Genomic DNA, 45675 nt, shown 5'->3' on the forward strand with positions numbered 1-45675 from the left:
ATGCTTTCCATTAAACTATAGTCTAAATCGGCATTTCCTAATCCGATTTGAACACGTGTTTCCCAAACGTGCCATGAAATAAATATTAATGTAATAATCCCTGTGACACGCTGTAAATAAAACATCCAGTTACGGAAAAAACCATAACGTTTGATATTATTACGGGTTACAAATACGATGTAGACCCCTAAGATTGCGTGAAATAGTATTGGCAGAAAGATGATAACCGTTTCTAGTACGATACGAAATGGTAGATCGTGCATAAACGAGGCTGCCTTATTAAAACTCTCTGGACCGTAAACAGCAAAATGATTCACCACTAAGTGTTGAATCAAAAAGATACCGATTGGAATGACACCTAACAATGAATGTAATCTACGGTAAAAATATTCCCGATGTTCTGCCATGTATTACCCCCCCTTAATCATTATGTGATTTTAATTTAGTAAAACACAAATCATACGATTCATAAGCAGTATTAGATAAGTTAGCTTGACAGTCGCCATACACCATATATTCTTTTGGCAACAGTCAAATTTAATACATGTAAAGGTAAGAAAGCACGATACTTTCCTGCTAACTACCAAGATAACGTTTTCTTTTTTATCTAATTCGCCGAAAAATGTACAATTTGTGACACATTTATTGTACTTCTATCTATATAAAGCGTCAAGAAAAGAAGTAATATATTTTTAGAAATGTGACATTTTACATTTTTCAATTGTATATAGGAATTAAAATTCAGTTGCACGAAAAACAAAATAAATAGATAATATATATATGGAGGAAAATATATTAAAAGGAATCTTTAAGAGGATGTTCAACAAGCATAAATTAATAACTATTTAGCGTTAATTACTTATAAGTGAGAAATAGTAGTCGCTTTTATGGAAGGAAGGATGACAGCAATGCAAAAGAAAACGGAAGAGCTGTTAATGACAGATCTAGATCAATTACATACATCTGGTGCTGGCTACGATGTATTACGATATATTAGTTTACCGGAATTATTAGGAAAAGAATCTGACACACTTCTATATTTCTTAGGGAAAAGTTTAGCTCGGAAATTTAACCCCCAATCACTTGATGATATCATCCTTCTTTTTGAAAAATTAGGATGGGGTAAATTAGAAATCCGGAAGAAAAAGCGAAAAACAGTCATTTTTCAATTAATGGCAGATGCGGTAGTTCAACGAATTAATAGTTCATTGGATGTTGAATTTCGGTTAGAATCTGGATTTTTAGCAGAAGCAATGGAGATTCTCAATGGCAAATCATGTGAATGTACAGAAGAGATAAACCGTAAACTCTACTTAATTGAGTTTAATCTCATTTTCACAGATTAAACTACTACTTATACATAAAAAGAAGAGGTATAGTCACTCCAAATACGACTGACTATACCTTTAATTATTGCTTTTTATTTAAATGGTCCAAAATATCCTGTGCAGTATTTTTAGGTATACCTAATTTTGTGAAATCTTCTATAGCTGCATTTTTTATGGCTTCAATCGTTTTGAAGTGCTTTAACAATAATCGTCTTCTTTTTTCTCCAACTCCTTTAATGTTATCCAATTCTGATTGAAACACACTCTTTCCTCTTAACTGCCTATGAAACGTAATTGCAAACCGATGGACCTCATCTTGAATCCGTTGTACTAAATAAAATTCCTGTGATTTTCTAGATAAAGGGACTATTTCAGGAGACATCCCATATAGTAACTCACTGGTTTTATGTTTATCATCTTTGGCCAATCCAGCTAATGGTATGCTAATATCTAACTCATTTTCAAGTACATCCATTGCCGCATTCATTTGACCTTTCCCACCATCTACAATGATCAGATCAGGTAATGGTAAGTCTTCCTTTAGTACTCGTGTATACCTCCTTCTTATAACTTCACGCATTGTTTCATAATCATCTGGTCCTGAAACATCTCTTATCTTATATTTTCGGTATTCTTTCTTATTTGGACGTCCATCTATAAAAACTACCATAGCAGAGACAGGGTCTGTTCCTTGTATATTCGAGTTATCAAACGCTTCAATACGATGCGGTGTTTCTATATTTAGAATCTCACCTAGTCGATCCACCGCTTTAATCGTACGTTCTTCGTTTCGCTCAATAATCGAGAATTTCTCTTGCAGTGCGATGGAGGCATTCTTCATAGCTAAGGCTACCAATTCCTTTTTACGCCCACGAAATGGTGTATGCACATCAATTTCTAATAATTCTTCTAATAATTCCGTATCCGTTCCGATTGGTAATAAAATTTGCTTTGGCTTTAGATGATGTTGATGTAAATAAAAACGACCGATAAAACTAATGAATGTGTCTTCTGGGTCATCAAAAAATGGAAAAATAGATACATCGCGTTCTATTAATTTACCTTGTCGTATAAAGAATACTTGAATACATATCCAACCTTTATCATAACTATAGCCAAAAATGTCTCGATCAGCCCGATCATTTAAGGTCATCTTTTGTTGTTCCATCACAATTTCGATATGTTGGATTTGATCCCTTAATTCCTTTGCACGTTCGAAATTAAGCTCTTCGCTAGCTTGAATCATTTGCTGCTTCAAGTCATTTTTGATCGTTTTATACCCTCCATGTAAAAAAGAGGATATACTTTTCACAATTTCTTGGTACATTTCAACTGAGGGTGGGGTCTCACTACACGCTAAACACTGATTCATGTGGTAATAAAGACAAACACGTCCAGGTGGATTGTTGCATTTTCGTAATGGGTATAAACGATCTAAGAGTCGTTTCGTTTCCTTTGCTGCATTGACATTTGGATAGGGACCAAAGTATTTTCCCTTATCTTTCTTTACCTTTCTTGTAATGATTAAGCGTGGGTGTCTTTCATCGGTTATTTTCAAATAGGGGTAAGATTTATCATCTTTTAACATGACATTATATTTTGGATCGTATTTTTTAATTAGATTCATTTCTAAGATTAATGCTTCTATTTCTGAGGAGGTAACAATATATTCAAAATCCTCAATTTCCTGTACCAACCGTTGCGTTTTTTGGTCATTTGCACCAGTAAAATAGGATCGCACTCTATTTCGTAGTTTTTTAGACTTCCCCACATAAATGACTGTACCATGTTTATCCTTCATTAAATAACAACCAGGTTGTGTAGGAAGAACAGCCAATTTATCTTTTATTCTTTGATTCATCTCTCATGTCAGCCCTTTTTAAAATCGCTTTTTTCACAAAGATTATGTTTTCTAATTAACTCAACTTTCGCACTCTAAAATAGGAGGTAGGTATATCTTGATATAGCTTGATAAACTAGCAATTCCATTCATTCTTGTAGTTAACTTTTGTAATCATTGTATTCTTTAATTGGAGTATTTTAGGTATCTCAAAGATAACTACGAATGTTGAATAATTACGGATATAAACGATCACTTTAGACATTAGTATCCATAATGCTCTACAAACAAAGATGATCCCCCGCTACTTATTGTAACAAGGGATCATTCATTCTGCTAGATTTATTTATAATTAAGAAGCATGCTTGTTAATTAGTTCTACTAATGCTTCTTTTGGTTGGAATCCAACAACTTGATCAACAACATTACCATCTTTAAATAATAATAATGTTGGGATACTCATAACACCATATTTACCAGCTGTTTCTTGATTTTCATCAACGTCTAGCTTGACGATTTGTACTTTATCTTCCATTTCGCCATCTATTTCTTCTAAAACAGGGGCAATCATTTTACAAGGTCCACACCAAGGTGCCCAAAAGTCTGCTAAAACTAATCCCTCAGAAGTTTCTTGTGTGAAATTTTGATCTGTTACATGTGAAATTGCCATGCTATTCCCTCCTTATCCTTTTCAATTCTCTTATGAGTATATCACCGATAGTATTTCCTAGCGAATACTTTGCTTATTCAAAATAGATAAGTAAAAAAGATCTGACCCTAAGTCGGATCAGAACTTTTTTTATTACACATTAATGCCTTTTAGTTTTTTCACTTCTTCAATTAGCATTGGTACTACTTCAAATAAGTCACCAACAATACCATAATCTGCAACATTAAAAATGTTAGCCTCTGGGTCCTTGTTGATCGCAACAATTACTTTTGAATTACTCATACCTGCTAAATGTTGGATAGCACCAGAAATCCCTACTGCAAAATAAAGGTCGGGTGTAACTACTTTACCAGTTTGACCAATTTGCAAGGAATAATCACAGTAATCAGCATCACATGCACCACGTGATGCACCAACTGCACCACCTAAAACATCGGCTAGTTCATATAAAGGTTTAAATCCATCTGCGCTTTTAACTCCACGACCACCTGCAACAATCACGTTTGCTTCAGATAAATCGACACCATCAGAAGCTTTTCGAATAACATCCTTAATTACAGTACGTAAATCGGTTACGTCTACGTCTTTAGACTCTACTTCACCATTACGGGAATCATCACGGTCTAAAGCTGGAATATTATTAGGACGAATGGTCACAAAAGTTAAACCATCTTCAATCACTTTCTTTTCAAATGCTTTTCCTGAATAAATAGGTCTAATAAATGTAACATCTTCTCCGTCTACCTCAATATCTGTTGCATCAGAGATAAGACCCGAGTCTAACTTGCTCGCCAATTTAGGAGTTAAATCTTTTCCAACAGCTGTATGTCCCATTACAATTCCACTAGGGGACTCATCTTCAATGACCGCCATTATCGCTTGCGAATATCCCTCTGATGTATACGTTTTCAAGTTTTCATGTGCGACAGTTACAACACGGTCTGCTCCATAATAAATCATTTCTTGTGCTTGTGCTTCTAACTCTTGATCCCCACATACGACACCTACAATTTCTCCATCTGCATCTATCTTTTTGGCTGCTGCAATCGCTTCGAACGTAACATTACGTAAAACACCATCACGTATCTCGCCAATTACTAATAATTTATCACTCATTGTGCATTTCTCCCTTCTGCCACACTATAATACTTTCGCTTCATCTTTTAATAGTGACACTAATTCTTTTACCTGGTCATCAAGTTCTCCTTCTAGTACACGACCAGCTTCTTTTTCAGGTGGTAGGAAAACTTCTACCGTTTTTGTTTTCGCCTCTACATCATCTTCATCTAAATCAAGATCATCTATTTCTAATTCTTCTAAAGGCTTTTTCTTCGCTTTCATGATACCTGGTAAGGATGGATATCTAGGTTCATTCAACCCTTGCTGACATGTTACTAGAACTGGTAATGGAACTTCTACCTTTTCGATATCCCCTTCGACATCCTTATCTATTTTAGCGGTCTCCTCTTCAATCGTTAAAGCTGTAATGGTTGTGACATATGAAATCCCTAAACGATCTGCGAGTCTTGGACCAACTTGCCCACTTGCTTCGTCAATTGCTACATTTCCAGCTAATATTAAATCTGGTTCTTTATCTTCAAAGAAGGCCTCTAAAATCTTAGCTGTTGAATACTGATCACCATCTTCAAGATCATCTTCTGTATCTATCAATACCGCTTTATCAGCTCCCATTGCTAAAGCAGTACGTAATTGTTTTTCAGACTCCTCATCGCCAACTGTCACAACAGTAACTTCTCCACCGTGTTCGTCTCGTTGATTAATGGCCTCCTCAATTGCATATTCATCATATGGATTAATGATAAATTCAGCACCATCATCTTCAATTCGTCCATTAGATACAACTATTTTTTCCTCTGTATCAAATGTCTTTTTTAATAATACATAAATATCCATCTGTGATCCTCCTTTAAACTATTTATCTTGGAAGTTTGGTTTCCGTTTTTCTATAAACGCTTGCACACCTTCTTTTGCATCATCTGAGCCAAATATTGCTCCAAAGGATTCAGCCTCTTTCTCGATTCCTTTTGTAAATTGTTCCGTTTTCGCATATGGAACAAGGTGCATCACTTCTTTAATCGTCAATTTACTTTTAGCTGCAATTTTTTCTGCTAGTTTCATTGCCTCTTCCTCTACAGAATCTTCATCACATACAATGTTTGCTAATCCCCACGAATAAGCTTCACGACCACCAATTGGCTCTCCTGTTAGAATCATTTCATATGCTTTTGCAGTGCCAACATAGTGTGGTAAGCGTTGTGTTCCTGCAAATCCTGGTATAATCCCTAATGTTAATTCTGGCAAACCAAGCTTTGCATTTTCTGTAACTATCCGCATATGACACGCCATGGCAAGCTCTAACCCACCACCTAAAGCTGCACCATGTATAGCTGCAACAATTGGAATTGGAAACGCTTCAATTCGGTTAAATAATTGCTGTCCTTTTTCAGAAAGAGATTGATAATCGGATGATTTTTGAAGTGATGTAAATTCCTTAATATCTGCACCAGCAGAGAAAAACTTCCCTTCACCTTTTAAAACAATAGCCTTGATAGCATCGTCCGCCTCTATTTCATCCAATCGTTTATCAAGATCTTGTAGTAGATTACTAGACAATGCATTTGCAGGTGGACTTATTATCGTAAGCATTGCGATATTTCCAGTTGTTTCAAGTTTTACTGTACTCACAAGCTTTCCCCCTTTGTATTTATAGTAACAAAATTTTTATAAAAGCACATCTCTTTATACACATATTTCAAAATATTAATGGTGTTTCGATAGACCATTTATAATCAAGGTATGTACAGGATGTGCTTGCTCCACTAATTGATAACGTTGTTCATTCATAACCCAGTTTGTTACCACTTCATCCAGAGTTCCAAATATCATTTGACGAACAAGTGGTAAATTTAAGTCATCCCTAAAAATTTTTTCTTCTATTCCTTCCTTAATGATTTCATCAATTAACGTTAGATATGGCTTTAGTATTTTATTGATTTTTAAGCGTAATTCTTTGTTTGATTGACGCAATTCTAGCTGTGTCACAATTGCTAAATGGTGATTTTCTGCTAGTTGTTGAAAATGGGTTCGAATTAGCGTTAACAGTTTTTCATCTGCATTATTTTTTTCTTTAATACTAGAAACAATCTTTTCAATAAAGGTGCCCATTTTCTCTTCAAATACAGATACTAAAATATCTTCCTTATTTTTAAAGTATAAGTAAATAGTGCCATCTGCAACACCAGCTTGTTTTGCAATTTTGGAAACCTGTGATGCATGGTACCCATTTTCAGCAATAACCACAACTGCAGCATCAATAATTTGTTTATACTTTGGTTTGTTTTTTTTCATACAAATCTCCCTTAGGGTCTCTATAATGAATGAATAATCATTCATTATTTATTGTACGTTTCCATGAAGAAGATGTCAATATTTAAGGTTGTACAAAATGTTGATAAAAACTTGGCTGTTGCCAAGCTTTATGCAGAAGCATCATTATTATACCTTTTGATGTTTTTCTTTTTCTTCATCTATTAACTTTCGTCTTAATATTTTCCCTACAGCTGTTTTTGGTAGTTCATCGCGAAATTCGTAAATACGAGGAGCCTTATATGCCGCCAAATGCTTGCGGCAATAGTCATTAAGATCTTTTTCATCTAATTGATACCCACTTTTTGTCACAACGTATGCTTTTACTGTTTCTCCTCGATATGGGTCAGGTATTCCAGCTACCACTGCCTCTTGAATTCCTTCGTGCTCATATAAAACCTCTTCTACTTCTCTTGGATAGATATTGTAACCACCAGCTATAATCATATCCTTCTTTCGATCAACGATGTAAAAATAGCCATTTTCATCCATATAGCCTAAATCACCAGTAAATAACCAACCTTCTTTTAAAACTTGTTTCGTTTCTTCTTCATTATTCCAGTACCCTTTCATTACCTGTGGGCCTTTAACCGCGATCTCCCCAATCTCACCTACTTCTGCTTCTTCAAATACGTCTTCACTTATATGAAAAATCTTTGCATCTGTATCAGGCCATGGAACACCTATACTCCCATTTACCCGTTTTTCCCAAACAAAATTAGCATGTGTTACTGGAGATGATTCTGTAAGACCATATCCTTCAACTAACCGTCCACCTGTTACCTTTTCAAATTGCTCTTGCACCTCAACTGGTAATGGTGCTGAGCCGCTAATACAAGCTTCAATAGAGGATAAATTATATTTTTTTAAATTTGGGTGGTTTAAAAGTCCAACATAAATCGTTGGCGCACCAGGAAATAAAGTTGGTTTTTGTTTATGGATTGTTTTTAATACTTCCTCTGCATCAAATTTCGGTAATAAAACCATTTTGGATCCATTCATTATGGACATATTCATAACCGTTGTCATACCATATACGTGGAAAAATGGTAAGACACCTAACACAACTTCTTTTCCATGCCTTGTTTTGTACAACCATTTATCACACATTTGGACATTTGCGACTAAGTTATGATGTGTTAACATAACCCCTTTTGGATGTCCAGTTGTTCCGCCAGTATACTGCAATAAAGCTAAATCTTCTTTTGGATCAATAGGAACTTCCTTATAGGAGGTGCTCGCTTTTTCCATGATTGACTTCCACACATGTGTTTCCTCGGAAGGATCTACTCTAACGACCATATTGTACTCTTTCTTTTGAATAAATGGATAAATAATATTTTTTGGAAATGGCAAATAATCCTTAATACCCGTAACAATCATATGATCTACTTCTGTATTTCCTCTTACATTTGTAACACGTGGTACTAAAATATCTAGGCAAACGATAAAACGCGCACCAGAGTCCTCTAGCTGATATTCTAACTCCCGTTCTTTGTATAGTGGATTGGTTTGCACGACAATCCCACCAGCCAATAGTGTACCATAATAACTAATAACGGCTTGTGGACAATTTGGTAGCATTACTGCAACACGATCCCCTTTTTCAAGACCTAACGATTGCAAATAATTTGCGAATCTTTTCGCTTGTTCTGCCACTTCATGAAACGTAAGTTCCTTCCCCATAAAATAAAGCGCTTTCTTTTGTGCGTAACGATCTGCACTTTCCATTAAATACTCATGTAATCCTCTTTGGTCGTAGTCTATACTGTGTGGGATTTCTTTTGGATAATGCGCATGCCATAAACGTTCTTCCACAATTACCTCTCCTCCTTTTTATAGTCTTAATACCATTATACCGATTAATCTATATTTTTTAAATATTTTATAAGTTTTTATCGTAAAAAAATGCAGCATTCAATTATATTGTATAAAGAATGCCACATTTTATGTTTTGATTTTCTTTTTTAAAAGTACTAAAGCATAAAAGCAAACTTCTGATTTCTAAGCTGTTACATTTACCAATAAGAATCTTAGTTGTCTGTTGAAAAGCGAAGTGTTTTCCATAGCGGTAATAAGACGTATAATATATAAGATGCGTCATTAAAAAATAATAGAAAGTATACGAAAAGAGACTTAAATTAAGTAAATAACACCTATAATTAAAAAAATAACTGCTACTGCGATTAAAATTTTTGCTAATGTTTCTAACAAATTATGTCACCTCACCCTATGCTTGCACCAATGACGAAAGATAGACCAATCGAAATAACCATCGAAATAAATCCAACTGCTTTATTTCCCTTTCCAATTTCTTGATCTACTTTAATGGTTGGTGTCAGAAATTCAAACAATACATAGCCTAACAATAATAAGAAAAAGCCAAAAACTCCCCAGCCAACACTTTGTAATAAAGTGTCATTATGTTCAATTGAGTAACGGAAAATAATGGAAATACCTAGTAGTTTTCCCCCTGTTGCCATAGCAACTGCAATATTCCCTTTATTAATTTCCTTCCAATTCTTATACGATGTAATTAGCTCAAAGATCGCTAAAAAAAGAATCGAGCAAAGAATAACGACACTATATCGTGCAGCTGTTTCGACGTGTATGTTTTCCCAGAAACCTTCCACTCCAAAACACCTCTCCCCTTATGTTCGGAATTTAACGTAATTCCAATACGGTAACTCCACTACCACCTTCACCACTGGATCCTGCTCGATAAGATTTAATATTTGGATGTTTAGTGGCAAATTCTTGTACTCCCTTACGCAATGCTCCAGTTCCTTTACCATGAATAATAGACACTTTTTCATAACCTGCCAATACCGTGTCATCGATATATTTTTCTAATTGCCAAATTGCATCCTCATATCGTTGACCACGTAAATCAAGTTCTGTCTTAACATGGTAGCTGTTCCCCTTTACCGTAGCTAATGGACGGGTAGGTTGTTGTTTCCTCGTTTGTTTAACGCGTTTTAAATCATTTCGTTTCACTTTCGCTTTCATAATACCTACTTGAACAAGATATTCATCATCAGAAACTTTTTCTAAAACCGTTCCTTGTTGATTTACGGTTAATAGAATAATTTCATCTCCTGGCTGCAACGACTCTTCCTTTGTATTGACATTCTTTTCTTCCTTATTTTTCTTCTTCACTAAGTTGGGTTTTGCGTCATCAAGTAATTTCTTCGCTTCAATCCACTCATGTTCTTTAAATGCACTTTCTGTTTTCATATTTTTGATTTCCTCAACAATAAGTGCTGCTTCATCTCGAGCTTTTTGAAGTGCCTTTTCTGCTTTTTCTTCCGCTTTTTTATATAATGTTTCGCGCACTTCGTTAAACCGATTCCATTCATTTTTTAGATCTCGATGCAGTTTTTCACTTTCTTCTAGTACTTGATGTGCTTCTTCATATTCCTTTTCGGCCTGCTTTTTGGACTGTTCTAAAGAAGCAATCATATTTTCAACATTTTTGGAATCAATCCCGATATGGCTTTTTGCTTGCTCAATGATGGCATCACTTAACCCTAACCGTTTTGAGATGTCAAAGGCATTACTTCTACCTGGCACGCCAATTAGTAAACGATAGGTCGGCTCAAGTGTTTCCACATTAAATTCAACTGAGGCGTTTACGACATTGTCACGATTATAACCATACGCTTTTAATTCAGGATAGTGGGTAGTTGCAATTACACGTGCACCCTTTGAGATAGCATTATCTAAAATAGACATTGCTAAAGCTGCACCTTCTTGCGGATCTGTGCCTGCTCCCAGTTCATCAAACAACACAAGTGATTGGTGATCCACTTTGTTCATAATATTTACGATGTTCGTCATATGGGAGGAAAACGTACTTAAATTCTGTTCTATTGATTGTTCATCACCAATATCAGCAAAAACATGCTCAAATAAAGCCATTTCACAGCCATCCAATGCCGGAATTTGTAACCCAGACTGAGCCATTAACGTACAGATCCCAACCATCTTCAATGTTACTGTTTTACCACCAGTATTTGGTCCTGTGATAACGATGGCTGTATAACCTTTTCCTAACTCAATATCGTTTGCTACCACTTCATCAGATGGAATTAAAGGGTGTCTTGCTTGTTGCATTTTTATATAACCATCTTGATTAATCATTGGCAGAGATGCTTTCATATTACTAGCAAGTTTTGCACGAGCAAAGATAAAATCAATCTGTGCTAATACAGTGACATTATCTAGTAAATAGGTTTCATGATTAGCGATTTGTTCGGTCAGCATACGTAAAATACGTTCTATCTCTGTTTGTTCATTTGCCTTTGCCTCTTGTAATTGATTGTTTAAATCAACAACAGCTTTTGGTTCCATAAATAATGTAGCACCAGACGTTGATTGATCATGGACAATTCCTCCGATTGCACCTCTGTATTCTTGCTTGACGGGAAGAACATATCGATCATTCCGGATCGTGATGATAGCATCAGAAAGCATATTACTCTTTGTTTTTGTATAGTTATCTAATTTGTCTCGAAGTCTAGACTCAAATGTTCTAATTGATGAACGTATACTACGTAATTTAACAGATGCACTATCCATCACATGTCCATGATCATCTATACAACTTTTAATTTGTGTCTCTAAATCACGTAATGGATAAATCTGTTCGTTTAAATTACTTAGAATAGGCAATGATTCGTCTAGTTTCTCCATAAAACGTTTTACTTGTCGGCCACCATAAATTGTGTTTGCCACATCTAAACATTCTTCAGCCGCTAGTATACCACCGATTGTAGATCGTTTTACACTTGGCCGTATGTCTGATATTCCTCCTAATGGGATCGATTCATTCAGCCGAATTATCGTTCTAGCTTCATCTGTTTCTGCTTGCATATGATTTACTTCATCTAATTCAGTAGATGGTTTTAATGTCATACATAAATCTTTACCTAATGATGTTGCTGCTTCACTTGATAACAATTGAATTATTTTATCAAATTCCAGTATACGAAAGATCCGTTCATTCATGACGACTTACTCCTATCTATTACGGTTAATCCATTCTATAAGTTTCTCTTTTGGCCAAGTATTTATGACTGTTTCTTTTTGCAGCCAACCTTTTCTTGCAACCCCAACACCATATTCCATATGATCCAGCATACGATAATCATGTGCATCGGTATTAATAAAGATTTTGACTCCTTCTTCCTGCGCTTTTCTAACCCAATGAGCTGCTAAATCTAGTCGATTAGGATTAGCATTTATTTCGAGTGCTGTATCGGTTTCGTATGCTCGTTGAATTAATCGCTCAAGGTCTACATCATACCCCTGGCGTCTTCCGATCAAACGACCTGTAGGGTGTGCAATTAACGAAATATATGGATTTTCTAATGCCGCTTCCAATCGTTCCATTATTTTCGCTTGCGATTGATTAAAACTTGAGTGGATGGAGCCAATGACAAAGTCCATTTCCTGTAAAAAATCATCGGAAAAATCTAACTGGCCATCTGGCAAAATATCCATCTCAACACCAGCAAATAGTTGAATATCATTATATTGTTGGTTAAGTCTATCTATTTCTTCTCGTTGTTTCCGCAGTCTAGTTTCATTTAATCCATTTGCAACACGTAGATATTTGGAATGGTCTGTTATAGCCATGTACTCATATCCTTTTGCTCGGACACGGTTAACCATTTCTTCTATTGACTGTGCACCATCACTCCAGGTTGAGTGCATATGCATGTCACCACGTATATCAGCCAGCTCGATTAATTTAATGTTTTCCTTAAACGCTTCTACCTCACCTGTATTTTCTCTCACTTCAGGTGGAATATAATGAAGATCAAAGTGATGAAAGAATGCCTGTTCACTTGTAAAGGTTAGGACTTCACCAGTATTATCCTTTTCAATTCCATATTCACTAATTTTTTCACCACGTTTCTTTGCTAATTGTCTCATCGCTACATTATGGTCTTTTGAGCCAGTAAAATGGTGCAAAGTAGTGGCAAATTCTTGTTCGGTAACCAAACGAAAATCGACATTGATTTCATATACTTCATCAAGTGTAATCGAAACCTTCGTATCTCCACTAGCAATCACATCTTTTATACTATCAAATTGAACTAAGGCTTCCTTAACAGTTGTTGTGTTTTCTGTTGCAATAATAAAGTCGATATCCTTCACGGTTTCTCGCATTCTACGCAAGCTTCCTGCCCGTGAGAATCGCTCAATTTCCGGTATTGTTTCTAAATATGCCTCTATCCTTTCTGCAATTGGCAACATATGAGCTATCGGAATTCGCTCAGGTCGATTACCTGCGTCCTCTAGAGCAGCAAGGATCTTTTCAGCAGTCTTCTTACCAAAGCCAGCTAGTTGTTCCACTTCTCCTTTTTCACAAGCTTCTTTTAATGATGCCGCGTCTGAGACACCAAGTTCTTGATATAACTTGGCCAATTTTTTTCCGCCTAGGCCAGGTAAATGTAATAAAGGCACTAACCCTTGTGGCACTTCTTTTTCTAATTGAATTAAGGTATCAGAAACACCTTCTTTTATATACGATTCAATGACTGTACTAGTTCCTTTCCCAATCCCTTTTAATTTGGTAAAATCATTAATTTCCGATAAGGAGCGATCATCTCGTTCTAAGGCTTGAGCTGCTTTCCGATAAGCAGATATTTTAAATGGATTTTCACCCTTTAATTCGAGGTATATCGCTATTTTTTCTAAAAGTTTAATCACATCTTTTTTGTTAACAGTCATGAGTTCATTCACCTTCTCTTATATCTACTCTTCTACAAATGAAAAGACTGATTCATTTTAGTTACATTGTACACGACATGCCAATGCTACCCCTAATACTTTGAATCAGTCTAAATTATTTCTTTTATGTAGGCTGTTTTCTAACAGATTGTTGCTTTTTCCAGTATTAATCATCCTGAAAGTTGATAGATTATGCGTCTTAAAATTGCGTTATTGATTTCCACTTCGGAAAGCGAGTATTTTAACACAGCGGTGGATTAGCACTCATCTTAAAAAGGATGGAAGTAAGTTAAAGAAAATTACGACTCATAATATTTAAGATGCGCGGTTAAGAATGCAACAAAGTATACGAAAATAGCCTTTATGCATCAAACATACTTTCTAATTGAGTGAACCATAGTGTTTTTACTTGTTCGGATAAGATCGGCGTTTTCTCCACAATAAATTGAGCAACCGTAGAATGGTCAATCCAAACTTGAATACTTGAAATTGGGGTTAAAGCTAAAATAAACAAGATAACAAAGATAATCAAATACACTTCTAAAAATCCTAACACAGCACCAAGTATTCCATTAATTGAACTTAAAATAGGCAAAGATGCTACAAAATCTAACATAGAAGCAATGATTTGTAAGACAATTTTTACACTGAAAAATATAGCAGCAAATGCAATTGCATTATAAAAAGCTGTTTCGAGTGGATCTGATTGTAAAAATATTGCCCATGCGCTATCACTACCTAATTCAGGATATGGAATCCAGAGTGAAAACATTTCTGCGAGATTATCATAGTAGATTGTTGCAAGAATAAATGCGATTATAAATCCTAATAAGTGGAATACTTGTAAAATAAAACCCCTTTTTAAGCCAATAAAAAAACCTAAAATCAATAATATAATTAAAATAAAATCAACCATAGTCTATTAATCCTCTTTCTCTTTCTTAGAACCTAACAGAGAAGCGTATTCCTCTTTTAACTTTAAATAATCATTCATTGTATTAACCGCTGTTAAAACCGCTAATTTAGTTGTATCTAATTTCGGATTTGCTTCTTGAATCTCCCGCATCTTTTGATCAACAAGGCTTGCAACTAAACGAACATGGTGCGGTGACTCTGTTCCAATTACGGTATAAGGTTTATTATGTATATCAACTGTTACCCGTGTTTTATCATTTTGGGCCACAAGGATACCCTCCTGTGAGAAAAATTATTCACTTTATCTTAACATGAAGGACAGCATTTAGGAAACTGTTCATGATAAAAATAATTGGCTGTTTTCTAAAAGATTGTTGCTCCCAAGTATGAAATGTCTTGCATATAGGATGTATTATACGCAATAAATGCTCCGTTAATTTCCGCTCCAGACAGTCGCTTTCACCAGGCACGGCCTCAGCCTCCTCGGAAGAAAACCACTTCCTGTGGGATCTTCAGCTGTTGTTTTTTCCGCAGGAGTCGACTGTCTTACGCTCCAATCAACTATCGTATAAACATAATATTTAATAGGAAATGTTGATCAAATCAGTGGAGGAAATATACGTAGACTCCAACGGGAGGAAAGGCCTAGATGAGACCCCGCAAACGAGGAACGAGTTGAGGAGGCTCAGCAGCCACCCGTGGAAAGCGAAGTATATTTCCGGAACGGATAAATGCTCTAAACATCATTTACTGCGCACAATATAGATTATACGACGTAGAAAACAACAAAGTATGCGAAAAGCACCAAATAATTTAACTTTTCCTACACGTTTGCTATAGTCAAGTTATGCTACATATAAAGGAGCGACAATAATGCCACAACGCGTTTATACATTACCAACTAATAAAATACAAAAGATGAAAGAATTTTACAAGAATGAACTACAATCAACACCTCAAGGGGCAATCTTTCGTGCTAAAACAAAAAACGCTGTTATAACAGGATATAAATCTGGAAAAGTATTATTTCAAGGTTCTTCACCAGAAATAGAAGTTAAAAAATGGGATCTTGGTTTAGAAAAAGCTAAACATACACCTAAACACAAACAAACAAGAGCACATTCCTTTACTCCCCCTCATATACTATATTCCAGTAGCCATATAGGCTCAGATGAGGCTGGAACTGGTGATTACTTTGGGCCTATTACAGTTGCTTGTGCCTTTGTTCCACACGATCAAATACAAACCTTGAAACAACTGGGTGTGCAAGACTCCAAAAACCTGACAGATCGCACCATTCGTTCAATAGCAAAGGATATTATTAAACTTAACATTCCTTATGCATTATTAGTATTACATAACGAGAAATATAACCGCCTTCAGCGAAAAGGGTGGTCACAAGGAAAAATGAAAGCAATGCTACACCACCATGCAATCAATAAACTATTACAAAAAATAAACAACCAACCTAATGACGGAATTTTAATCGACCAGTTTTGTGAACCAGCTGTATACCAAAAATATCTCGCTTCTGAAAACGAGTCACTACCATCAAATACCTACTTTTTGACAAAGGCAGAAAGCCATTCGATTGCTGTTGCAGCTGGTTCCATTATTGCTAGGACAAGCTTTTTAAAAGAGATGGATAAACTGTCAGCAGAAACAGGAATGGATTTACCAAAAGGAGCATCGTCAAAAGTAGATCAAGTGATTGCAAAGGTTATCAAAAAATATGGAAAAGAATCATTATCCCAAATTGCAAAAGTACACTTTGCTAATACACACAAAGCAGAAAAATATTTATAAAGCTATTTACTAAACGATTGTTGTTTTTTCAAGTTTATATCTTAATGCATAGTTAATAAATTATGCGTCGTAAATGTTTGGCATGACTTCCTTCCATCCTTTATAAGGTGAGTACTAAACCAACGCTGCGGAAAACACTCGCTTTCACCATGGGCACAAGTGCGACATCTGTTCAAACTCTCTCTGTTTGTTTTCACAGTGTCTTCTTTGCCACGGGGAACGCTTCAGCCTCCTTGCGAGCATTGTCTAGGTCCAGCGCCTCCCCCCCTCGATGCCTTAAGTCAATCCTCATTGCGCGCAAAATAGCGCCACGCCGAGGCTCGGCTTAAGCTTGGTGAGGTAAGAAACAAAACGTCCCACTGCATAAGTGCAACTAAGGCTTTCGCCATAAGAACTTGACTAGAAGAGCCATTTATAAAAAACAAAGGTATGGCGTATCACACCATACCTTTGTTTTTATTAGGCTGTTTTTAGCTTATCATATCCTGTTTTGATATGTGAAAAGAGTCTTTTATTATGATCTTATATATGCATTAAATTCTTCATTAATCGTATTGACAATTTCTTGATAAGATGCTTCTACTTCATCATCTTTTAACGTTTTTTCAGGATCTTGATAAACTAGACTATAGGCAATAGACTTTTTACCTTCTGGGACATTTTCACCCTCATAAACATCAAAAATCTGTACCTGTTTCACAAGTGGTGATCCTTTATCTTCAATTCTAGATTTAATATCACCTGCTAACACACCCTTATCGACAATAAATGCAATATCACGTGCGATAGATGGATATTTTGGAATCACATTAAATGCCGTACGATCTCGATATTCGTTTAATAGGCTTTCCAAATTAATATCAAATACATATGTTTCTTTTAAATCCATTTGCTTTTCAATAACTGGATGTACTTGTCCAATAAAGCCGACTACTTTGTCTTGAACAAACAATGTAGCACATCTTCCAGGGTGTAGTTCAGGTAATTTTGCTGGTTTAAATGCCACAGGTATAGCTAAATGTTCAAATAATCCTTCGATAATTCCCTTTACAACATAAAAATCAGCCATTTTATTTTCCTGCTGCCATGGATGTTCCAGCCAATTACCTGTTAACGCACCAGCTAAGCGTTGTTCTTCAGTGGGCTGTTTAGTAATAGATTCCTCACTTGATACAAAAATAGACCCCATTTCATAATAAGCAATGTTCATTTGGTTACGTGCTCGATTATATGCAACCGATTGAAGTAATTCAGGTAATATGCTTAACCGTAAGTACTGATGATCTTCACTCATTGGCATAGCAACTTTCACAGGATGTACACCATAATCTTTTACTTCTGGACTTACAAATGCCTGCTTTTTAGCTTCATTCGTTAAAGAGTATGTCATCACTTCATGTAAACCTGATCCTTGTAAATAGTGTTTCACCTTCCGCTTCAAACGTTGCTGTTCTGTTAACTCAGCCGCTTGAGAAACACCTTCTGGTAAGGTAAATGGCAGGTTATCATATCCATAAATACGCGCTACTTCTTCTAGCATATCCTCAAATATCGTAATATCCCCTCGACGTGTCGGGATTGTCACATGAAAAACATCCCCATTTTGTTCAAATGGAAAACGGAGCTTTCTTAATATATCTCCTATTTCTTCATTGGAAATGGTAGTACCTAAGCGATCATTAATGGTATTCGAATTAATCGATACCATTTTTTCTGTACGATCTAATGTATCCACAGACACAACTCCGTCTAATACGGTTGCTCCAGCATACTGTTTTAACAATTGAGCTGCACGAATTCCAGCTTGTTTGACGCGGCTCGGGTCAACGCCTTTTTCAAATCTAGTACTAGATTCACTTCGTAATCCCGTTTCTTTTACTGTTTTCCGAACGGAGGATGGGGCAAAGTATGCTGCCTCTAATAAGACGGTTTTTGTTCCATCATGTACCTCTGTACTTTTACCACCCATCACACCTGCTAATGCAACAGGTACTGTTCCATCTGTAATTACGAGATCATCTTCTGATAAGACACGTGTTTCATCATCTAGTGTAACAAGTGTTTCTTCTGCTTTCGCCCGACGTACGAGAATTTGGTTTGTACCTAATCGTTCAAAATCGAATGCATGTAATGGTTGACCATACTCAAGCAATACATAGTTTGTAATATCGACAACATTACTAATTGGGCGAATACCTGCTGCCATCAGGTGATTTTGCATCCACAATGGAGAAGGTTTCACTTCAATATCTTTTACTAAGAACGCTCCATAATATGGATTAAGTTCTGGTTCCTCTACTTGGACAGACACATAATCTGAAACATGTTCTGCCCCTGTTTCTAATGATTCATCTGGAAGCTTTATTGGTTTGTCTAGTATGGCGGCAACTTCATAGGCTACGCCAATCATACTTAAACAATCTGACCGATTTGGTGTTAAATCGAATTCTAATACAGCGTCATTTAAGTTTAACAGTCCTTCAACACTTTCCCCAATCGCTACGTCCTCTTCAAATACATAAATCCCATCAGCCATATCCTTAGGAACGTATTTCTCTTCGATTCCGAGCTCCTGCATCGAACAGATCATTCCATTTGATTCAATTCCACGTAATTTTACTTTTTTAATTTTAAAGTTACCTGGCAAAACAGCTCCAGGCTTGGCAACGGCTACTTTTTGTCCTTGTGATACATTGGGTGCACCACATATAATTTGTAATGTTTCTTCCCCAACATTAACTTGACAAAGATTTAATTTATCTGCATTCGGATGCTTTTCACAGGATTCTACATAACCTACAACAACACCCTTGCTTTTCTCTGCTATATATTCAATACCGTCTACTTCAATTCCTGTTTTCGATATTTTCTCGGCTAAATCCTCTGGACTAATATCGCCTAAATCCACATAGTTTCGTAACCAGTTAAGTGATACTAACACGACGTTCTCCTCCTTACGCTTGGTGATATTGTTTTAAAAATCGACGATCATTTGTATAAAAATGACGAATATCATTAATGCCATATTTCAACATCGCTATTCGTTCAGGTCCCATTCCAAATGCGAAACCAGTATATTCATTTGAATCATATCCCGCCATTTCTAATACGTTTGGATGAACCATTCCAGCGCCTAAAATTTCAATCCAGCCAGTTTGCTTACATACAGAGCACCCATCCCCATGACATACTTTACAAGATATATCCATTTCGACAGATGGTTCTGTAAACGGGAAGAAACTTGGACGCAAGCGTATTTTGCGCTCTTCACCAAACATCTTCTTGGCAAATCGATCTAATGTTCCTTTCAAATCACTCATACGCACATGTTTATCAACATACAACCCTTCAATTTGGGTGAATTGATGTGAATGTGTCGCATCGTCTGTATCACGGCGGTACACCTTCCCTGGACAAATCATTTTAACAGGTTGATTTCCTCCGTATTTTCGCATTGTTCTCGCTTGAACTGGGGAAGTATGAGTTCGTAATAACAACTCATTTGTAATATAAAATGAATCTTGCATATCACGAGCTGGGTGGTCCTTTGGTAAATTCAGTGCTTCAAAGTTGAAGTAATCTGTTTCCACTTCAGGACCTTCTCGAACTTCATATCCCATTCCAATAAATAGATCTTCAATTTCTTCAACAATTTTCGTTAATAGATGAGGTCCTCCTACATTAGTTGGACGACCAGGCAACGTAATATCAATTGCTTCCGCTTCTAGTTGTTTTTCCAATGCCTCTTTTTCTAAGGCTTCTTTTTTCTCATCGAGAGAAGCCGTAATCGCTTCTCTTATACGATTGGCCATTTCTCCTACAATTGGTCTTTCTTCTTTAGAAAGTTGCCCCATTCCTCTTAATACACTTGTCAAGGATCCTTTTTTCCCTAAATAAGCAACACGAATTTCTTGAAGTTCTTTTAAATTATCGACTGTGTTGATTTTTTCAAGAGCTTCTTGTTGAATTGCTTCTAATTGCTCCTTCATCGTTACTGCCTCCTTAAAATATATTGTTTAAACTACACATTGGAAAAGATTGCTACATTATAAAAACCCCGTCCTAAAAAGGGACGAGGTTTACAATCGCGGTACCACCCTTGTTGACACAAATATAAAAATAAGTGTCCAACTTTTTAACATGATAACGGGTTGTATGCCCGGTACACCTTTACTTGATCAACAAGGTCTAAGTGCCAGCTCCAGAGTGAAGGATCAATAACACCGTTAGTAGAGACGTTTTCAGTCATGACGTCTCCTCCCTTAACTACGGATTATGTTATTAATCTTCTCTTTCGTCGCATTCATTGTTTATTCTAATCGACAGTTTTTTCATTTCATAAGTATATTTTATTATAGAAAACTTTTAGGGAAGTTGCAAGGATGATTGTTTTACGTGGTAAATTAATATCCCTGCTGCAATACTGACATTCAATGATTCGGCTTCACCATATATCGGAATATTTACATTAACAGTTGCAGCATCAATTAAAGAAGAGTGCACACCATTTCCTTCATTTCCGACCAAGATGGCAACTTTTTCGCCTACTGAAACTTCTTGATAGGCTTGAGCATCTTTTAGTGCTGTTGCCCATATCTGATAGCCCTTATGTTTTAAATCTTGTATTTGGTCGAGTAAATTCGTATAAAAAACAGGAATATGAAAGATAGATCCTTGTGTGGCACGAATTACTTTAGAATTGTAGATATCCACTGTGTCATGTCCTAAAATGACACCATTAAACCCAGCAGCATCAGCTGTACGGATAATCGTCCCTAAATTACCTGGATCTTGTATTGCATCGATTAGCACAATATGTGGACCAGTAACAGTCTGATTTGTTTGCATTCGAATAACTGCTACGACACCCTGTGGTGACTTGGTTTGAGATAGTGCTTGCAACACATTATTAGAAACCGTTGTCACCTTATATTCCTGACACCAATTGGGTAATGATACATCCTCTTGCACAATAATATCTTCAATTTCCCATTTACTTTTCCATGCTTCTTCTAACAAATGAAAACCTTCCACCAAAAAAGTATTTGTTTCTAACCTTCCTTTTCGTTTTAGTAGCTTTTTCCATTTTTTTATTTTTTCATTTTGTACAGAAGTAATCATCTCGTTCATCCTCATTTATTATATCTTGTATTATCATACATATTTCCCCTAATCTTGGTCAAACTATTAACGATTCTATAAAGATGGGGTGACAACGAATGGATTTAAACTTACGTAAAGCAATTCTATCAAACATCTCTGGTAATGACCAAGACCAACTAGAAGCTACAATTGTCGATGCTATCCAGGCTGGTGAGGAAAAAATGTTACCAGGATTAGGTGTATTGTTCGAACTAATTTGGCAACAATCCAATGAACAGGATAAAGAAGAGATGATCCAAGCATTAGAACAAGGAGTAAAACAAGCAACCAAATAATGGAAGATGACTTACAAGATGGATGCAATTTAGCATCTATCTTTTTTATATGATTAATCTTAATGAATAATTGATGTATTATACGCAATAGCTTAGCTATGAATACCGCTACGGAAATATACTTCGCTTTCACCAGGGGCATAAGTGCGACATCTGTTCAAACTATTCGTTTTCACAGTGTCTTCTTTACCGCAGGCGGCTGTTGAGCCTCCTCGTGCTACTCGTCTTTAGGGGTCTCACCTATGCCTCTTTTCCTGCAGGAGTCTGCGTATATTTCCTTCGCTAGTTATGCACTATTTCACTTCTTATCAATGCATTACTATTACAAGGCTTGATTGGAGCGTAGGACAGTCGACTCCTGCAGGAAAAGCACGTGTCCGAAGACCCCGGAGGAAGTGGTCTTCTTCCGAGGAGGCTGAGGCCGTGCCTGCGGAAAGCGACTGTCCGTAGTGAAAATCAATGTACAACTTTATTGCGCACAATATGAATTATGCGTAATAGACAACAACAAAGCATACGAAAATATCCTTATTAAAACTAAAAATTGTGATTGCCTGAACTCACCGTTAAGGGTAAAATAGATATAAGATGAAAAAAGGTGGAGTTTACCGTGGATATTAAACATCTGCAAACACTGATGCAATCACAAGCAATGTCGATATTAGCATCAAACAATAATAATAATACTTCGTTTCGATCACCAATGATGGAATTGCCATTTAAATTTCTACTTCAAGAACAGTTAAATTCAACTGTTTCTCATAAAGAAAATAAGCCATTACATACATATCCCTCTATACAGAGTATGGATAATACCGTAATAAATAAACCTATAAATAATAACCAGTACGAACCTGAGATAGAGGCAATTGCAGAACAATATGGGATCGACAAAAAACTAATTCAATCTGTAATACAAGCAGAGTCTAATTTTAATACGTATGCAAAAAGTGCTGCAGGTGCGCAAGGCTTAATGCAGTTAATGCCTGCAACAGCACGTGGCCTTGGTGTTACGAATGCATTTGATCCAGTCCAGAACATTGAAGGTGGGACAAAGTATTTAAGACAAATGTTAGATCGGTACAATGGAAATCTAGAATTAGCACTTGCTGCTTATAATGCAGGACCGGGGAATGTTGACAAACACCAAGGAATACCACCATTTCAAGAAACCCAAAACTATGTAAAAAAAGTGATGAATACTTATTTAGCTTAAGTTAATCAAAATCTTACAAAAAAATGACTAACTAAAATATATAATGAATCACCACGTCATGTAGTTTACATAACAAAAGGGAGGCATCAATTAACCTCCCTTTTCTTTTTGTTTTTCCTTTTCGTTTATGCCAATGTAATTTCTTTTACTTTATCACTATCTAATTTTTTAATAGCTTCCACAATTAGTTTGACAGCATTTTCAAAATCATCACGGTGTAGGATTGCTGCATGGGAATGGATATACCGCGTTGCAATCGTAATGGATAGGGATGGTACACCATTTGCCGTTAAATGAATGGAACCTGAATCCGTTCCACCACCAGCGATGGATGCATATTGATATGGAATGTTATGCTCATCTGCTGTATCTACAATAAAATCACGCACCCCTTTATGGGAAATCATAGATGCATCATATAATATGATTTGCGGTCCTTTTCCTAGTTTACTATCTGCATCCTTATCAGAAACACCAGGCATATCTCCAGCAATTCCTACATCTACACCAAAACCAATATCTGGTTGAATAGCATTTGCCGAAGTTTTTGCACCACGTAACCCTACTTCTTCTTGAATAGTTCCAACACCATAAACGATATTTGGGTGGTTTTGATCTTTTAACTGTTTTAACACTTCAATTGCGATCGCACAACCAATTCGATTATCCCATGCTTTTGCTAATAGCATTTTTTCATTTTTCATTTGGGTAAATTCAAAATACGGTACGATCGAATCACCAGGTTTCACACCAAACTCTTGTGCTTCTTCTTTGCTAGATGCACCAATATCAATAAACATATCTTTAATGTCAACTGGCTTTTTCCGTTGTTCCGCTGATAGAATATGTGGTGGTTTCGATCCGATAACACCAGTCACTTCTCCCTTACGTGTCACAATAGTTACACGTTGAGCAAGCATGACTTGGTTCCACCATCCACCTACTGTTTGAAAATAGACAAACCCGTCTTTATCAATGCGAGTTACCATAAATCCAATTTCATCAAGATGACCAGCGACCATAATTTTCGGTCCATTTACATCACCAGTTTTCTTCCCAATTAAACTTCCTAAGTTATCCGTAAAAACTTCATCCGCCTGTGGCTGCAAGTATTTCTCCATGACTTCCCTAGCTTCTTTTTCATTACCAGGGATTCCTTTTGCATCTGTTAAATCCTTTAACATGGTTAATGTCTCGTCTAATTTCGCCATATGTATCTATTTCCTCCTTTAGCCATATTTACCATTTAATTATACCTACTTCTCTGTAAAATATAAAGCCAAACTCACTTTAAAAAAGTTTACATATAAGTGCGTGTTCAAAAAGGAGGATTAAAAGGGCCGAGATGTTCGAGGCAGTGTAGCTTTGAGTAACGGACTTCCACAGGATGTGGTGACTTCTACGTTGGTCACAGGACGTGGACGGTTTTAGTAGAAGTTCCTTAGTTCATTTAATACATGAGTAACGGAAAAGCAAGCTAACAGAAACACCGATGTGTCATTTTCACCGGACTTTTTGAACAACCTCTATAAGTTTCATTAATAACCTTGCTGCTGTCGCTGATAATTTACTTCATTCTTTTTTAGATAAGCATCTCGTATTGCATGTTCGTCAAAACCAAGCAGAACCCCTAATGCAACATATTCCGTAAATAGTTTTTCATAGTACTTTTGCATAGGGTTTTCTTTAAACTGTGTACAGTTTGCAAACACGATATTAAATTGATCTGTCAAATTCGTACTAATCTTCAGGTCATGATCGGTCTTTGTATACCGAAATCCTTTTTCCAGTCCTAATGACAACAAAAAATGAATTCCATCCACATATTCCTCTAAGATGACTTCCTTTTCACTTTTGGGTTTTGTACTCCAAAACTTAAAACAGCGTGTTTCATTTGCGAGTTCTCCAATTTCTACTAGTAAAGAAAGGTATTTCTTATCAAATAAGTCATCTTCCTGGAGGTTATGGTTTTCTTCAATAAATTTGTCTAATTGCTCCTGTATCGTAAATAATGTTGACCAATCCGTCAATTTTTCATCATCCTTTAAGTATTTTTTTCGATTGTATCATGAAATCTAAGAAATAGTGAAACTTAGCGTCAGGTTATTCGTATAACATAGTAATAACTATAGGGAGACGGTGTGTTATGATTATCGTTGTATTTCGGATTTTGCTGCTTATAGCTTTTGTTGTACTGGTCTATTCATTAATTACCTACTACCGTAACCCAGAACGACAAATAAGGCTAGCGAAGCAGTATAAGACCTTCTATTTTCATGACGATCCAGCGAATAATCAAAAAAACTTTCAAATTGTCTATAAAGGATGCCTATTTGAGGGTGAGAAATACTTGGGTACTACAGAACAGTCATTCGAAGTTGTAACCATTCATATTTTTGTTCATGAACCTCTTGAGTTAAAAGGGATTACAAAAGACGATTTATATTTCTTGGAAAAAGAAATACTAATCCGTTATCCACATGCAGCGATTGAATGGAGACATCCTATAAACCAGCTTGTCTCACCAAATAAATAGATCAACCGCTCATCATTTGATGTGATGAGCGGTTTTTTTACGTGCTTACTTGGAAAAATTCTTGCCATTTAATCACAATTTCTTTGCGTCTTAGTATATATAATAGTGGTAGTAAAGCGAGTAATGAAATGAATATATAATAGGGAGATAAATTCGAAAGCCATTGACCTATTGAAGTGTACACAAAAGCGAGAGGAATACTGGTTAATAAAGATGATTTCGTATAATCCTTAAACCCTTCTGAGATTTCAATAAGACATAATGATAATAGATGGAAGTGAATAAACGGGATTAAACGTAATATTGCAATTTGCGAGGTCGTGAGCTCTCCACGTTTTCCTATCAGCCGCTGCTTTACGTGAACTAATTTGTTAAAGGTTTTGGGCATCCAATGGATCAACCCATAAAATAGTACACTAGACAATGTTATTCCTACAACAGAATAGACAGTCCCAGCAACAGCCCCAAACAACACACCTCCAGATATGATGATAAACACAACTGGTACAAATAGCAACGGCCTTAACAGGTGAAAGCTAATAAATAAAATTGGTGCGAATAGGCCACCTGTTTCAATAAAGGCCATCACATACTGACCAACCTGCTCCATAACTTTCCCTCCTTTTATATGCCCGTTTACTCAAACAACCCTGTTCCATTTATATGACAATAGACGAGCCATTATGACATAAAAAAACGAAATTAGAAAACTTGGCTACCGTCAAGTTTTTTCGGCGATAGCTTTAGTTGCACTTATGCAGATAGAAAGTTTTATACTATCTGCCAAAAAAAGACCAAACCACTATAAAGTGAATTTGGTCTTTTCCTAAAGTCTATTATTTAAGCGCAGCTTTTGCTTTATCCACTAATTGTGAAAATGCCTTTTCATCATTAATAGCAAGTTCTGACAACATTTTACGGTTTACTTCAATTCCTGCAAGTTTTAAACCATGCATTAATTTGCTGTATGAAATATCATTCATTCGTGCAGCAGCGTTGATACGAGAAATCCAAAGCTTACGGAAGTCACGTTTTTTCTGTCTGCGGTCACGATAAGCATATTGACCTGATTTCATTACTTGCTGTTTTGCTGTTTTAAATAATGTTCTTTTCGAACCATAATACCCTTTAGCTAATTTTAATACGCGTTTACGACGTCTGCGCGTAACTGTTCCACCTTTTACTCGTGGCATAGTAATTCCCTCCTAATACAATCTGATTGTTGTCATTCCTAGTAGTACTTGTGTGTCCGTCCTTACTTGTAAGGTAGCAATGTTTTAATGCGCTTGAAATCTCCAGAAGATACAATTGCAGATTTGCGAAGTTTACGTTTTTGCTTCTGTGATTTGTGTGCGAACATATGACTTGTATATGCGTGTGAACGTTTTAGTTTACCTGAACCTGTTTTTTTGAAGCGTTTTTGAGAACCTTTATGGGTCTTCATTTTAGGCATGTTGATTTCCTCCTTGTTTCCTTCTATTATTTTTCTTTTACTGGAGCAAGCATCATAAACATATTACGACCTTCCATTTTTGGCTTGGATTCAATGGTCGAAATATCTTTCACTTCTTCAGCAAGACGATCTAGTACTTCTTGACCTAGCTCCTTATGGGTAATTGCACGGCCACGAAAACGCACGGAAGCTTTGACTTTATCCCCTTTATCAAGGAATTTACGAGCATTCTTTAATTTAGTATTAAAATCATGCTCTCCAATTCCAGGAGTAAATCGAACTTCTTTAACATTAATCGTTTTTTGTTTTTTGCGTGCTTCTTTTTCTTTCTTTTGTTGCTCATAACGGTATTTCCCGTAATTCATAATACGGCATACAGGTGGTTTTGCATTAGGAGCTACCAAAACTAAATCCAAGTTTCTTGTTTGTGCAATTTCCAATGCTTCTTGACGTGATTTCACTCCTAGCTGATCACCATTCGAGTCAATTAACCGTACCTCTCTAGCACGAATTTTTTCATTAACGTTCATATCTTTGCTAATAGCCAGCCACCTCCAAAAGATTTTTTAGTGCTAGTGATCCATAATGACAAGCTTTCGATTCTATCAAACAAAAAAGTGTCGGTACAACCATGCACCCACACGTCTCCAGTCATCTATTCAAAGATTTTGGAACCAGTCAACAACAATACATGCGTCGATCAGGTGAGAAGCGGGTGCTTCTACTTGTCTTCAGATCATTTAATTTTAATTCAACTTTTATAGAATATCACTAGTTTTTGTTCTTGTCAACCAATCATGAAGGGTTCAAACAAGAATTAATACTATTCATATATTCTAGCACATACTTAGTATATGGAAAAGGACAAATATGTGTGATGCCTCCCATACTTGTCCTTTTCATACCTATTTTGTTCGAAGCTTTTTGTCTTTTACTTCTTCTTGAATATTCGTTTGAAATTGTTCAAAGCTGATTGTTTCGGAATCTTTTTCCCCATAACGACGAACATTCACTGAATTATTTTCGACTTCTTTATCCCCAACAACTAAAGCAAATGGGATCTTTTGTGTTTGTGCTTCCCGAATTTTATAGCCGATTTTTTCATCTCGTTCATCAACAGAAACTCGTATACCGTCTAATCGGAGCTGTTCTTCCACTTTCTTTGCATAATCAAGATGTACTTGTGGTGATACTGGTATAACTCTTACTTGTTCTGGTGCCAGCCATGTCGGGAATGCACCTTTGTATTCCTCAATTAAAAATGCCACAAACCGTTCCATCGTAGAAACGACACCTCTATGAATGACCACTGGACGATGTTCTTTTCCATCTTCTCCAATATAGGTTAAGTCAAAGCGTTCCGGTAATTGATAATCAAGCTGTACGGTTGAAAGAGTCTCATCTTTGCCGAGTGCTGTTTTAACTTGAACATCAAGTTTCGGACCATAGAATGCTGCTTCTCCTTCTGCTTCTACATAATCGACTTTCATCTCTTCCATTGTTTCCTTTAGCATTGCTTGTGCTTTTTCCCACATTTCATCATTGTCAATGTATTTTTCTTTGTCTTCAGGATCGCGATAAGACAGACGGAAATAGTAATCATCAATTCCAAAATCTTTGTAAACGCGTTGCACCAATTCTACCACTCGAATAAATTCATCTTTTAATTGGTCTGGCCTTGCGAAAATATGCGCGTCATTAAGTGTCATAGCACGCACTCGCTGCAGTCCTGCTAGTGCTCCAGACATTTCGTAACGATGCATCGTACCCAGTTCTGCAATACGCACTGGTAAGTTTCGATAGCTGTATAATTGATTTTTATAAACCATCATATGGTGTGGGCAATTCATTGGACGTAATACTAAATCTTCATTATCCATTTTCATCTCTGGGAACATATCATCTTGGTAGTGATCCCAGTGACCACTTGTTTTATATAAATCAACACTTCCCAATACAGGTGTGTACACATGGTCATAACCTAGGCGCTCTTCTAAATCGACAATATAACGTTCAATATTGCGACGAATTGTTGCACCGTTTGGTAGCCATAATGGTAGTCCTTGGCCAACCTTTTGGGAGACAGTAAAAATGTCTAGCTCTTTACCAAGTTTTCGATGGTCTCGCTCTTTACGCTCTTCTAAAATTTTCAAATGTTCTTCTAGCTGTCCTTGTTTTTCAAAAGCTGTGCCATAAATTCGCTGGAGCTGCTGATTATTACTGTCACCACGCCAGTATGCACCTGAAATGCTCAACAATTTAAATGCTTTAATTTTACTGGTAGACGGAACATGCACACCACGGCAAAGATCAAAAAACTCACCTTGCTTATAAATGGTCACTTGTTCTTCATCTGGAATATCATCAATTAATTCCAGCTTTAATTCATCGCCAATTTCACGAAACATCTCTTTTGCTTCTTCGCGAGAAACTTCAATCCGCTCAATTTCCAGATTTTCATCTACAATTCGCTTCATTTCTTTTTCAATTTTCGGCAGGTCTTCTGGTGTAATGGATTCTTCTAAGTCCATATCATAATAAAATCCTTCTTCGATGACAGGACCAACACCGAACTTAACATTTTTATACAGACGTTTAATCGCCTGTGCCATTAAATGTGCAGTCGAATGGCGCATAATATCGATACCTTCATCATTCTTGTACGTAATGATCTCAATCCGGCCACCTTCTTTTAATTCACGCCGCAAATCCACTAACTGTCCGTCTAGTTTAATGGCTAATGCTTGTTTCTTTAAACCTGGTGAAATCGATGCAGCAATATCCTCCCCTGTTGTATTTTGCGGAAAATTTTTCTGCGCACCATCTGGAAAGGTTACAGTGATATCTGCCATATTTACATCTCCTTTTTATGTCTTTATTCCATTAAAAAACGCCCATCCCTCTGCCTGAAGCAAAGGGACGAGCGTTGACACGTGGTTCCACCCTATTTTTCCGCAGGATTCTCCTACGGCTTTAGACCTTTTAACGCAAGGTGATACGCTACTATTTACTAATGGTTCGATAGTAGAGTTCAAAGGTGGTAATCATCTGAATGTATATCGGAAGCTTTCAGCCAACGACTTCCCTCTCTTTCTATACAAGAAGCAGATGATCTTGTCCTTATCATCACTTTTATTTACGCATGAATTAATATAAATGATATTATAGCTTGTCTTAAGTATAAAATCAACCTTGTAGTGAAAGATTTTTTAGATTATTTTTGATTATGTTAGAAAACTTGGCCTCTCACCAAGCCTTAATCACACTTATGCAGTAAGAAAGTTTTACACTTTCTTATCTGCTAAAAAAGGAAAGTTCTGATAAGGTTCAAAATCAACTTTTTCTTGAAAGACGTTAATAACTGTTAACGTTTTTGGCTCTGACGGATGATCACCATAAATTTTAATTTTTTCTGGCGCCATTGCCACTAATGGTGCTAAATTTAATTCCTCTTCATCTAGTCCAACAATATACAGTGGTTCCTCCTGCATCAGCATACGTAATTCCATTTTAGAGAAACGTTTTCCATCTGGTTTATAGAAAGAAAATGGATTTCCTTGCAAAATGTAAATAGTACTAAAGCTTGCTTCCTTTTTAGCGATATATTCTCTTAGCATATTAACAAATGCTTGATGTTCCTCTTCTCGTTTGAACTCATCAATCGCTAGCCCAACATAATCAATTAACTGATCCTTAAATACCTTTAATCGAAAGTTTACAATGGAATCAAAATGAACAACTGATGTGTTCTTTACATTTGAAAAAAATAATGAATATAGCACCTTTCTCGGCTCTTTCCGATTCCGCACATAGGCACTGTCATCATCATCTCCCAGAACAATCCAATGTGTTATCTCTAATATTCGTTCGATCTCATCAGCATTTGAATAATAATAGTAATCTTTAATGATCTCTTTTGCTATTTTAGTAAAGCGATGTGTTACGAAGACATCCACCATTGATTTGGCAATAGCCTTTACTATTTCATTGCTTGGATGCTGAACTGTAAATTGTAAATGATTCCCCCATTCTTCATGTGTTTTCCAATGCAATTCAATATTCTTGTTATACTGAAATAACCGTTCACAAAACCGAATCACTTCTTTATCTGATTCAAAATATACCTCCAGCAAATTATCACCCTCATCCAAAACCAAACTGTTACATTATATGGACAGATTCATGAAAAAATGTATAATCCATGTAAACTAGTAACTATAGCATTGGTTATAGATAAGGGTGTTTGTAAAGGTTTATTTTATTTTATTTTTAGGCTGTTTTCTAAAAGATTGTTGCTTTCTGGTATGAAACGCCATGCATATAAGATAGATGATGCGCAGTAGTCCTTGCATTACCTGCTAATATTACCGCTACGGAAATACACTTCGCTTTCCGTGAGTGGCTGGTGAGCCTCCTCGTGCTAACCGCACTGCGGGGTCTCACCTATGCCGCTGCTCACACAGGAGTCTCCGTGTATTTCCTTCGCTTATATGGTGCTTTTTGCTTTTCTACTTTATATTTACTAATTCAAGGCTTGATTGGAGCGTAGGACAGTCGACTACTGCGGAAAAAACACGCAGCTAGATCTGAACAGGAAGCGGTCTTTGCTTCCGATGTCTAGCTACAGTGCCTACCCCCTCGAGGTCTTAAGTCAATCCTCATCACGGGCACAAAATGCCACGCCGAGGCTCGGCTTAAGCTTGGCAGATAAGAAAAACTTTCTTACTGCATAAGTGCAACTAAGGCTTTCGCCACTTGGCGAAAAGCCAAGTTTTCTAATCGGGGGTAACCAAGGCACTTCCGCTTTTCTATAGAGGAAGCTAAAAGCGTCTGTCCGCGGTAAAGAAGACACTGTGAAAACGAATAGTTTGAACAGATGTCGCACTTATGCCCGTGGTGAAAGCGACTGTCCGGAGCGGAAATCAACAGCACTACTTTACTGCGCATAATATAGATTATACGCACGTAGGAACCAAACAAAGTATGCGAAAAGAGCCTATTATTAAGTTATATTTAGAGGTCACGCCTGTTTTCTCCACTCATGGACACTTCTTTACTAACTTGCTTGATTCGTTCAATAATTCTCCCAGCTTTAACCATTTCTGTATCTCCACGATTGGAATGACTTAACTGTAACTCTAGTTGATCTAATGTATAATTGGACGTAAAAAACACAGGTAGCTGCTCCATCATACGATACTGAAGAATAGATCCAAGTATTTCGTCACGAAACCAAGCTGATTGTGTTTCTGCACCAATGTCGTCTAGCATCAACACATCGGTTCGTTTGAAATAGTCTATTTTAGCATTAATAGAATCATCTTTAATGGAACCTTTCATTTCACGGACAAATTCTGGCATATAAATGAGCATCGATGAAATATTCGATTCCTTCAATTTATTGGCCAACGCACCAAGGAAATAGGTTTTTCCCACTCCAAAAGGTCCTGAAAAATAGAGACCTTTTGTAGGTAATTTGATTGTTGCTTCCCGTAAGAATGAAATTGTTTCTCGAATGGCATTACTTCGATTTGGGTCATTATCCAATTTATCAATAGAAGCATTTAATATTTCTTTCGGCATATATAAACTTTTGATCAGATTTTCTAAATCCTTTTGTTTTTCATAGTCAATTCGTTGATGACACTTTTCATATTGAAGATGAATATCATTATGATCTGTTTTCAAAACTGGAGAATACCCTTGAATCATATTAATACATGTCCCAAAAGACTCACATTTATCACATTGCTTTGACTGTGTTTTAAACTCATATAGCTTGATCAAATTTTTATCAATAACGCGTTGTTCTAACTCAGGATGCAAAGAGAGAAACTCCTTGATCTCAGGATCTTGAAGAGTTTCTTTTCTGATCTTCTCATAGTTGTCTTTAAAATTCGCATTCTCACGCATCCATTTTTTTAATGTTGACTGTATTGATTCCATCATAATCATCCTAAGTGATATTATTGATATTTAACATATTACCTTTGCTAATCCTTGCTTGAAAACTCACGCAACATTGCTGCGATTTCTTCTCTCTCTTTTTGTTCATCTGGTGCCACCGAACCATTTGCAGTTTCTTGACCAACAGCTTGTTTCTTTTTACGGTTTTTAAACCAATCTGGTACTACTTCTTTATTATTCTGCTGATAAGTCTTCTTATAATAATTTTGCTTTTTGTTTTTCGCATCTTGGAATCGTTTTTTCTCTTGCTTTGCAAATGCCATTGCTTCTTTCGCCGTTTGTAAATTGGCTCTAGACCAATGGCTGGCGATTTTTTCCATATATGCTTTAGAAAGCTTCATGTTTGTTTGTAATAAAACGTAATGGATTAAAACATTCATAACTGGTGCTGGTAATCCTTGTGTGGTCATCACTTCACGAATAATTTTCATATCTTGTTCTGATGCCTGATTTCCATTTGATAGGTCTTCTAATAATTGTTTTGGCGAAATACGTTCTAGTTCATATATAAGCTGTTCTTCTTTCGTAGTTGGTTTTTCAACCGATTGTATAGACACCGATGATTGATGACTTTTTTCCGTTAATTGAATCGCTTTTTGTTGATGTTTAGCCTTAAATAAATCATGACAAGCAACTTTGAATTCTTCTGCGTCTAATACATTTTCATCGGTTAACGCCCATAGTACAGCTTTTTCTAATTCATATGTGGATAAATCGTATAACGTCATCATTTGAAATATTAATTTTTTATGTTGAGGTGTCAACACCTTATGATGTGGGATCATACGTTGTTTTAACATTTGTTCTATCCAAGAGAAATCAATAGAAGATGTGTCTTCTACATTTTCTTGTTTAGGAATCATTTCGTCTATATCTTCTTTGGATGGATGAAATGTTTGAAATACATCATAAAAAGAAGCTGTTATATTTTTACCAGAGGGTTGCATTGCTTCTTTTATAAAATGGTCCTTTAGTGCTCGGTGCTTATCAGCTCCGATATGATGATAATGTAATTGTGATAGCATTGCATCTTGAAAAAAATGTATTGGGGTAAATGGACTTAACAATTCATAAAAGTAAACTTTTTGGTCATCTGCTTCCTGCTCATATGTTCGTAATAAACCAATTCCTTCTAACTTTAACCTTGCTCGATACAATTTATCTAATGGCATATTTAAATAATTCATTAATGTGTGGTGTGTTTGAATGGTTTCATGCTGTTGTAACTGTAATTCATGTAAAAGGGTTTGATATAAGGTTACGGCATGTAAACCTATTAATGGTTGATACAAATGAGTAAGTGATAGGCTATAATCATTTGGCAATGTTCCCTTTAATGAAACACGATAACCATCTATTGGTAATATTTTTCCAATCCCTTTTAACATAAGAAATCCTTTCCTTTTCCACTAGTATAGGTAGGATGATTAATCCTCTTTATCCGTATTGATTAAATCTTTTAGTTCATCTAAGAAAACACTGATGTCCTTAAACTGGCGATAGACAGATGCGAAACGAACATATGCAACATCATCAATAACAGATAGTCGATCCATTACCATTTCACCAATTTCTTTGCTTTCGATTTCAGAAGTACCACTATTCCGTAATTCATTTTCAACTTCTACAGCAATTCCTTCAATTTTTTCAAGTGGTACAGGACGCTTCTCACATGCTTTAATTAAGCCACGGATGATTTTTTCTCGACTAAATTCTTGTCTAGTACCATCTTTTTTAATAACGATTAATGGTAACTCTTCAATCCGTTCGAATGTAGTAAAACGAAAATCACATTCTTCACACTCTCTTCTTCTTCTAATTGAGCGCCCTTCTTCAATTGGCCGTGAGTCAAGAACTTTTGTATTTTTATTGTGGCAATTTGGACATTTCACATCCATTCAGCTCCAATCAATTTTAACAGTATAGCACTAATTTGATAATCTATGTTTATATCGATTTTAAAATACTGTTCTTCCGTTTAGCAACCGTTCATGTTACTTTTTATTTTAACACGTTTTCCTGACATCGACTAATCTATTTTATCCACAAAAAAATAAGATATAGAATTAAATACTAAACTAAAATTTTTAAAAGTAAACAAAAACTTTTTATAAAGGCTCTTTTCACATACTTTGTTGTTTCACGACGCACAATTTATATAATGCGCAATAACTAGAATATGCACATTGCTTCGCTTCGGAAAAACACTACGCTTTCACCAGGGGCATAAGTGCGCTGTGAAAGCGACTGTCCGGAGCGGAAATTAACTACACTATTTTACGAAGTATCATATAGAAAATGTAGCGTTAAAAAAAGCAAGGAATACGAAAAGAGCATAAAAAAGCTTGTAGAGAGGGGAGGGGGAATTCCCACTTTCTCTACAAGCTGAGGTTAATTAAATGAATGACCATTGATCAACCTATATCTTCAGTTATGACATTGCCACTTTTTCGTGTAAGTGTTTTCCTACATATTTCGTTAAATCAACTACTCTTCTAGAATAACCCCATTCATTATCATACCAGGCTAATACTTTAATTTTATTATCACTCATAACCATTGTGGATAAGCCATCTACAATGGCAGAATAAGTGGTTGTTGTATAATCAATAGATACTAACGGTTCCTCACTATAGTGTAATATACCATTTAACTCTGTGTCAGCTGCTTGCTTAAGTGCATTATTTACCTGTTCGACCGTCACTTCTTCTTTCACATCTACTACTAAATCGACGAGCGAAACATTTGGTGTGGGAACTCGTAGTGCCATCCCGTGTAATTTTCCGTTTAAATGTGGTAATACTTCGCCTAATGCTTTAGCAGCCCCAGTGGAAGTTGGGATAATCGACTGTGTACAGCTTCTTGCACGACGAAGGTCTTTGTGTGGATTATCTAAATTTTTCTGATCATTTGTAAACGCATGAACCGTTGTCATTAATCCATTTTCTATTGTAAATGCATTATCTAACACTTTCACAACAGGTGCCAAACAATTTGTTGTACATGATGCATTTGAAATAACATCATCATCCATAGGGCTATACTCTTCCTGATTTACCCCCATTACAATGGTCTTATCGATTTGTTTTCCTGGTGCAGTAATAACAACCTTCTTTGCACCTGCCTGTAGATGAAGGCCTGCATCTTCTTTCGTTTTGAACTTACCAGTTGCTTCTATGACGACATCTATAGCTAAATCCTTCCATGGAAGTTGTTTAGGATCACGGGAATTAACAAGATTAATAGTTTTACCATCTACCATAATACCTTCATGAAGTGCTTCCACTTCCCCGTTAAAAATACCGTGTACACTATCATATTTAATGAGGTGGGCAAGTGTTTCTGGGGGATAGCTTGCATTAATTGCGATAATGTCTAATTGATCATCTTTTACTGCTTGACGGAATACCATTCGACCTATACGGCCAAACCCATTAATTGCAACACGTGTTTTACTCATTTATAGTCCTCCCATTTATGCTATACTCAATTAACTTTAACTGTAATTAGTATAACATATTGAAGGAAAATGTGTAGTAATTTTTCAAATTAGAAAAACTCGCATTCGCTCGTCCTTAGCGAATGTGTTAGTTTTTCTTATACTTGGGACATTAAAATTTTAGCCACGTCGAGTCCACTTCTTAGCTAAAATTTTATACTTTCCTAACGTGGAACAAAAGCTATAAGCGCCTTGATCACCCCGATTAGAAAACTAGGCTTTTCTCCAAGTTCTTATGGCGAAAGCCTTAGTTGCACTTATGCAGTAAGAACGTTTTGTTTCTTATCTGCCAAGCATAAGCCAAGCCTCGACGTGGCGCTTTTTGCGCGTAATGTAGATTGGCTTATGACCTCGAGGGGGTAGGCGCTGGCCGATGAAAACTCGTGCGTCCTTATGTCTATGGGCACTAGGACGTCAATCGCTCGAAGCTGGACGTGGCTGTTCCTATATAAGACAGTAATGAGGCCAACTTTTTATACTTACCTTTAAATAAAAGCTTAGAATATGTCATTCTAAGCTTTTGTCATCACACTGCCTTCCAATCCTTTAGTAATGCTTCTAACTGTGCATAGGTTTCTGCCTTTGTGCCATTATTATTAATTACAGCATCGGCCATTTTGGCTTTTTCAGCAACTGGCATTTGGGACTGAATACGCATTTTTGCTTCTTCTTTCGTATAATTGTCTCGTTCCATTAATCGTTGTAATTGTACTTTTTCATCTACTGCAACAACAATAATCTTATCTGCAAAACTGGTTAATTTGCTTTCAAATAAAAGTGGTATATCAAGAACAACAGCATTTACACTAGCATTTACAAAGGCATCACGCCGTTGAATCATTTTTTTACGAACTTCTGGATGAACAATTTGATTTAATTGGTTTCGTTTTCCTTCATCTGAAAATACAATTTCACCTAGCTTCTTCCGGTCAATTGTTAGGTCGTCTCGTAAAATTTCCTTTCCAAAGGTTTGAACAATTTCATTATATGCTTTTTCCCCAGGGGTCACAACTTCTCGAGAGATTTTATCTGCATCTATCACAGGAATATTATAATCATCAAACATTAACGAAACCGTACTTTTCCCACTGGCAATACTCCCCGTTAATCCGATAACTAGTGTCATGTTGATTACTCCCTTATTATTTTTTTTGGCATACTTGACAGATATGGGTTCCGCGTCCTCCCACTTTTAATTTTATAATTGTACTCCCACATTGTTTACAAGGCTTATTTTCTTGGCCATATACAAATAACTCCTGCTGAAACATTCCCATTTCCCCTTGACTATTTACATAGGACCTTATAGTTGTTCCACCTAATTGAACCGCATTGGCTAATGTATCAATTGCCTCCATTCGAATCCTATCAATTTCCTTTTTTGTTAGCTTGCTTGCCCGTTTTAAAGGGTGAATATTTGCTTTAAATAAAGTCTCATCCACGTAAATATTACCTAAACCAGCTACAATACCTTGATCTAATAAAACATTTTTAATAACACGATCTGTCTTTTTTAGTTTTTTATAAAAATAATCGAATGTGAATGAATCATCAAAGGGATCTGGTCCCAGTTGATTAAGCGGTTTTGTGTTAAATTCTTCCCCTTTTTTATAGAGATGCATTGTCCCAAATTTGCGCACATCTTGATAGCGAAGTTCTTCTTCATTTGTAAATTTAAAAATCACATGTGTATGTTTTGCCACTGGTTCCGAAGTTGGGAATACATTATATTTCCCTTCCATACGAAGGTGCGAAACAAGGACATCATCATCTAATTGAAATAAAAGAAACTTCCCTTTTCGTTTAATATCATGAATGGTTTGACCCTGTATTCGATGCCTAAATTGTTCTATATCATCGGGTAATTTGATAATGTTGGGCCAATAAACCACTACTTCTTTAATCGTTTTTTCGATCACAAATCGTTTTAATGTTTTTCGTATTGTTTCGACTTCTGGTAATTCTGGCATTGTACCTATTCTCCTTATTTTGCATCAAACCAGCTTTCTCCATATGCATAATCCACTTTTAATGGGACATTTAATTTTACGGTATTTTCCATAACAGCTGGTACTATTTCTTTCAGCTTATTGATTTCTTCTTTCGGTGCTTCTAGAATTAGCTCATCATGTACTTGAAGTAACATACGAGCTGTTAAATTTTCTTCTCTTAATTTTGCGTGTAAATCAAGCATTGCTTGTTTAATTATATCTGCTGCACTACCCTGAATAGGGGTATTCATCGCTGTTCGTTCAGCAAAACTACGGCGATTGAAATTGCGACTCGTAATCTCTGGTAAGTACCTTCTACGTTTCATGATAGTGGAAACATATCCTTTGTGTTTCGCTTCTTGGACAATTTCATCCATATATGTCTTAACACCTGGGTAACTTTCAAAATATCGTTCAATAAATTGCTTGGCTTCTTTTCTAGTTATTCCTAAATTTTGTGAAAGCCCGTAATCACTAATTCCATACACAATACCAAAATTAACGGCTTTTGCTTGGCGTCTCATATTACTTGTCACGGCATCTTTTTCCACATGGAAGACATCCATCGCTGTTTGGGTATGAATATCAACATCATGTACAAAAGCATCGATTAACTTATCATCACCTGCAATATGGGCTAGTACCCGTAACTCAATTTGAGAATAGTCTGCAGCAAACATCATCCAATCTTTTTTTGCAGGAACAAAAGCCTGTCTAATTTTTCGTCCTTCTTCTAAACGGATTGGTATATTTTGTAAGTTCGGATCAACTGAGCTTAAACGTCCTGTTTGTGTTAAAGCCTGGTTAAAATGTGTATGAATTTTATTGGTATCAACATGAACAACACGCAACAGACCTGTTAAATAGGTGGATTGCAATTTCCCTAATTGACGATAAAGCAGTAGTTTCGGAATGATTTCATGTTCATCACGTAATTGTTCTAATACATCAGCTGCAGTCGAATAGCCTGTTTTCGTTTTTTTAACAACTGGAAGTTTTAATTTCTCAAATAAAATGGGTCCTAACTGCTTTGGCGAATTCAAGTTAAACTCCTCACCTGCTAATTCATATACTTCTTGCTCTAATTCTGAGAGGCGTTGTTTTAAATCTTGATCCATCTCTTTTAATCGTTCAATATCTACGCGGACTCCCGTGTGTTCCATTTCACCTAATACAAGAGCTAGAGGAATTTCTAATTCGTTTAATAGCTTATCTTGCTCATTTTGTTGTAATTGCTCCTCCATAGCTTCTCTCAAGTTATACATAGTGGATGCTTTACGAACAACATGCTCAGCTAATGGTGATTGTTCAGGAACTTTCATTTTAGCGCCTTTTCCATATACTTCTTCATCAAATAATACATCGTTTCTCCCCATCCGATTCCCAATCGCTGGGATATCATGATTATTTTCAGACGGATTTAAAAGATATGAGGCTAATAGCATGTCAAATCGAATTCCTCGTATATGCATCCCTTGACGCAATAAAGCTACTAACGTTTGTTTTGCATCAAATACCACTTTTTCCATTCTTTCATTTTCAACCCATTGTTTAAAGGCTTCCGATTGTAATGCAACATCTGTTGGAATAAAATAGGCATGCTTATTATTAACAACACCAAATCCGTGAATCGTTGCTTCATGGTAATTATCTTCTACTATTTCTACCATAAAAGATTCGTATCCTGTAAACATCTCATTCGTGACATGGTCCACGATATCATATTCTAAATCAGGTAATGTCTTAGCATCTTCACGTTGTTCATTATCTGTTGAACCTTGAAGCCTATTTAGTAATGATTGAAAACCAAGATCCTTAAACATAGTACTTACTTGTTGTGCATCATACCCATCATATACGATATCTTTTATTGTAACTTGTACAGGAGAATCACGCTTGATGGTAACAAGCTCCTTACTCATAAAAGCATCTTCCTGATGGTTCTCTAATTTTTCTTTTAACTTTTTACCGCTCACTTCATCTAAATTGGCATATACTTCCTCTAGCGTATTGTATTGCTTTAGTAATTTGGTGGCTGTTTTTTGACCGACACCAGGTACACCTGGAATATTATCTGAACTATCCCCCATTAATGCCTTTAAATCAATTAATTGATCTGGCGTTATTTCCATCTTTTCTTTCATAAATTGAGGTGTATAACGTTCTACATCGGTAATGCCTTTTTTTGTTAAACTTACCGTGACCTGATCGGAAACAAGTTGTAATAAATCTTTGTCACCTGAAATAACAGTTACATCCCAGCGATCTGTTTCCGCTTCTTTTGATAACGTCCCAATAATGTCATCTGCTTCATATTGGTTAAGCTGATAATGGGGAATGTTAAAGGAATCTAGTAATTCTTTTAGCAATGGAATTTGTTCTGATAATTCTGGTGGTGTTTTTTGTCTCCCACCTTTATATTCTTGATAAGTCTCATGGCGAAAAGTCGTTTTCCCGGCATCAAATGCAACAAGGATGTGAGTAGGCTTCTCTTCTTCTAAAATTCTTAACAGCATTGTTGTAAATCCATATACCGCATTGGTATAAACACCTTTATCATTATTTAACAAAGGTAAAGCAAAAAAAGCACGATAAATAATACTATTTCCATCAATTAAGACAAGTTTATTTGCCATATGTATCCTCCATTTCTTAAGGCACGTTAGTTATAGTTTATCACGTAAACGCTTGATCAAACATTAGAAACACGTGAACCTCTCCACCTAAACCAAAGATTTTGATGGAGCATCCCTTATCTTAAATACAACACTAAATCTAGTTTTGTAATCCTTACAGATTACGATGCAAGATGAAGGTTAATTTAATGAAGACAATTCTGTTGTGTTCTTTTTGACAATTCAGGGACTTTTGCCTAAAGAGCCAACCATTCCTTCTCAGAAATGGATTTTTGAACACCTCGAATAAAATAGCGAGCAACCAATGTTATAGGATGCCGATAAATCTGCATGATAGACTTTGCCTCGTAAAGGTGGCAAGGTCTTGAAACCTTTCTCATGACCTGATAGTTTTAGCTAGTGCCACGTACAGGACAAGGAATGCTACGACATCGACACGTCGCACAAAACAAAAGTGCTCTTCTATTGCGAGGACGTACTAGTACTGGCGTAGTGATTGACGTGACGGTATTAGCCAGTGAACAGTAGGAAAGTTTATATATTATCCTAACTCCCCAAAAATAATCATTCTCCCAGTAAAGGGAGAATGACAAATTATTTAAATCGCTGTCTCTTTTGGCAAGTAAACATCGAATGTTGTCCCTTCGTTCACTTTACTATCAACAGTAATTTTACCATCATGTACATCAACGATATGTTTTGCGATTGCTAAACCTAATCCCGTTCCACCAGTATTGCGACTTCTTGCTTTATCAATACGATAAAAACGTTCAAAAATTCGCGGCAAAGCTTCCTGTTCGATTCCAATTCCAGTATCTGATACACGGATGTGTAATTGATCCCTTACTTCATCAACCTGTAACGTAATATTTCCATCTTCTGGTGTATAGCTAATCGCATTATCTAATAAGTTTAAAATAACTTGTTTAACTCTATCTTCATCTATTTTCACTGTACTATCACTATCGATATTGATCGTCACATTAATATTTTTCTTCGCTGCCTTCGATTGCATAATAGGTGTTATATCTTGGAGTAGTTGTTTCACATCTACTTCTACTATATTTAGCTGAAATTCTTCTTTTTCCAGCTTTGATAACGTTAATAAATCTTCTATTAATAATTGCAACCGTTGACTTTCCTTGTAGATAATTCGAATAAATTTTTGTCGCGCTTCTTCATCATCCATAGCTCCATCTAATAATGTCTCGGAAAAACCTTTAATCGAGGTAATAGGTGTCTTTAATTCATGCGATACATTAGCCACAAAATCTTTTCTAGTTAATTCTAATTTCTTCATTTCGGTTATATCATAGATTACGAGCACAGCACCTTTTAACATATTTCGATCATTAAAGATCGGAGCACCAACTATTTCTAGATAAAATTTATCAATCCCTTTATAATGTGTAATAGATTCTTTTACATTCTCCTCATATAAAAATGCTTTTTGTACCGTTTCATGAATTTTCTCGTTTGGAATGACTTCATAATATAAATATCCCTTATAATCTTTTGCCTTTTTTCCAAACATAGTAAGGAACTTTCGATTCACAAGATGAATATACCCTTTTTGATCAATATGAACTAACCCACTTACTGTATTATCAAAAACTGTTGCTAGTTGTTCTGATTGCATTTGTTCATGGATTGATAGTTCACTAAGATTACGTGCTAGCTGATTAATTCGACTACTTAACTCTCCAATACTTCCGTATGATGGATGATGCATCCTAGCACGATAATTACCTTCTACTAATTTTCCGACTGTTTTGGTCGCTTTCTTGATTGGTTTAATATATTTATCAAACACATGTAATAACATTAATAATAAAACAATATAAACTGTCAATAATACAGCTATTAGTACAACATAGTTACTTACTACTTGATTTAAAATAACACCACTAACTATAAGAAGAACAAATATGCCAAGAACATATGAGAATAAGGCTCTTGAAAATAACTTTTTCATCATGTAGGGTCCTCCAATTTATAACCTAGCCCACGAATTGTTTTAATGTATACCGGTTTTTTCGTATTTGGTTCAATCTTTTCTCTTAAATGACTAATGTGAACATCTACAATCCGGGTATCACCAACAAAATGATAATCCCAAACTGCATTTAACAATTGATCTCTAGATATCACTTTTTCTTTATTAGAGGCTAAGTAATATAAAAGTTCAAATTCTTTTCGAGTAAAAGTGATTACTTTATTATGCATTTTAGCTTCATACCGATCAGGGAAAATAACGAGATCACCTATTTGTAATGTACTTTGTTTAGTTTCTTGGAATGTAGTTCTTCGTAATATTGCCTTAATACGAGCAATTACCTCTTTCGGACTAAACGGTTTGGTTAAATAATCATCTGCTCCTATTTCTAAACCAAGTACTTTGTCTAATTCATCATCCTTTGCTGTTAACATTAAGATAGGTGTATTATTTTTATGATACCGTAAATGTTTACAAACTTCCATTCCATCCATTTCTGGAAGCATTAAATCTAAAATAATTAATGCATAATTTTCTTTTTCCGCTTTTTTAATAGCTTCAACTCCAGTATATGCAACATCTGTTTCAAATCCTGCTTGCTTAATATTAAAAGTTAGTAAAGTCACAATAGATTCTTCGTCATCTACAATTAGTATCTTTTCCATCATTCCTACTCCCCCATTTCTAATAACAAAAGAAAAATATTCGGTAATTCACGACTAATACAACCATTATACATAAATCAGTAAGATACTCTATAAAGTTTAACTCATTCGGTGGAGATTCGACGCACAGGACGTGCTAGTGCTGGCGTTGTGATTGACGTGGCCTTCATAGTCAGCCTGCAAGTTAACACGTGATAAAACTAATTTTATCTTACAATGAAGAAATAATAATGTGAATAGATATTAGAAATGTTAAAAAAAATTAATAAAAATACCCGCCAAAAGGACGAGTATTCAACAGGTTTATTTACTTTACATGCCACCTAAAAGAAATTTTCTAACGACTGTGCTGTTATTGAATTAGGTTCATATGGAGGACATACTTGCAAAGTACCATTCATTACCTCTTCCCCATTAACATTAAACCCTAAGATAGTTAGATTAACTGTATGCTTTTCCTTATCAATATCCGTTATTTCTAATGTGAACTTTACTTCGGAATAATGATATACAGGTTTTGGAAATGTTATCTCATGTTCAACTATATGACTCCCTGGACCAGGTAAATGCATCGATACAATAGATGATACCATCCCAAATAACATGACGGAAGGGACAATAGGTTGTTCATAAGGGGTTTGTGAGGCATAATCATGTTGAATATAGAGTGGATTAGCATCATTTGTCAATCCTAAATATAACAATAGTTCCTTATCTTCAATGATATGGGATGCTGTGTAGGTATCCCCAACCTGTAATTCATTTATTTTCTTACCCAATTTTCTCTTTTTCCCGATCATTTTTCCACCTCCATAATTATGTAAGCGCTTTCTATTATACCAAAAAAAAGACAATACTGCACACTCAGAACAAAAGCGCAAGCGCCTTGATCACCCCCGATTAGAAAACTAGGGTTTTCGCCAAGTTCTTATGGCGAAAGCCTTAGTTGCAGTTATGCAGTAAACGTTTTGTTTCTTATCTGCCAAGCATAAGCCAAGCCTCGACGTGGCGTTTTTTGCGCGTAATGTGGATTGACTTATGACCTCGAGGGGGTAGGCGCTGGCCGATGAAAACGCCACGTCCTGTGGCTTCATCGGCACTAGGACGTGGCCTTTCCTATATAAGACAGTAATGAGGCCAACTTTTTATACTTTCTTACCTCATTAGAAAAAAACTCGCATTCGCTCGTCTTTTAGTGAAGGTGTTAGTTTTTCTTATACTTGGGACATTAAAATTTTAGCAACGTCGAATCCACTTCTTAGCTACAATTTTATACTTTCCTAACGCGAAAAAACAGCCGTAAAATAGATTATTTCTATCCTACAGCTGTTACTGCCTGGCGGCGTCCTACTCTCGCAGGGACAAAGTCCCAACTACCATCGGCGCTGGAGAGCTTAACTTCTGTGTTCGGAATGGGAACAGGTGTGACCTCTCCGCTATTGCTACCAGACATTTTATTATCAAGTATAAATTAAATGTATGTATTTAATTTATACCCTAAAAACTAAATAAGAGTATGTTCAACGAATTAGATAGTTAAGTCCTCGATCGATTAGTATCCGTCAGCTCCACGTGTCACCACGCTTCCACC

Annotated in this window: 39 protein-coding genes, 1 rRNA gene and 3 other annotated features (1 of these 43 running past the window's edge); of the genes, 5 read left to right on the top strand and 35 right to left on the bottom strand. The window is 36.1% G+C overall.

The features are described from left to right. Window positions 1–407 carry the 5' portion of a succinate dehydrogenase cytochrome b558 subunit gene (locus GHC26_RS05005; protein ID WP_163970163.1) on the bottom strand. It extends 214 nt beyond the left edge of the window, so the window shows 407 of its 621 coding nt (coding positions 1–407); its start codon is at window positions 405–407; the stop codon falls past the left edge of the window. Window positions 408–908: 501 nt separating this feature from the next. On the opposite strand from GHC26_RS05005, the gene GHC26_RS05010 reads away from it, so the two are divergent. Continuing rightward, window positions 909–1346, top strand: a complete 438-nt coding sequence (locus GHC26_RS05010; protein WP_163970164.1) for a DUF2507 domain-containing protein — start codon at window positions 909–911, stop codon at window positions 1344–1346. 64 nt (window positions 1347–1410) lie between these two features. Here the strand turns inward: GHC26_RS05010 and uvrC are convergent, their stop codons facing one another. The 12 genes from uvrC to zapA all read right to left on the bottom strand — a co-directional run bounded on the left by uvrC (window position 1411) and on the right by zapA (window position 15149). After that, complete coding sequence (gene uvrC, locus GHC26_RS05015; protein WP_163970165.1) at window positions 1411–3189, bottom strand: excinuclease ABC subunit UvrC; 1779 nt, start codon at window positions 3187–3189, stop codon at window positions 1411–1413. A gap of 331 nt (window positions 3190–3520) precedes the next feature. After that, the gene (gene trxA, locus GHC26_RS05020; protein WP_163970166.1) at window positions 3521–3838 is read right to left on the bottom strand and encodes a thioredoxin; all 318 of its coding nucleotides are present in this window, start codon (window positions 3836–3838) and stop codon (window positions 3521–3523) included. Between the two features lie 132 nt (window positions 3839–3970). After that, entirely contained in the window at window positions 3971–4954 is a 984-nt protein-coding gene (locus tag GHC26_RS05025) for an electron transfer flavoprotein subunit alpha/FixB family protein (RefSeq protein WP_163970167.1), read from the bottom strand. Between the two features lie 24 nt (window positions 4955–4978). Then, window positions 4979–5752, bottom strand: coding sequence for an electron transfer flavoprotein subunit beta/FixA family protein (locus GHC26_RS05030; protein WP_163970168.1), 774 nt, complete (start codon window positions 5750–5752; stop codon window positions 4979–4981). 18 nt (window positions 5753–5770) lie between these two features. Beyond that, window positions 5771–6544 carry an enoyl-CoA hydratase gene (locus tag GHC26_RS05035; protein WP_163970169.1) on the bottom strand — a complete coding sequence of 258 codons (774 nt, stop codon included), beginning with the start codon at window positions 6542–6544 and terminating at the stop codon, window positions 5771–5773. Between the two features lie 75 nt (window positions 6545–6619). Beyond that, entirely contained in the window at window positions 6620–7207 is a 588-nt protein-coding gene (locus GHC26_RS05040) for a TetR/AcrR family transcriptional regulator (protein WP_163970170.1), read from the bottom strand. A gap of 147 nt (window positions 7208–7354) precedes the next feature. Then, on the bottom strand, window positions 7355–9046 hold the full coding sequence (locus GHC26_RS05045) for a long-chain-fatty-acid--CoA ligase (protein ID WP_163970213.1): 1692 nt from the start codon (window positions 9044–9046) through the stop codon (window positions 7355–7357). 404 nt (window positions 9047–9450) lie between these two features. Then, on the bottom strand, window positions 9451–9858 hold the full coding sequence (locus GHC26_RS05050) for a DUF350 domain-containing protein (RefSeq protein WP_163970171.1): 408 nt from the start codon (window positions 9856–9858) through the stop codon (window positions 9451–9453). Window positions 9859–9889: 31 nt separating this feature from the next. Continuing rightward, window positions 9890–12235 (bottom strand): endonuclease MutS2, encoded by a 2346-nt coding sequence (locus tag GHC26_RS05055; RefSeq protein WP_163970172.1) that lies wholly within the window; start codon window positions 12233–12235, stop codon window positions 9890–9892. Window positions 12236–12247: 12 nt separating this feature from the next. Beyond that, window positions 12248–13966, bottom strand: a complete 1719-nt coding sequence (gene polX / locus GHC26_RS05060) for a DNA polymerase/3'-5' exonuclease PolX (RefSeq protein WP_163970173.1) — start codon at window positions 13964–13966, stop codon at window positions 12248–12250. A 361-nt stretch (window positions 13967–14327) separates the two neighbouring features. Further along, a complete protein-coding gene (locus tag GHC26_RS05065; RefSeq protein WP_163970174.1) occupies window positions 14328–14882 on the bottom strand; it encodes a CvpA family protein in 555 nt (184 codons plus the stop codon). Window positions 14883–14888: 6 nt separating this feature from the next. Further along, complete coding sequence (gene zapA, locus GHC26_RS05070; RefSeq protein ID WP_163970175.1) at window positions 14889–15149, bottom strand: cell division protein ZapA; 261 nt, start codon at window positions 15147–15149, stop codon at window positions 14889–14891. 605 nt (window positions 15150–15754) lie between these two features. On the opposite strand from zapA, the gene rnhC reads away from it, so the two are divergent. Next, on the top strand, window positions 15755–16687 hold the full coding sequence (gene rnhC, locus GHC26_RS05075) for a ribonuclease HIII (protein ID WP_163970176.1): 933 nt from the start codon (window positions 15755–15757) through the stop codon (window positions 16685–16687). A gap of 514 nt (window positions 16688–17201) precedes the next feature. Here the strand turns inward: rnhC and pheT are convergent. The 3 genes from pheT to GHC26_RS05090 all read right to left on the bottom strand — a co-directional run bounded on the left by pheT (window position 17202) and on the right by GHC26_RS05090 (window position 21808). Then, on the bottom strand, window positions 17202–19628 hold the full coding sequence (gene pheT, locus GHC26_RS05080; protein ID WP_163970177.1) for a phenylalanine--tRNA ligase subunit beta: 2427 nt from the start codon (window positions 19626–19628) through the stop codon (window positions 17202–17204). Window positions 19629–19641: 13 nt separating this feature from the next. Then, window positions 19642–20676: a phenylalanine--tRNA ligase subunit alpha gene (pheS, locus tag GHC26_RS05085; RefSeq protein WP_163970178.1), complete on the bottom strand. Its 1035-nt coding sequence runs from the start codon at window positions 20674–20676 to the stop codon at window positions 19642–19644. Window positions 20677–20752: 76 nt separating this feature from the next. Beyond that, window positions 20753–20994: a binding site (T-box leader), on the bottom strand. Between the two features lie 58 nt (window positions 20995–21052). Beyond that, complete coding sequence (locus tag GHC26_RS05090; RefSeq protein WP_163970179.1) at window positions 21053–21808, bottom strand: TrmH family RNA methyltransferase; 756 nt, start codon at window positions 21806–21808, stop codon at window positions 21053–21055. Window positions 21809–21906: 98 nt separating this feature from the next. On the opposite strand from GHC26_RS05090, the gene sspI reads away from it, so the two are divergent. Together sspI and GHC26_RS05100 are read left to right on the top strand one after the other, a co-directional pair. Continuing rightward, on the top strand, window positions 21907–22125 hold the full coding sequence (sspI, locus tag GHC26_RS05095; protein WP_163970180.1) for a small acid-soluble spore protein SspI: 219 nt from the start codon (window positions 21907–21909) through the stop codon (window positions 22123–22125). A 610-nt stretch (window positions 22126–22735) separates the two neighbouring features. Continuing rightward, on the top strand, window positions 22736–23341 hold the full coding sequence (locus GHC26_RS05100) for a lytic transglycosylase domain-containing protein (protein WP_226376852.1): 606 nt from the start codon (window positions 22736–22738) through the stop codon (window positions 23339–23341). A gap of 125 nt (window positions 23342–23466) precedes the next feature. On the opposite strand, the gene GHC26_RS05105 is transcribed toward GHC26_RS05100, so the two are convergent. After that, a complete protein-coding gene (locus GHC26_RS05105) occupies window positions 23467–24552 on the bottom strand; it encodes a M42 family metallopeptidase (RefSeq protein WP_163970181.1) in 1086 nt (361 codons plus the stop codon). Between the two features lie 327 nt (window positions 24553–24879). Beyond that, complete coding sequence (locus GHC26_RS05110) at window positions 24880–25371, bottom strand: dUTP diphosphatase (RefSeq protein ID WP_163970182.1); 492 nt, start codon at window positions 25369–25371, stop codon at window positions 24880–24882. Between the two features lie 116 nt (window positions 25372–25487). Here GHC26_RS05110 and GHC26_RS05115 point away from each other — a divergent pair, with 116 nt between their 5' ends. After that, window positions 25488–25877: a sigma-w pathway protein ysdB gene (locus GHC26_RS05115; RefSeq protein WP_163970183.1), complete on the top strand. Its 390-nt coding sequence runs from the start codon at window positions 25488–25490 to the stop codon at window positions 25875–25877. A 37-nt stretch (window positions 25878–25914) separates the two neighbouring features. On the opposite strand, the gene GHC26_RS05120 is transcribed toward GHC26_RS05115, so the two are convergent. From GHC26_RS05120 to rrf, 17 genes are all read right to left on the bottom strand, one after another. Then, window positions 25915–26487: a TVP38/TMEM64 family protein gene (locus GHC26_RS05120; protein WP_163970184.1), complete on the bottom strand. Its 573-nt coding sequence runs from the start codon at window positions 26485–26487 to the stop codon at window positions 25915–25917. A 226-nt stretch (window positions 26488–26713) separates the two neighbouring features. Further along, on the bottom strand, window positions 26714–27070 hold the full coding sequence (gene rplT, locus GHC26_RS05125; RefSeq protein WP_163970185.1) for a 50S ribosomal protein L20: 357 nt from the start codon (window positions 27068–27070) through the stop codon (window positions 26714–26716). A 62-nt stretch (window positions 27071–27132) separates the two neighbouring features. Then, the gene (gene rpmI, locus GHC26_RS05130) at window positions 27133–27330 is read right to left on the bottom strand and encodes a 50S ribosomal protein L35 (protein ID WP_163970186.1); all 198 of its coding nucleotides are present in this window, start codon (window positions 27328–27330) and stop codon (window positions 27133–27135) included. A gap of 26 nt (window positions 27331–27356) precedes the next feature. Then, window positions 27357–27860, bottom strand: coding sequence for a translation initiation factor IF-3 (gene infC / locus GHC26_RS05135; protein ID WP_163970187.1), 504 nt, complete (start codon window positions 27858–27860; stop codon window positions 27357–27359). Between the two features lie 75 nt (window positions 27861–27935). Next, window positions 27936–28063 (bottom strand) — a sequence feature (ribosomal protein L20 leader region). Window positions 28064–28235: 172 nt separating this feature from the next. Then, window positions 28236–30182: a threonine--tRNA ligase gene (gene thrS / locus GHC26_RS05140; protein ID WP_163970188.1), complete on the bottom strand. Its 1947-nt coding sequence runs from the start codon at window positions 30180–30182 to the stop codon at window positions 28236–28238. A 60-nt stretch (window positions 30183–30242) separates the two neighbouring features. Continuing rightward, window positions 30243–30466, bottom strand: a binding site (T-box leader). A 148-nt stretch (window positions 30467–30614) separates the two neighbouring features. Beyond that, window positions 30615–31463: a putative sporulation protein YtxC gene (ytxC, locus tag GHC26_RS05145; protein WP_163970189.1), complete on the bottom strand. Its 849-nt coding sequence runs from the start codon at window positions 31461–31463 to the stop codon at window positions 30615–30617. A gap of 880 nt (window positions 31464–32343) precedes the next feature. Then, window positions 32344–33276, bottom strand: a complete 933-nt coding sequence (gene dnaI, locus GHC26_RS05150) for a primosomal protein DnaI (protein WP_163970190.1) — start codon at window positions 33274–33276, stop codon at window positions 32344–32346. 47 nt (window positions 33277–33323) lie between these two features. Then, window positions 33324–34685, bottom strand: a complete 1362-nt coding sequence (locus tag GHC26_RS05155; protein ID WP_163970191.1) for a replication initiation and membrane attachment family protein — start codon at window positions 34683–34685, stop codon at window positions 33324–33326. Window positions 34686–34724: 39 nt separating this feature from the next. Then, window positions 34725–35189 carry a transcriptional regulator NrdR gene (gene nrdR / locus GHC26_RS05160; RefSeq protein ID WP_163970192.1) on the bottom strand — a complete coding sequence of 155 codons (465 nt, stop codon included), beginning with the start codon at window positions 35187–35189 and terminating at the stop codon, window positions 34725–34727. Between the two features lie 539 nt (window positions 35190–35728). Next, on the bottom strand, window positions 35729–36757 hold the full coding sequence (locus GHC26_RS05165; RefSeq protein WP_163970193.1) for a glyceraldehyde-3-phosphate dehydrogenase: 1029 nt from the start codon (window positions 36755–36757) through the stop codon (window positions 35729–35731). Between the two features lie 565 nt (window positions 36758–37322). Beyond that, complete coding sequence (coaE, locus tag GHC26_RS05170; RefSeq protein ID WP_163970194.1) at window positions 37323–37922, bottom strand: dephospho-CoA kinase; 600 nt, start codon at window positions 37920–37922, stop codon at window positions 37323–37325. A 16-nt stretch (window positions 37923–37938) separates the two neighbouring features. Beyond that, complete coding sequence (mutM, locus tag GHC26_RS05175; RefSeq protein ID WP_163970195.1) at window positions 37939–38766, bottom strand: DNA-formamidopyrimidine glycosylase; 828 nt, start codon at window positions 38764–38766, stop codon at window positions 37939–37941. Between the two features lie 14 nt (window positions 38767–38780). Next, window positions 38781–41423 (bottom strand): DNA polymerase I, encoded by a 2643-nt coding sequence (polA, locus tag GHC26_RS05180; RefSeq protein ID WP_163970196.1) that lies wholly within the window; start codon window positions 41421–41423, stop codon window positions 38781–38783. Window positions 41424–42021: 598 nt separating this feature from the next. Next, the gene (gene pnpS / locus GHC26_RS05185; protein ID WP_163970215.1) at window positions 42022–43398 is read right to left on the bottom strand and encodes a two-component system histidine kinase PnpS; all 1377 of its coding nucleotides are present in this window, start codon (window positions 43396–43398) and stop codon (window positions 42022–42024) included. Then, a complete protein-coding gene (locus tag GHC26_RS05190; RefSeq protein ID WP_163970197.1) occupies window positions 43398–44087 on the bottom strand; it encodes a response regulator transcription factor in 690 nt (229 codons plus the stop codon). Before GHC26_RS05190 ends, pnpS begins: the two co-directional genes overlap by 1 nt. 320 nt (window positions 44088–44407) lie before the next feature. Beyond that, window positions 44408–44884, bottom strand: a complete 477-nt coding sequence (locus tag GHC26_RS05195; RefSeq protein WP_163970198.1) for a MaoC/PaaZ C-terminal domain-containing protein — start codon at window positions 44882–44884, stop codon at window positions 44408–44410. A gap of 534 nt (window positions 44885–45418) precedes the next feature. Further along, window positions 45419–45534 (bottom strand): 5S ribosomal RNA (gene rrf, locus GHC26_RS05200). Between the last annotated feature and the right edge of the window lie 141 nt (window positions 45535–45675).

The organism is Oceanobacillus halotolerans (assembly GCF_010993955.1).
Lineage (GTDB): Bacteria > Bacillota > Bacilli > Bacillales > Amphibacillaceae > Oceanibacillus_A > Oceanibacillus_A halotolerans.

What these genes read in the sequence shown, in the direction of transcription:
- GHC26_RS05010 (WP_163970164.1), top strand. Translation starts at nt 909, where the DNA reads ATGCAAAAGAAAACGGAAGAGCTGTTAATGACAGATCTAGATCAATTA.
- uvrC (WP_163970165.1), bottom strand. Translation starts at nt 3,189, where the DNA reads ATGAATCAAAGAATAAAAGATAAATTGGCTGTTCTTCCTACACAACCT.
- trxA (WP_163970166.1), bottom strand. Translation starts at nt 3,838, where the DNA reads ATGGCAATTTCACATGTAACAGATCAAAATTTCACACAAGAAACTTCT.
- GHC26_RS05025 (WP_163970167.1), bottom strand. Translation starts at nt 4,954, where the DNA reads ATGAGTGATAAATTATTAGTAATTGGCGAGATACGTGATGGTGTTTTA.
- GHC26_RS05030 (WP_163970168.1), bottom strand. Translation starts at nt 5,752, where the DNA reads ATGGATATTTATGTATTATTAAAAAAGACATTTGATACAGAGGAAAAA.
- GHC26_RS05040 (WP_163970170.1), bottom strand. Translation starts at nt 7,207, where the DNA reads ATGAAAAAAAACAAACCAAAGTATAAACAAATTATTGATGCTGCAGTT.
- GHC26_RS05055 (WP_163970172.1), bottom strand. Translation starts at nt 12,235, where the DNA reads ATGAATGAACGGATCTTTCGTATACTGGAATTTGATAAAATAATTCAA.
- polX (WP_163970173.1), bottom strand. Translation starts at nt 13,966, where the DNA reads ATGACTGTTAACAAAAAAGATGTGATTAAACTTTTAGAAAAAATAGCG.
- GHC26_RS05065 (WP_163970174.1), bottom strand. Translation starts at nt 14,882, where the DNA reads ATGGTTGATTTTATTTTAATTATATTATTGATTTTAGGTTTTTTTATT.
- rnhC (WP_163970176.1), top strand. Translation starts at nt 15,755, where the DNA reads ATGCCACAACGCGTTTATACATTACCAACTAATAAAATACAAAAGATG.
- pheS (WP_163970178.1), bottom strand. Translation starts at nt 20,676, where the DNA reads ATGAAGGAGCAATTAGAAGCAATTCAACAAGAAGCTCTTGAAAAAATC.
- GHC26_RS05090 (WP_163970179.1), bottom strand. Translation starts at nt 21,808, where the DNA reads ATGATTACTTCTGTACAAAATGAAAAAATAAAAAAATGGAAAAAGCTA.
- sspI (WP_163970180.1), top strand. Translation starts at nt 21,907, where the DNA reads ATGGATTTAAACTTACGTAAAGCAATTCTATCAAACATCTCTGGTAAT.
- GHC26_RS05105 (WP_163970181.1), bottom strand. Translation starts at nt 24,552, where the DNA reads ATGGCGAAATTAGACGAGACATTAACCATGTTAAAGGATTTAACAGAT.
- GHC26_RS05115 (WP_163970183.1), top strand. Translation starts at nt 25,488, where the DNA reads ATGATTATCGTTGTATTTCGGATTTTGCTGCTTATAGCTTTTGTTGTA.
- GHC26_RS05120 (WP_163970184.1), bottom strand. Translation starts at nt 26,487, where the DNA reads ATGGAGCAGGTTGGTCAGTATGTGATGGCCTTTATTGAAACAGGTGGC.
- rplT (WP_163970185.1), bottom strand. Translation starts at nt 27,070, where the DNA reads ATGCCACGAGTAAAAGGTGGAACAGTTACGCGCAGACGTCGTAAACGC.
- rpmI (WP_163970186.1), bottom strand. Translation starts at nt 27,330, where the DNA reads ATGCCTAAAATGAAGACCCATAAAGGTTCTCAAAAACGCTTCAAAAAA.
- infC (WP_163970187.1), bottom strand. Translation starts at nt 27,860, where the DNA reads ATGAACGTTAATGAAAAAATTCGTGCTAGAGAGGTACGGTTAATTGAC.
- thrS (WP_163970188.1), bottom strand. Translation starts at nt 30,182, where the DNA reads ATGGCAGATATCACTGTAACCTTTCCAGATGGTGCGCAGAAAAATTTT.
- dnaI (WP_163970190.1), bottom strand. Translation starts at nt 33,276, where the DNA reads ATGGAATCAATACAGTCAACATTAAAAAAATGGATGCGTGAGAATGCG.
- GHC26_RS05155 (WP_163970191.1), bottom strand. Translation starts at nt 34,685, where the DNA reads ATGTTAAAAGGGATTGGAAAAATATTACCAATAGATGGTTATCGTGTT.
- GHC26_RS05165 (WP_163970193.1), bottom strand. Translation starts at nt 36,757, where the DNA reads ATGAGTAAAACACGTGTTGCAATTAATGGGTTTGGCCGTATAGGTCGA.
- coaE (WP_163970194.1), bottom strand. Translation starts at nt 37,922, where the DNA reads ATGACACTAGTTATCGGATTAACGGGGAGTATTGCCAGTGGGAAAAGT.
- mutM (WP_163970195.1), bottom strand. Translation starts at nt 38,766, where the DNA reads ATGCCAGAATTACCAGAAGTCGAAACAATACGAAAAACATTAAAACGA.
- polA (WP_163970196.1), bottom strand. Translation starts at nt 41,423, where the DNA reads ATGGCAAATAAACTTGTCTTAATTGATGGAAATAGTATTATTTATCGT.
- pnpS (WP_163970215.1), bottom strand. Translation starts at nt 43,398, where the DNA reads ATGAAAAAGTTATTTTCAAGAGCCTTATTCTCATATGTTCTTGGCATA.
- GHC26_RS05190 (WP_163970197.1), bottom strand. Translation starts at nt 44,087, where the DNA reads ATGATGGAAAAGATACTAATTGTAGATGACGAAGAATCTATTGTGACT.
- GHC26_RS05195 (WP_163970198.1), bottom strand. Translation starts at nt 44,884, where the DNA reads ATGATCGGGAAAAAGAGAAAATTGGGTAAGAAAATAAATGAATTACAG.